The 57,671-nt window shown below is 64.3% G+C and carries 41 protein-coding genes (1 of these 41 running past the window's edge); 21 read left to right on the top strand and 20 right to left on the bottom strand.

Annotated elements, in window-relative coordinates; genetic code table 11:
• From A5759_RS03955 to A5759_RS03915, 7 genes are all read right to left on the bottom strand, one after another.
• Positions 1 to 4,143, bottom strand: the 5' portion of a protein-coding gene (locus A5759_RS03955) for a DNA methyltransferase (protein WP_068194067.1). Its footprint begins 525 nt before the window's first position; 4,143 of the gene's 4,668 nt are visible here — the first part of the coding sequence; the start codon lies at positions 4,141 to 4,143; the stop codon falls past the left edge of the window.
• Positions 4,144 to 4,151: 8 nt separating this feature from the next.
• Positions 4,152 to 7,019, bottom strand: coding sequence for a helicase-related protein (locus A5759_RS03950; protein ID WP_068194276.1), 2,868 nt, complete (start codon positions 7,017 to 7,019; stop codon positions 4,152 to 4,154).
• 594 nt (positions 7,020 to 7,613) lie between these two features.
• Positions 7,614 to 12,596, bottom strand: coding sequence for a DEAD/DEAH box helicase (locus A5759_RS03940; protein ID WP_068194062.1), 4,983 nt, complete (start codon positions 12,594 to 12,596; stop codon positions 7,614 to 7,616).
• Positions 12,593 to 15,925, bottom strand: coding sequence for a hypothetical protein (locus A5759_RS25825; RefSeq protein ID WP_156616802.1), 3,333 nt, complete (start codon positions 15,923 to 15,925; stop codon positions 12,593 to 12,595). Before A5759_RS25825 ends, A5759_RS03940 begins: the two co-directional genes overlap by 4 nt.
• The gene (locus tag A5759_RS03925; protein WP_231984536.1) at positions 15,925 to 16,755 is read right to left on the bottom strand and encodes a hypothetical protein; all 831 of its coding nucleotides are present in this window, start codon (positions 16,753 to 16,755) and stop codon (positions 15,925 to 15,927) included. The genes A5759_RS25825 and A5759_RS03925 overlap by 1 nt, the downstream gene beginning before the upstream one ends.
• 36 nt (positions 16,756 to 16,791) lie before the next feature.
• On the bottom strand, positions 16,792 to 23,184 hold the full coding sequence (locus tag A5759_RS03920; RefSeq protein WP_068194048.1) for a DUF3320 domain-containing protein: 6,393 nt from the start codon (positions 23,182 to 23,184) through the stop codon (positions 16,792 to 16,794).
• 732 nt (positions 23,185 to 23,916) lie between these two features.
• Positions 23,917 to 24,513 carry a TetR/AcrR family transcriptional regulator gene (locus tag A5759_RS03915; protein ID WP_068194045.1) on the bottom strand — a complete coding sequence of 199 codons (597 nt, stop codon included), beginning with the start codon at positions 24,511 to 24,513 and terminating at the stop codon, positions 23,917 to 23,919.
• A gap of 72 nt (positions 24,514 to 24,585) precedes the next feature.
• Here A5759_RS03915 and A5759_RS03910 point away from each other — a divergent pair, with 72 nt between their 5' ends.
• Positions 24,586 to 26,169, top strand: coding sequence for an NAD(P)/FAD-dependent oxidoreductase (locus A5759_RS03910; protein WP_068194042.1), 1,584 nt, complete (start codon positions 24,586 to 24,588; stop codon positions 26,167 to 26,169).
• On the opposite strand, the gene A5759_RS26055 is transcribed toward A5759_RS03910, so the two are convergent.
• Positions 26,157 to 26,603 carry a hypothetical protein gene (locus tag A5759_RS26055; protein ID WP_369816164.1) on the bottom strand — a complete coding sequence of 149 codons (447 nt, stop codon included), beginning with the start codon at positions 26,601 to 26,603 and terminating at the stop codon, positions 26,157 to 26,159. The two genes, A5759_RS03910 and A5759_RS26055, sit on opposite strands and share 13 nt — an antisense overlap.
• A 680-nt stretch (positions 26,604 to 27,283) precedes the next feature.
• On the opposite strand from A5759_RS26055, the gene A5759_RS03900 reads away from it, so the two are divergent.
• The 3 genes from A5759_RS03900 to A5759_RS03890 all read left to right on the top strand — a co-directional run bounded on the left by A5759_RS03900 (position 27,284) and on the right by A5759_RS03890 (position 28,937).
• A complete protein-coding gene (locus tag A5759_RS03900; RefSeq protein WP_231984535.1) occupies positions 27,284 to 27,700 on the top strand; it encodes a hypothetical protein in 417 nt (138 codons plus the stop codon).
• A gap of 80 nt (positions 27,701 to 27,780) precedes the next feature.
• Complete coding sequence (locus tag A5759_RS03895) at positions 27,781 to 28,242, top strand: DUF3592 domain-containing protein (RefSeq protein ID WP_068194039.1); 462 nt, start codon at positions 27,781 to 27,783, stop codon at positions 28,240 to 28,242.
• 182 nt (positions 28,243 to 28,424) lie between these two features.
• Positions 28,425 to 28,937: a peptidoglycan recognition family protein gene (locus A5759_RS03890; RefSeq protein WP_082961969.1), complete on the top strand. Its 513-nt coding sequence runs from the start codon at positions 28,425 to 28,427 to the stop codon at positions 28,935 to 28,937.
• A gap of 3 nt (positions 28,938 to 28,940) precedes the next feature.
• Here the strand turns inward: A5759_RS03890 and A5759_RS03885 are convergent, their stop codons facing one another.
• Positions 28,941 to 30,278: an adenylate/guanylate cyclase domain-containing protein gene (locus tag A5759_RS03885; protein ID WP_068194037.1), complete on the bottom strand. Its 1,338-nt coding sequence runs from the start codon at positions 30,276 to 30,278 to the stop codon at positions 28,941 to 28,943.
• Positions 30,279 to 30,665: 387 nt separating this feature from the next.
• Between A5759_RS03885 and A5759_RS03880 the strand changes: the two genes are divergently transcribed.
• From A5759_RS03880 to arr, 7 genes are all read left to right on the top strand, one after another.
• Positions 30,666 to 30,965 carry a DUF732 domain-containing protein gene (locus tag A5759_RS03880; protein WP_197505945.1) on the top strand — a complete coding sequence of 100 codons (300 nt, stop codon included), beginning with the start codon at positions 30,666 to 30,668 and terminating at the stop codon, positions 30,963 to 30,965.
• A 25-nt stretch (positions 30,966 to 30,990) separates the two neighbouring features.
• A complete protein-coding gene (locus A5759_RS03875) occupies positions 30,991 to 32,097 on the top strand; it encodes a hypothetical protein (protein WP_068194032.1) in 1,107 nt (368 codons plus the stop codon).
• A 192-nt stretch (positions 32,098 to 32,289) separates the two neighbouring features.
• Positions 32,290 to 33,234 carry a metal-dependent hydrolase gene (locus A5759_RS03870; protein WP_068194028.1) on the top strand — a complete coding sequence of 315 codons (945 nt, stop codon included), beginning with the start codon at positions 32,290 to 32,292 and terminating at the stop codon, positions 33,232 to 33,234.
• A 5-nt stretch (positions 33,235 to 33,239) separates the two neighbouring features.
• Entirely contained in the window at positions 33,240 to 33,419 is a 180-nt protein-coding gene (locus tag A5759_RS03865; RefSeq protein WP_369816163.1) for a ferredoxin, read from the top strand.
• A gap of 2 nt (positions 33,420 to 33,421) precedes the next feature.
• Positions 33,422 to 34,624, top strand: a complete 1,203-nt coding sequence (locus tag A5759_RS03860; protein WP_068194022.1) for an NAD(P)/FAD-dependent oxidoreductase — start codon at positions 33,422 to 33,424, stop codon at positions 34,622 to 34,624.
• Between the two features lie 81 nt (positions 34,625 to 34,705).
• Positions 34,706 to 35,440, top strand: a complete 735-nt coding sequence (locus A5759_RS03855; RefSeq protein WP_231984534.1) for a M15 family metallopeptidase — start codon at positions 34,706 to 34,708, stop codon at positions 35,438 to 35,440.
• Positions 35,441 to 35,824: 384 nt separating this feature from the next.
• Positions 35,825 to 36,253, top strand: coding sequence for an NAD(+)--rifampin ADP-ribosyltransferase (gene arr / locus A5759_RS03850; protein ID WP_068194015.1), 429 nt, complete (start codon positions 35,825 to 35,827; stop codon positions 36,251 to 36,253).
• Positions 36,254 to 36,262: 9 nt separating this feature from the next.
• Here arr and A5759_RS03845 read toward each other — a convergent pair whose 3' ends face one another.
• Complete coding sequence (locus tag A5759_RS03845; protein ID WP_064427164.1) at positions 36,263 to 36,436, bottom strand: CsbD family protein; 174 nt, start codon at positions 36,434 to 36,436, stop codon at positions 36,263 to 36,265.
• A gap of 57 nt (positions 36,437 to 36,493) precedes the next feature.
• Positions 36,494 to 37,303: a DUF1206 domain-containing protein gene (locus A5759_RS03840; RefSeq protein ID WP_068194012.1), complete on the bottom strand. Its 810-nt coding sequence runs from the start codon at positions 37,301 to 37,303 to the stop codon at positions 36,494 to 36,496.
• A gap of 123 nt (positions 37,304 to 37,426) precedes the next feature.
• On the opposite strand from A5759_RS03840, the gene A5759_RS03835 reads away from it, so the two are divergent.
• From A5759_RS03835 to A5759_RS03825, 3 genes are read left to right on the top strand one after another with little or no spacing between them, the layout of a single operon-like run.
• Complete coding sequence (locus tag A5759_RS03835; protein ID WP_068194009.1) at positions 37,427 to 37,852, top strand: lipoprotein LpqH; 426 nt, start codon at positions 37,427 to 37,429, stop codon at positions 37,850 to 37,852.
• 52 nt (positions 37,853 to 37,904) lie between these two features.
• Entirely contained in the window at positions 37,905 to 40,226 is a 2,322-nt protein-coding gene (locus tag A5759_RS03830) for an alpha/beta hydrolase-fold protein (protein WP_068194006.1), read from the top strand.
• 10 nt (positions 40,227 to 40,236) lie between these two features.
• On the top strand, positions 40,237 to 41,775 hold the full coding sequence (locus tag A5759_RS03825) for an MFS transporter (RefSeq protein WP_231984533.1): 1,539 nt from the start codon (positions 40,237 to 40,239) through the stop codon (positions 41,773 to 41,775).
• Here A5759_RS03825 and A5759_RS03820 read toward each other — a convergent pair.
• From A5759_RS03820 to A5759_RS03805, 4 genes are all read right to left on the bottom strand, one after another.
• Positions 41,758 to 43,143, bottom strand: a complete 1,386-nt coding sequence (locus A5759_RS03820; protein ID WP_068194004.1) for a wax ester/triacylglycerol synthase family O-acyltransferase — start codon at positions 43,141 to 43,143, stop codon at positions 41,758 to 41,760. The two genes, A5759_RS03825 and A5759_RS03820, sit on opposite strands and share 18 nt — an antisense overlap.
• A gap of 58 nt (positions 43,144 to 43,201) precedes the next feature.
• Positions 43,202 to 43,663: a cyclic nucleotide-binding domain-containing protein gene (locus tag A5759_RS03815; RefSeq protein WP_068194000.1), complete on the bottom strand. Its 462-nt coding sequence runs from the start codon at positions 43,661 to 43,663 to the stop codon at positions 43,202 to 43,204.
• Positions 43,664 to 43,767: 104 nt separating this feature from the next.
• Complete coding sequence (locus A5759_RS03810) at positions 43,768 to 45,303, bottom strand: serine/threonine-protein kinase (protein ID WP_068193998.1); 1,536 nt, start codon at positions 45,301 to 45,303, stop codon at positions 43,768 to 43,770.
• Between the two features lie 149 nt (positions 45,304 to 45,452).
• Positions 45,453 to 45,992 (bottom strand): YceI family protein, encoded by a 540-nt coding sequence (locus A5759_RS03805; protein ID WP_068193995.1) that lies wholly within the window; start codon positions 45,990 to 45,992, stop codon positions 45,453 to 45,455.
• Positions 45,993 to 46,050: 58 nt separating this feature from the next.
• Between A5759_RS03805 and A5759_RS03800 the strand changes: the two genes are divergently transcribed.
• The 3 genes from A5759_RS03800 to A5759_RS03790 are packed head-to-tail and all read left to right on the top strand — an operon-like array spanning position 46,051 to position 49,627.
• Entirely contained in the window at positions 46,051 to 46,566 is a 516-nt protein-coding gene (locus tag A5759_RS03800; protein WP_068194253.1) for a 2Fe-2S iron-sulfur cluster-binding protein, read from the top strand.
• Complete coding sequence (locus A5759_RS03795; RefSeq protein WP_068193992.1) at positions 46,563 to 47,549, top strand: xanthine dehydrogenase family protein subunit M; 987 nt, start codon at positions 46,563 to 46,565, stop codon at positions 47,547 to 47,549. The genes A5759_RS03800 and A5759_RS03795 overlap by 4 nt, the downstream gene beginning before the upstream one ends.
• Positions 47,546 to 49,627: a xanthine dehydrogenase family protein molybdopterin-binding subunit gene (locus A5759_RS03790; RefSeq protein WP_068193987.1), complete on the top strand. Its 2,082-nt coding sequence runs from the start codon at positions 47,546 to 47,548 to the stop codon at positions 49,625 to 49,627. Before A5759_RS03795 ends, A5759_RS03790 begins: the two co-directional genes overlap by 4 nt.
• On the opposite strand, the gene A5759_RS03785 is transcribed toward A5759_RS03790, so the two are convergent.
• Genes A5759_RS03785 through A5759_RS03775 form a run of 3 tightly spaced genes read right to left on the bottom strand, consistent with a single transcriptional unit; the run spans position 49,624 to position 52,684 of the window.
• Positions 49,624 to 50,568 (bottom strand): zinc-binding dehydrogenase, encoded by a 945-nt coding sequence (locus A5759_RS03785; protein WP_156616801.1) that lies wholly within the window; start codon positions 50,566 to 50,568, stop codon positions 49,624 to 49,626. The two genes, A5759_RS03790 and A5759_RS03785, sit on opposite strands and share 4 nt — an antisense overlap.
• Before the next feature lie 11 nt (positions 50,569 to 50,579).
• Positions 50,580 to 52,103 carry an FAD-dependent monooxygenase gene (locus A5759_RS03780; protein ID WP_068193981.1) on the bottom strand — a complete coding sequence of 508 codons (1,524 nt, stop codon included), beginning with the start codon at positions 52,101 to 52,103 and terminating at the stop codon, positions 50,580 to 50,582.
• The gene (locus A5759_RS03775; protein WP_197505944.1) at positions 52,100 to 52,684 is read right to left on the bottom strand and encodes a TetR/AcrR family transcriptional regulator; all 585 of its coding nucleotides are present in this window, start codon (positions 52,682 to 52,684) and stop codon (positions 52,100 to 52,102) included. The genes A5759_RS03780 and A5759_RS03775 overlap by 4 nt, the downstream gene beginning before the upstream one ends.
• Positions 52,685 to 52,753: 69 nt before the next feature.
• On the opposite strand from A5759_RS03775, the gene A5759_RS03770 reads away from it, so the two are divergent.
• Positions 52,754 to 53,635, top strand: a complete 882-nt coding sequence (locus tag A5759_RS03770; protein WP_068193977.1) for an alpha/beta fold hydrolase — start codon at positions 52,754 to 52,756, stop codon at positions 53,633 to 53,635.
• Here A5759_RS03770 and A5759_RS03765 read toward each other — a convergent pair.
• A complete protein-coding gene (locus A5759_RS03765) occupies positions 53,610 to 54,539 on the bottom strand; it encodes an NAD(P)/FAD-dependent oxidoreductase (protein WP_068194250.1) in 930 nt (309 codons plus the stop codon). The genes A5759_RS03770 and A5759_RS03765 overlap by 26 nt on opposite strands.
• A gap of 335 nt (positions 54,540 to 54,874) precedes the next feature.
• On the opposite strand from A5759_RS03765, the gene A5759_RS03760 reads away from it, so the two are divergent.
• Positions 54,875 to 55,504: a DUF2510 domain-containing protein gene (locus A5759_RS03760; protein WP_068193974.1), complete on the top strand. Its 630-nt coding sequence runs from the start codon at positions 54,875 to 54,877 to the stop codon at positions 55,502 to 55,504.
• Here the strand turns inward: A5759_RS03760 and A5759_RS03755 are convergent.
• Positions 55,483 to 56,100 carry a rhomboid-like protein gene (locus A5759_RS03755; RefSeq protein WP_068193970.1) on the bottom strand — a complete coding sequence of 206 codons (618 nt, stop codon included), beginning with the start codon at positions 56,098 to 56,100 and terminating at the stop codon, positions 55,483 to 55,485. The two genes, A5759_RS03760 and A5759_RS03755, sit on opposite strands and share 22 nt — an antisense overlap.
• 65 nt (positions 56,101 to 56,165) lie before the next feature.
• On the opposite strand from A5759_RS03755, the gene ppk2 reads away from it, so the two are divergent.
• Positions 56,166 to 57,056 carry a polyphosphate kinase 2 gene (gene ppk2 / locus A5759_RS03750; protein WP_064395844.1) on the top strand — a complete coding sequence of 297 codons (891 nt, stop codon included), beginning with the start codon at positions 56,166 to 56,168 and terminating at the stop codon, positions 57,054 to 57,056.
• A 106-nt stretch (positions 57,057 to 57,162) separates the two neighbouring features.
• The coding region (locus A5759_RS03745) for a DUF222 domain-containing protein (protein WP_156616800.1) at positions 57,163 to 57,671 on the top strand (509 nt) is incomplete at its 3' end.

The following is a 57,671-nucleotide window of genomic DNA, read 5'->3' as shown; positions in this document are numbered from 1 at the left end:
CAGAAGTCCGGCAATCGGGTGGCCTACGTCTAACGCCGGCAGTCGCTCAACCAGGCTGCGGGGAATACTTGATTTCGGGGCAGCGCGGATCATGAAATCTGCGATTAATGATGAGAGCGTCGCGACTGCGATTACAAGTGCGACCGGCCCTCTCTCTAGCGATGCAAACCCGTAGCTGTTCTGTTTCAGATTCGATGTCCCGGGTGGTACAACACAGGGAATGAGCGTCCGCTCGCCAGTGCTAGCTGCCATGCTGCGCCATAAGACTCGGTAGAAGCTCCGTAGCGGAGTCGTATCATCTGATCGCATTCGTGGATTCGCTCTATCGAAGGCAAGTCGTTCAGACCCGGGCTTATACGTGGTAATTGGTATCTCGTTGTCTCCCAGCGATTCCAGGTCGACTGACGCGTAATCCAGATTGTTGGCCATCGTTTCGTTGGGGTACTTGTTGAACGAGGAGCCGATGTGGAAGTTCGGGCCTTGAAGAATCACGTCATCCCAAGAAGCTGGCCTGCCCCATTGTGTCCTTATCACGCCGGTCCGGCGGTACAGCGTCTCGTCAAGTCCAAGGAAAAACTCGAGGTTGTAGGTGTTCAAACGCGTGGCGGTCGCAATTTTCTGTTGCGCTAGAGCTGAAGCGGCGTTCACCGCATAAAGCATCCTTGCTCGTTCTATCGGCATCGCGGTGTCTTCGAGGAGCGCGTGCCAGACACGCAGCGTTTTTGAGCTTACAGTCAGTATTCTGCTGCGATGCGGACGTAGGTCCCATCTACTCTCAGCGTCCTTGATACCCGGCTCCGCGCCGGTGCCGTCGTGTATTAGCGACCGAACCACAGTGTCCGGGTGATAGAGCGAAGATGCGTTGAGGAACATAGGATCCCGTGGTCGTCCGTACACGTGGATCCCATACGCGACGTGGTGGTCTATCTCGAAAAATTGCAGCTCATTGACGAACTGCCAGTGCCGGCGCAGGCGGCAATAGGTGGCACCCCTCAGCACCGCGGCCTTTTCGTCGGTGAAATGTGTTTCCGGATGAATAAGCGACACGATGCCCGCCGAAGACATGTTTCGCCAAGTCTGCTCCATGAAGCAGCGGTACAGATCCGCTCTGAGGCCGATCAGGTGCGGATAGTTAGCCGAGTCGGACAGGAACGCGCGACTGCCTACGGCGGCTGCTAGTTCGTCAAGGAAAAACCTGTGCGCCTCTTGTCGAGATAAAGTCTCTTCTTTGAGCCGCGTCGCTCTCTTAGGCGTGACCTTAGCCTCGAGCGCCCAACTGACGTCGAACTCGGCCAGCGCCGCATTCTCCTCGAAATCTGGCCGTACCCACGGCGGATTGCCGACCTGCAACTCGAAGCCTCCACGCGCGAAGACTGGCGCAAAGTCCAACTCCCAATGGAAAAACCCGTGGCGTTCCGCGAGCCTTTCACACACCACCAGCCACGGATGGGCCTCAACCACGGAGGCAGGATCCTTCGCCTGCGCGAACGCAAGGTCGTTCGCTTCAGCGACTTCCAGCTCGTTCCAGTCGTCAATGTCGGTGAGGCTGTACTGATCGGCATCCCGGACGCGAACTTTGAGCTCAGTGCCCAGCAGCTGCTGCACCGCGTCGATCCACTGCGCGAGGGTCGGTGGTGATACGTGTTCGCCGTCCACAGTGGCGATCTCGTCCGTCAGCGGCCAGAACCACAACGCGCACCACGCATCCATCACCCGGCGCAATCGTCGATACGCACCACGCGAATCATCAAGTGATGCTTGGATCTGCTCGCGGGTTACTGCGCCGCCCGACGGCAGACCCTCGGCTCCCCAAACTGCGATCTTCCGGCGGACCTGCGATTCGGCAATCTCCAGTCGCCGCAGCGCCAACTGCCATAGCCGATCCGCTCGGCGAGCGAGTGCTGCAAGCTCTGACACCTGCGTCTTGGAAAGCTTGGGCCGTAGCGACTTCCGCCACTCCTTGACACGCTCCAACGCGTCGGGTGCCAAGTCCTTGGCTTCTTTAGCGTCGACGGTGCTGCCCCAACCATCGGTCGGTAACAGGAAGTGATGCACTCCGCCGGAAAGGTCCCCGCCCAGAGTGGATAGCGGCGCGTCGACCGGGGTCACTTGCAGCCAACCTTTTTCGCGCAACGCTGCAGCCGAGATGATGGCGTGCCGACCGCCGACCAACGAGTTACCCCGCCGCAGATGCAGCCCGAACCAGGGCGCTTCGAGATCTTTCCCCATCGTCGCCAGCCACAGTGAGATCTCCGCGAACTCGACCGCGGTCGCGTTGAGGTCCACGCCGTACACCTGGTGCAGGGCAATGTAGGCCTTGACCTTCTGCAGTTCCTCGGCGTACTTGTCGGGATCGATGCGTTCATCGAGTTCACGCTGCCGTCTAGACAAATACTCCTCAGCGAGCTGGCGCACCGCCTCAACCGCGAATGCCCCTGAGCCCAAGGCGGGTTCGCAGACTGTGAGGTCGAGGATGTCGCGGGCGAGCGTTTTCTGGCCGTTCTTGTCGAGCAGTTCCTCGAGCGCCTGACCCACGACAAATCGGGTCAGCACTTCGGGCGAGTAGTACGACGCCGACTGCTGACGTTCGCGGCCGGCCAGCCGGAAGACGAAGGTGCCGCGCCGGTGCACCACCGGCTTGCTCTCCTTCGTGTCCTCGTCCACAACGCGGACGAAATCGTTCTCCGAGATGCCCTCAATTCGTGTGGCCGGTACCACCCACGACCCCTTCGAGGAGTCACCGTTCTTGGCGACCTCGTAGAGGTCCTCGGTGGCGAAAAAGCCGGTGTAGCTCATCAGCCCCTCGTAGACGGCGCCGAGTTGGTTGATGCCCAACTGTGCGTAGGAGATGAAGCCGCGGTCGCGGCCCTTGGACTCCTTGCTCAGCAACAGGTGACGCAGTACCTGCTGCAGTGCGGCATTGCCGAGCTTCACCTCGTCGATCAGCGCGGTGGCTTCGGGCTTGAACAGATCAGCGCGCAGCGAGCGGAACGTCAATCCCTCGGCGGCGACCGGCTCGTCACCGCCGCCCTCGTGACCCCGGTCCACCAACTCGAACAGCACCCGCAGCGACTCATAGAGATGGCTTCCGCTACGGCCACGGGGCGTGACCAACTCGGTGAGCGTCAACTCCCGCAACCGGTCGAGGCTGTATCCCTGTTCGTAGGCGGGCTCGCCGACCGGCAGCACGCCGAGTTCGGGGGAAGCTTCGGCGTAGAGCAGGAACAGGATCCGGTACAGGAACCGCAGCGATTGGCGGGCCAGCGGCTGAGCTTGCTCGGCCGGTAGCGGCGAAAGTCCCTGCGCAGCACGGCGAGTCACCACCTCGTTGGCGATGATCTCGATCGAAAGCCGCACACCCTCGCGCAGGTCCTCCGAGACACCGACGGTGTGCTTAATCGACTCCTCGACCACCGTCGACCACCAAATGCTGCCCTCGGCGTCGGGGGCCAACGAGTCGGCGGCCAGGCACGTCAGCGCCCGATCGATCTCGCCGCCACGCTTGTCGTCATTGCGTTCACCGACGACTTGCAGATTGACAGCCAGATAGCGGCCCTCGGGCCAGCGTTCGCGCTCGGTGATCAGTCCGAGATCACCGGCCAGGACAAGGGCGAACTGCGGTGCGTCTTCAGCGACGAACACATGCGACAGCAATCGTGCCGTCGAGGCGATTTCCTCATCCTCTGTGTGGAAGCTGCGCAACAGGGTCTTCTCGTCCTTGGCGAGCAGATCTTCCAGCGCCAATGCGCCGCGCGCCTCCACGATCACCAGCGGCGCCGGTCCCGTCAACCCGCGGGTGCGGACCGCGAGGACGGGACCGGTTTCGTCGTCGCCTCCGCCGATACGCTCTGTTTCCCAGCGGATCTCGTTGTCAAAGCCGAGAATCTCCCGTAGCCGAGCGTACAAGGCGTCGAGTACTTCTGTGTCGGCGTTCTCCGCCAGACCGATGAACGCGCGTTCCAGTTCACCACGGGCTTCGGTGTAGCGCGAGCGAGGGTTTGTCTGGCCGGATTCGCGCTCGGTGTCCCACGCCTTGCGTCGCTCATTCACCCTAGCCTGGAACGACTGCGATCGTGCGTCGGTGGTGAAGTAGTGCTCGCTGACAAAGTCCTCGCCAAGGACAAGAGCGTCTGACGTAGCCATGTCGATCCCTACTCTGCGCGGCTGAAGTCGAGTGGTACCACCACGATCAGTGGCCGCACCAAGCGACGGTCCGGGTTCATGTCCTGCGCCAGTGCCTGCTCATCGTCGATGCGCCGGGTGCGTTGCCGAAGCGCACTGTGTTGAGTCATGTTCTGCGCCTGCATCTTCCAGCGTTGGGTGCGTTCAATCCAGTCCTGGATCCGCTGCGCGGTGTCGGCGCGGATCGCCTCAGCGTGCTGATCGGCTGCGGCATCGGTCACCGATACCGCCGTTGCGACCAGCTTTTGCAGGTCGGCGACGTCGGCGAGGTCACCGGCGTTGACGTCTGCCAGTCGCAGCGCCGCGATCGCGTCGTATGCGCCAGCATGTGGGGTGGCCATCCCGATGGTTGGTTGCGCCGGATCGGGGAACTCGACGGTGTAGTAGGACGCCGCCACAACCTGGCCACGCAGGTTCGACTGCGTCACCAGCACCAGCACCGTCGGGTAGTTCACCTCACCACGGACGGCGAAGATCTCGTCGCGGCTCAGTTCGGCGAGCGCCCGGTCGGCGGCCCATTCGATCACCGGGTGCAGCGGCGCCAGGAAATGCGCTTCGGGCCACGTGGTGTGTGACGTGCCGGTACGCGCCTGGACGAGCTCCTCCTCACCACGCGCATGCGTCAGCGCGAGCTTGAAGCTCTCGACCACCTTGCGGTCCCGCAGGTAGGACTGCGGAAGCACTTGTAGTCGTTGTCGGAGGTCGGCGGGCGGCACCAGGGTTGCAATCGAATGTAGTTCGTGCACATGCCATTTGATGCCGTTGGGTGGCGGGAGTTGCGGAGTGGTGACGAATTCGGAAACCGCATCGGCGAGGAAGCCGAAGTCCGAGTCATAGACACCGGCGCAGTCGGCGGGCTGAGGTGGAGCTGGTTCGCCGCTAGTTTGGGGGATGGTGCCTGTAGCTAGCCCCGCCAGGAAGGCGTCCAAGCCGCCGGACTTGGTCACCTCGTCGACACTGCGTACGACGGCCTCGAGTTCGGCGCTGCCCGCGAGCACCTGGCGGATGGCCTCCTCTTCGGCTTTGACGTCGTAAGTGCCAATCAGCGAAGCGGCGTCGCCCAGCGCCGTGTGCGCCTCGTGCTCGCGCTCGACGAGCCGGGTGAGAACCCGGATGTCACCGCTGAATCGGTTGGTCGACGGGGTTAGCAGCAGAGCGGTGATCTCCGGACGGTGCCGCTGCCCGTAGCGGTCGATGCGGCCGTTGCGCTGCTCAATGCGGATCAGGCTCCACGGGATGTCGTAGTGCACTAGCTGGTGGCAGTGGGTGTGCAGGTTGACGCCCTCGGAAGCGACGTCACCGGTAATCAGCACACGGATCGGGGAGGACTCCAGCTTGAACGATTCGACGATCTGCTGTTGATCTTGGTCGCTGAGACCGCCATGCAGAACGGCCACCTGGTCCGCGGCCAGTTTGAGATCACCGATGACAGCCTTGGCCAACCAGTTCAGGGTGGCGACCCGCTCAGCGAACACCACCACGCGGCGGTCGCCGGTGCGGGACACCCCGATCCCTTTCAGATGTTTCAGCAGCGCGTCATACTTGGCCGAGCCCGCGGTTAGCGCCTGGTCGGTCAGTTCCGCCAACCGCTGCAGGACCACCCGCTCCTTGACCGCCTTGGGCTCGTCAGCGTCGAGGCGGCGCATCCGCTCTTTGATCGACTCCGCCAGCGCCGCCGGCGACGACAGGAAAGCTTTGGCCAATACCCACGGGAACAATGCGGCGTTGTTCCCCGAGTACGGCGAGGCGCCTGCCTCTGGCCACAGCCACACCTCTTCGAGTTCGCGCGCGATCGCGTCTTCGGCTGGGGAGGCCGCTACGGCGATATTGCGAGGCGGCTGACGTTTCGCCCAGTCCGAGCCCACCTCAGCGGCGACGTCCGCGTGGTGGCGGTGACGGCGAATCACCAGCTTGGCCACCTGATCAAGGTCGAGTTCTCCGGCTGGGTTCACCGCCGACGGATCGAGCATGCGGACCAGCTCGGCGAAGGACTCGGCCTTGCCGTTGTGCGGAGTGGCCGATGCCAGAATCAGCCCATCGGTGCGCTCAGCGAGCAGCCGGACCAGGCGGTTGTTCTGCGATGCGGAGTTGGTGACGTTGTGCGACTCGTCGACGACGACGGCGTCCCAAAGCTGTTTGCGCAGATGCGCGACGTAACGGTCGCTCTTGAGGGTGTCGATCGAGATGATGACTCGCTTGTAGTAAGTGAACGGGTTGCGATTGGCCGGCAGGATCTGCCGGATCCGCTGAATCCCCGTGGAGTCGAGCCGCACGAACGGCAGCGCGAACCGCGTCCATAGCTCCATCTGCATCTGCTCGAGCACATGCTTGGGCGTGACGACCAAGATCCTCTCGCCTCGGCCTCGGCGCACCAGTTCAGCGAGGATCATCCCGATCTCGATTGTCTTGCCCAGCCCGACCGCGTCGGCGAGCAAGATGCGGGGCCGGAGCTTGTCCGGGTCGAGTGCTTTGCGGACGGCCTTGAACTGGTAGTCGAGCGGATTGCTCAAGCCCTGGCGAGCGACCGATAGCTCCGAATACGCGGCGGCCACCGGCGTTTTGCGAAGTGTCGCTTCCAACCAAAGTCGTGACCGTCTGAAGCCGGGCGAGTTGTCCGGCACCACGGACACCTGCGCGGGATCGACCGTGACGACCTCGTCGATCGCGGTGGAGAACGTCGCCTCGGTGTCGCGCACCAGTTCTGACAGACCGAGGACATGTACGAAATGGCCGTCAGTGGCCTGCTCGACCTTGGTCACCAGCCACTCGGCGTCGCGGACCAGCACGACGGAGCCCGGCGCGGCGCTGAACGTCGCGGCGCGGGGCGCTGCAGTCACGGCTGCGGTCACATCTTCTCCGGGAAGGTCTACTGGCGGACGAGGCTTGGGCGGCGCTGGGGATGCTGGCGGGGGTGTTGGATCGCCATCCAATTCGAGTTCTTTTTCGTCGCGCTCCGTTTCACCCAATTCGATGAACGTCTGCAGCACGACGGCTCGCAACGTCTTGGCATTCCTAAGCTCCCGCAAATACTCCATTTGAGCGCGGCGATTCGTAATCTGCCCATCTTCATCTCGGAGTTCGCGAAGAGTCTCGACCACCTGTTCTCGAGACGGCTTGTCGTGGTGCAGCCATTCCTCACGAAGCAGGTCCCATGCTTCAACCACGAAGTCCTCGGTTGGGCGCGCTCCGTAAGCGTCTTGGAGTACATCGCATGGGTCCAGCCCGTCGATGTTCTCGAAGAGCCCGTGGCAAAGCTCGTCGAGAAGCGATGTCGGCAGGTTCGACCAGCGAAACTTGTATCTAGGCACTGCATGTCCACCCGATGATTGTCGAAAACACCCCCAAGACGCTTTTGAACACAAACATTAGCGACGGTCGGGAGCTCCGATGCGCATACGGGAGTAATCGCCGCCCGCCAGTTCGCACATCGTTCATCGCCGACCTCCAGCACCCGCGAGCTGTCCCGACAATTCCTTGAGTGTGAGCACCCTCCAACCTTCGGCCTCCAGCTCGGCGCGATCGGCTGCCTCCAGCCCAAATTCGCAGGCGATGAGCCGGTCGGGCCAGGCAATCGAGATGGGGATGCCACCTGCGCTTTCGAAGCCGAGCTCCGGACGGACTACGCCCGCTTCGGCAAGAGCGAGAACCATCTCTCGCTCCGACCCGACCGCTGACCGGTAAACCGGCACCCAATCCATTGGCACCGAGTCCGGTATCGCTTCCTCCGTGATCTGAACGTCGACCTCGCCCTGGTTCTCGACCAGCCTCCGCAGAACTTGTTCGGCGGCACCGCGTGAGAGGTAGTCGTGATCGCGCTGGTTCTGGTAGCTACGAAGACAGCCATAGCACGAGGTTTCCGGTCCGCACTCACACTCACTGACGCGCCGGAGTGCAACGCGCATCACCCTCTCGAGGTTCTGTTCAACTTGGAGCACGTGTCCTGCGCCGCCCGGCACGGCGTCAAAAAGCGTGATCGACCACCGGTCCGCACCAGCCGGCGTCAGCGAGCCTCCGATGTCCTCGCGTGCTATCTCCAGCGTCTCCGACGCAGCCTCGACGATCGCGTACATCGCCGACAACCAAGCGGAATGCGTCGGATGAACCCCGTACACATCGGCGTCGATCGAGAGCAGATCCGTCTCGTACGAATGAGCAAGATCAAGCAGCCGCTGCGGGCCCGAGCAAGGCTGGTTCTTCAGCAGATGGTTGTGTTTCGGCGGCTTCTGCGGGCTCTTGACCCGTTGCGAACCGTGGCCACACCAATCGCAAATCCAGAACCCCATCTTGTTCGGCCCGTCGGCCAAGGCGATGAGCCGGCCCCGCGGTCCAGAGCTAACTATGACCGAACCGCCGCGAAGTTGTTTCGTGTAGGAACGGACTTCTGGCGGTTGGGCAAGAACGTAAACGTCTCCACTCCATGTCCGTCGAGGCGGGCGAGGTCCCGGCTTCGTCGGCTCGGGTGCCGCGACGAAACCAAACTCGGGGATCGTGAGTCGTCGCACCGCACTCTGTGCGACCTCGCCGCAGTACTGGCATTTCTCATCTGCCGATTCAATGCCGTAGCGGAATCCGCCACAGCGTTTGCACACGTGGTAGTAGTACTCGAGTAGGTCGCGGCCTGGTAGCCGATAGATGCCTCGCGAGATCCAAAGATTTCCTCCCGCAACGATTTCTGCGTCCGGGGCGTATTCGTAGATCGCCTGCGAGAGATCTCGGCTGAGGTCGAGCAATCCGCCTTTGGATTTGCCGGTACCAAAGTTTGTTCGTAATTCGACGGAATCAACAGGAAAACCATACTTAGGCAGGATGTTTCGATTCGCCAGAAACCCGAGCAGGTCCCGTTCACGCAATGTCTTACCGACACGCTGATAACGCTGAGCCAGCGAATGCTTACCCTCGGTAGACGCCCTTTGCTCCAAGTCACGCATCGCGTTGACCTGGTCGTCCAGCTCTTTGCGTACCAGTTCGAGATGGTCGATGAGCAGGCCTGCCCAGTCACCGCTTTCGACGTGCAACTCCGCCGCAACGTCGGATGGAAGGATCCGAGTAAGAGCTTGGGTGATCTCTGCCGGGATAGGAGTCAGGAAGCCACTGACGAGGCTCACCGAGGGCTCGTTGCCACCCTGGTGCAGGAAGAATTCTCCCGCCTTCCGGTCGATACGGCCTGTGGTCTCGAACAGCCATCGAAAGAAAGCGGCCATCGCGACCGACTGCGCGTGCCTGCGATCGATCCGCGCATTTTTCAGGGGCACATACGGTGCCCGTACGTGTCCAGCGATCATCACCTCGGGCTCGTTGAACCTCGTGAGATCGTGAGATCGGCGCATCGCATAAGTCACGACCAGAGCCGCCGCACCTGAACGCCGTCCAGCTCGCCCAGCTCGCTGGAGGTAGTTGGCCGTGCTTGGCGGCATGTTCCGCAGCATTACAGCCTGCAATTCACCGACATCGACGCCAAGTTCGAACGTGGTTGAACAGGAGAGTGCGTTGATCTCGCCGCGTACGAACTGATGTTGGATCGATGCTGCTTCAGTGTTAACCCATTGAGCCGTGTGCTCTTTGGCCGCCATCGGAACCGCATTCATCGACCGATACAACGTCCGGTAGTGGTCGCGGTCACCTTCTAGTGGCGGAACGAATTCCTGTAACGAACCTTCGCATCCCAGCGCAGGACAGACTCCACGCACGGAGAACGACGTCACGCGCCGGCAAATCCTGCACTGATAAACCGGCGCTTCGGCGTTCACCCATTTCAGCCGCAAACACTCATGATCGATCTGATAAACCCGACCTAGACCAGACTCAGTGGTGCTAGTCAGCCAATCCACCGGAGTCTCCGTTCGGGTCAGAAACTCCCAGACACCCTTCAACATTGTCTCCGCGTCCGCTTCCCGACCGAGGGCAGCTACTATTCTGCGGGTGTAATCGACTCGACGGTTTGTCCCCCGGCCTGGCAACCAGGACAGAACCTTGCGAATCGCTTCCGGTCCTGACAGGCGTGCTCGGATAGGACCAAGCCGGGGCGCGAAAATCTCATCATTTGGCGGTACGTCCTCCGGCATCGTCACCGCCCCTTGTTGCCGGAGCGTTCGTACCAGTTCCTGAAGGAAGGCCCATGCTTCGTCTTCTGTGAGGCCGAGTTGAAGAAGCGGCGCTGGCGCGCGCCAGGTCGGATCGCGGTAGAGCTCAACGCTAATGAGCCCGAGGCCCTCCAATGACTGACGGTCGTCGGTGGCTAGAACCTCAGCCATCACCCATGGTGCGACGATTCGCGCCGACTGCTGTGCGGTCATCCGGCCCGGAAAGTGTTTGACGGCCGCGGCCTTCGCACGTGTCTTGAATACCACGTCCTCGACCGCTACTGCCTCTTCGTCGGCGTGCGCTGCCAGCATGCCCTGCGATATCAGACGGCGGCGTTGCAGCTTTGCGTAGGAATCTTCGAGGTACGGTGCAAAGTATGCGGCCGATTGTCGACTATCGCTGAAAGCCAATAGCTTCCGCCCTTCACCGGGCGACATCGCTCCGTGTGGATCATCCGCAACAGGAAGATTTTGGTATAGGGCAGTCGTGATGACGGCACCACTGGCATCAGAGCCGGTCTCGAACATGCGAACTGTCGCTGCTCCTCGCGCACCGCAAACAAGACATCCCGCGATTTCCTCGCCCCGTTGCTTGAGTTTGCGGACGGGGCGCAGGTCAGAGGCACTGCAGGTGCCGCAAGACTGCTCGCCCGCCTGTGCGAGGGCGCCACATTTTGTGCACAGCTTCGCTTCATCGCCCGATACTTCGGCCCCATCGTCAACCACGGCCGCTTCATCTTCGTCATCAAGCCCATCGTGATCACCCAGGACAAGCCAAATTCCTTTGCTACCAGCCTTGCGCGGCCTCAGGCGCACGCACCCGCCTTCCGCCGTTGGCGTGCCGTACACGTGGACAGCTCCACAACGTTTGCACGAGCCGATCTCGAATACCGGTGCGTCGCAATCCGGGCATACTTCATGCCGAGCCAAATGAACATGCGGACCCTGCGGCGATAGGCATGTGAATGCGCCTTCGGTTGCTCGCAGGAACAGGTGGTAACGAGCCGACAGCGGTGTTGTTCCGTCCGGTTCCTTCAATGAGCTTGCGAGATCCACCATTGCGGCAAGGCCAGCTGCTCCGTCGGCTGTGTTTCCGAACGTCGCCGACGCAACAGCCGTAAACGTCTGAGGTCCCTTTGCGAGCATCGAACGCATTACGGATAGTGATTTCTCATGCGACAGAGCCGTCGCTGCCGTCATCCCTTCCTCACTCGCGCCCGGCCAACCTAGCTCGAGCGCGGCCTCGAGCACTGCGGAATTGGGCTCGAATGCATTGGCCAGCTTTTCGTACTCGCTTCCGGACAACGGCCCCCAGTATGGGCCTGGCGGGGCTTCGACACGCTGCGCCATGACAACGTCCTGACGCGCCGGGTCCTCTTGAGCCCATTCAAAGGGTTGGCCGAAAAGGTTCGATGCGAATCGAGTTACGGCGCTGGGGTCGCTGTCGCCACCGACTGTTGCGGAAGTCGCGATGCATTGGATTGCGTGGTGCGGCGCTACGCGATCGCGTACGCGCCTCAACAACATTGCAATCTCGGCGCCCTGTGTTCCGTCGTAGACGTGCGCTTCATCAACGACAATGAAACGCCATTTTGATTCTGCTCCGGTAGCAAACAGATCCATGTCAAGCGGCCGAAGCAATAAGTACTCAAGCATCGCATAGTTCGTCAATAACAGGTGCGGCGGACGCTCTCGCATCTCTTGCCGACTCAAAATCTCATTAGGTAGCAATGGTTCGCCAATATTCAGATCTGCAAACGCTTCTCGGGCTCTAAGCGGATCCGACTCCGTCTCGCCGGTGTAGCGCCCGAAGGTGATATCTGGGTAACTCGCTAGCAGGTGTCGCAGTCTCTTGATTTGGTCATTAGCCAAGGCATTCATGGGGTACAACAGGAGTGCCCGTACGCCGGGCCCGAGGTTTCCGCTCTCACGCTCGCGGGTGAGACTGTCGAGAATCGGTATCAGGAAGGATTCCGTCTTACCCGATCCAGTTCCGCTGGCCACCACGAAATTCCGTCCGGCCGCCGCCTTCCTGATCGAATGCTCTTGGTGCACATAGAGCGGTCGACTGAGCGGTAGTGCATCGCTCTCCAGACCTCCGAAGCTGTCAGCGAGAATGCCCTCCGCGATGAGTTCGCGCAATGATTTACCAGGGGCGTATGGCGGCGTCGCTTCGAGGTAGGGACCTTTATCTAACATGTCCGTGCCGTCGATCGCTTCCCTAAGTGCAGCATCAATTTTCGGGTCGCGTACAGCCAGTAAAGACGATAAGTAGCGGCGATAAGTCGCCTTAATCTCCTCTGAGGTTGATACAGCGTCGATGCTTAGGGTCATGCCGATTCCATCTCTTCTTCTTTACCAGCCCGTCGGCCCACGACGAGTTCAGCGATAATCAGATCGATAGTGACGAGTTGCGGCACCACGGCCGCGAGGTCCGCCCAGGGCCGTTGCTCACGAATCATCCACCTCGTAGCTTCAACATGACCTCGTGATGCGTGACGCGCGCCTAGAGCCAACGCCATCGAGATGGCGGGAACGACGTGCCAGCCGCCGGACCGCGCATGATGGCGCCGGGCATCAAACGCAGCCTGTGTCGCGGGATCTCCAATGATGCGGATTAACCTCTCGCCTTCACGGAGCACACTATGGGCATGCTTCATCAACCATTCCAACGATGGATGCCGCCGCTTCTCCACCAGTTCCATCGCAGCGAGGACCCGGGATTCTGCGGAGAGTAACCCATTTGGGATGAGACTCGCTTGCTTGATGTACTGCTCGCGGAGACTCGGCTCCTGATCCAGCAGGTCCGCTGACTCGTCCATCCTTCCGGCGGTGGGATGTGGATCGCATCCGTCTAGGAGTCCGTTTACAGATTCACCACAGATGCTGATCGCAGCTTCGATCTCCTCGTCGGACCAGACCGAGTCAGCGGCAGAAAGTAGAGCGGCAGGTATTGCACCTCGCATCGTCCACGGCGGAGCGGCGTTTTCATGCGCATCAGCTAGGTTCGCCCACGCTAGACCAGTGCGAATCATCAGACATGGGATGGAGTCGCCACTCACCTCGGCATTGGTCAAAGCGCCGAGCGCAGCTGCGGGTTCTCGGTACACCGCTGCATCAATCGCTTTCGATACCTCTTCGACGCGAGAGCCGAGGCCTAGCGCGGACAGGTGGGACCTAGTAGTCCACAACCTCACAAAATCTGTGATGCGTTCCGGCAGTTGCGAGATTCCAGCCAAGAACATCGAGACGGCGGTTTCTTCCTGATCATTTCCAATGACCCATCCGTCTGCGTCCACGAACGTTGAGGTGCCGGGCTGTGGCCATTCAGGCATGGGCAGCGGAACCCATGGATCCTCGATTCGGACCACCACTCGCATGGGACCGGCATCGATCAGCCAGTCAGGCAAAGATACCTTTCCATCGGCGATGGGTAGAGACGCCGGCTCGATCCATGGCGCTCGAGTGGGGAAGACATACGCAGTCAAGCCGTCGAGGTTTACGCAGTCTGTGAACTTCAACTCTCTAGAATCAAGCTCGATACTGCCGAACAATACTCGTGGCCGAACGGTAGCAACGACGAGTTCACCGTCATCGCTCAACGCAAGGCTGGCGTGCGGTTGATCTCGGAGCGTATCGACGATTCCTGCGAGGTTGAAGTGGTATACGCCTGCTCGCGCGGAGCGAGCCTGAAGCGTCTGAAATGTTCGGCCACCGGCAATCAAATGCAATACCGGCTGAGCTGATGCGCCGATGTCCAAGATCAGTTCGCCTGGACTATCGCAGAGATCCTCGCGCATTAACGTCAGAGGTCTCACCGACGGGTTGATGGTGAAAGCATCGGTTTGGTAAGCGACCGTCATGTGCGGCGGCGAGACCACCAAGGACCGGAATTTCGAGTCTAGCCCAACGCGAAGCGTCTGCTCACGGTCACGTTGGCTGAATTCCAGCTGCCTACGTGACAGATTAATTCCGTCTGCTGCTCGCACCTGAGCGATGCACGGTTGTAGACCGCCGGATACGAATCGGCGCCATGCCGGTGCGAACGAAACCGAAACACCCTCGACCACAGTGAAAGATCTAGTTGCTCCGCGGCCCCAAGGTCCGCGAATGCGGATCGAGAATGTGCCTACTACAGGCCGAGGTACTTCGTCCCAGATCTTATTTGGATCTTCAGTGCCGTTAAGTCGTGTACGCGCGATCACCTCTCCTGCGCTGTCATGCAACGTGACATCCCAAACAGAATTGGCCATGCTGCTCGGAATGGAGAGGCGAGGCAACTGAGCGACGACTGGCAGACCGCTTGTCGTGCGAAGACCCCTGACAGGTAGGGCTGTCTCCACTCGTGCCGATTCAAACTTCCGTACGGTGCGGGTGCTTCCACCGACCGAGACTGCTGTGATGCCCGATAGATCTACTTGCACTAGGGAGAAACCGGACCAGCGGGGTGGCAGGGGGCTTTCGGCCAGAACTGGAATCGTACCCATCACTTGGAGAGACTCAGGTTCACCCGGAAATAGCAACCACAATTTTGTTGCTGGCAGTGGCAATCCGTTGGGAAGTAGCTCGCCATCCTCGCTAAACACCAAGAGTGGATCTTCGTCGTTCACGACAAGCACAGGCAGTTGCAGATGCTCGCTTCCCGCTAGAGCAACTGAGGCCATGCGGACCGGCTTGGTGATCGCTACGTCGGTTTGTGGTGCCGGTTCAGTAGAGCCCGGCCATAACGACTCCGTGGCGACTCGCTGCACGACATCATCGAGGTTGACGACCCAGACCGCTCTTCCGTCCGGCGCATCCCCTACTGGCGGCAATCTCAACAATAAGCCGAGGCCGAAGGGGTCCAGCACTAAACGCGGACGAATATCAATCTTGGCGGTGTCCGACGGCCGGTGGTCCGCTGGCCGTTCGATTCCGCTCCTGTCGACTAGTTCTTGCGCCACAGTCCAGAATCGTTGCGGCAGTAGGACCTCGTCATGAGGAGCTCCCGCGGCAACGGCATCAAGAAGTTCGAAAGCTCGATCCGCGACATCGACGGCGAATTCGTCGCCGTAACGCACGAACCGCTGCACCGGCATATCCAGGCTTTGGAAGCCAGGGCCGGCAGCCTTCGCAGCCGCCCAGGAAACGAACTCCTCCGGTGTCAGACCTGGAGTATGACTGCGTTTCCACGACAGGATGCGGAAAAAGTCTGCTAGGCAGTATGTCGGGATGCCGGCGTGGAGCAAGATGCGTCCCACATATCTTGACCCTGCATCATCATCCTTCTCAAAGGTGGGTAAACCGAGCGTTCGAAGGTTGTCGAGAAAGGCGTCTCCCCATGCTGATTGAAATGCCGGATCGGGCGCGATATCCAGTACCGCGATCAGCTTCGGCCAGAAGGTGCCACGCTCGTAGTGCTCGGCGGCAACGCCAGCCGTTGCGAGAACATGTACCGCGGGATAACGTCTCAGCAATCTCTCCCGGGCACTTCCGGGGCCAAACCTGTCGTGTAAGCGGCCGAAGGCTTCCAGCGCTTGTTCACGTCGATGGACGGGGATCGAATCAAGCGTCTCTGCCGCGAGTGAGACCGCTTCCGCGCGCGGGCGCCACTGTCTCTCACGAATCTCGAGCAGTTCTTGGTACGTCACTTTTCGCTTGGAAGCGGGATCGTCTGCGGACATCACTGGTCCACCAGCCGCACAACCACTTTGGTAGGCTCGCCCGCCAGCTCGTCGACCCCTATCGTTAGGTAATCGAGCCACTCAGCCGGTCTATCTGGAACGGCGCCGTCTGTAGTTCCCTCGAGCCTCATGAGGTGATAGGCATCGAGTCTGGTCAACAGGAAATCTGTGTCGTCGAGGATATCGACTTCGACGTTGGGCAGCGGGATATCGAATTCACCCTCATCCCGCCACTCGTCGCGGCGGTGAGTCACCTCGACGAGCTTTCCGTAGGAGGCCGGAGTCAGTTGTCCCCGAATGCAAACGACTGCCTCGTTGATCTCATCGCTGCCGCCAATGTAAGCGTCCACGTCGAGTTCAATGTCAAAAGCATCCAATAGCATGGAGCTCTCTTCAAAGTCCGCCGCGAGAGTACGAACAAGCTTAGGCAGCGGTGCGATCTGGCCACTCACATCTACGTCGTCAAAACATGTGAGTTTCAGTTGTAGATCGAGTGCGCGGAAGTTAGGAATGTCGTAGGCAATCGTGTCAGATATCGATGACCTGACTTTCCCTGCACGCACATCTGTCGGATTCGGCAGGTAGAGATTGACATAACGTGTTTCCCCAAGCCTTGGGTTGCTTATCTCGAGAACCACTGGAGCTAACCGGTCAGAATCTGTGTAGCGCGCGGACCACTCTCGTTCAGAGAACTCAAATGTCGTCGACAGCGACAAGGTATGCCACATATCAGATGTGACCCTTGCGCGGGCTTCGATGGCCCGCCATCCCCGCATCAAGAGTGACGGTTCGTTTACTTCGACCGGGACATCAACAATCGTCTTCGTCACAGCACCTCCGCAGATTGTTGGAGCCTTTCGCCAATTTCAATGATGAGCAATCGTGATCACTCCTGAGCTCGACCTAACCAAGAGACCCGCACCGAGTGCGCGATCGAGTGCCTGACCCAGTCGTGCACTGACGGCCTGCGTCATTCGACGGCCACCGAATAAGGTCAGCGCCTCACGCTTCAACTCATCAGCTCTGATGCCACCCGTCTGCTCGGCAACCACCAGCATTGCGTTGCCGATCTCGATGATGCTCACTTCGTCCAGCGGCCGGCTCTCACCACCAGCTGGGCAACGGACAGCCCGCCAGTCCGCAGGGTTCACATCTCGCGGCCAATAGAAGTCGACTTCTGCTTCCCGCCGGTATTCGGCGGGAACGGTGCGTTGAATAGCTCGCTTGCGTTCTTCGCTCACTCGGCCCAGGCCGAACGCGGCCGCGACAACTCTCGCGAGTTTGTCCTTGTGTATCGGCGCCTCAGCATCGATCGCAGCGTGTACCACGGCCCGAACCTCGGCGGTAGCCCAGGAGTCCGGCAGTTGGTTCAAGATTGAAACGTCCGCTTCGACCCGAGGTTGCCATTCCTGGAAAGTTCGAATCATCGAATGACGTTTGGATCCGGCCGCGGGCGGACGCGCAGATCTGAACTTCACTGATCTTGTTGGGGGCGCGACAATGACCGGTCGTGGCGCCGCCTCCGGAGGAACTGGCTCGCACTCCGGCTCAGTTTCGCGCCGCGCCAGCCTCTCCTTCGCCTCCTCCGCCGCGTTCCGAAGTCGAGCTATCGTTTCCCCGCGGTGGTGCAGCCACTCCGGGAGCCACACCCGTTCCACACCAGGCCATTTCATCAGGTTGCCCAGAACATCGACCGGCAGGCCGTCTCGATCCGCGACCGTCCGCCGCCTGTACCAGTCCGTGCCGTCTAGCAGAACAGCGACGAGGGGTTGCTCCGGTTGCTCGGGTGCAGAGATAACAAGGTCAACCCGGAAGTCGGACAACCCCACGTCCGTCTGGACCATCAAGCCGGCGTCGCGGAGCGCATCGGCGATATCGTCGCGATGGCGATCAATGACCGGCTGGCGCTTACCGCCGTCCGTCACGCTCTTAGCACCGCGCGCCGCCATCTCCAGATAGGCTTTCAAGTGCTTCGTGCCTACCTGGGTCGTTTCTTCAGCGCGTAGCTCGGACGGGTCAAAGCTCGCATACAGCACGACCTCTCGCCGCGCTCGCGTTATCGCTACGTTGAGGCGTCGCTCCCCTCCGGGCCGTGAGAGCGGACCGAAGTTCAGCGGCACGACGCCCTTCTCATTGGCGCTGAAGGCGACCGAGAACAAGATCGTGTCGCGCTCGTCGCCCTGCACATTCTCGAGGTTCTTGACGAACAGACCATCCGGTTCGTCAAGCGCCTGCACTACTCGATCGTCGTCCGCGTCGCGCAACAGGTTCTCGATCAGATCGCGCTGTTGTGCGTTGAATGTGATGACCCCCAGGGACGGTGCCTTATCCGGCGAGTCCCAGAATCGCTGCTTGATCTCCTCGACGATCCGTTCCGCTTCCACGCGGTTCGTCCGGAGTGTCTTGCCCCGCCCGCTACGTTCGAAGTGACCGTTGACCCGTACCATCGAGATTCCGTGCCCGGACAACCCTGAGGTGGATGCGGGTAGCGGTGCAGGGAAAGACGCTAGACGCCCTTCGTAATAGTGATAGTTGCTGAACGTGATGAGCGCCTCGTCCTGGCTACGGTAATGCCACGACAACCATTGACGCGGAACCCGCGCCTGCACACATTCCGTCAGGATCGACTCTTCATCCGGGACGGCGTCCTGGTTGTACTCCTCGTCCTCGTCGAGCGTCGCGCTGGCCTCGGCGAAACTCGTTGGCGGCATCTGTTTGCTATCACCCACCACCACAACAGATTTGGCGCGGCCCATCGCGCCAACAGCATCGGCAACGCGAATCTGCGACGCCTCGTCGAACACCACGATATCGAAAAGGTCGGGCCTCGCCGGGAAGAACCGAGCAACGGAATCGGGGCTCATCAATGTGCATGGCAAGATCTGCGTGATCAGGTCGCCGTAGTTCTCCATGAGAGCGCGAACGCCCATACCGCCGCGCTTGCGGTCCAGCTGACGGCGCAGCCCACCGATCTGGCCACCCGCCGCATCAACGTCGAACGGACGCTGATCGAGCAGCTTCGCCGGGATGGCGCGACACAATTCGCCGCGAAGGGAGCGAGTGCTTGCGGCGAATCGCTTGATCGCCTTGTTGTGCGCTGTGACGTCGAAATCCTTGAGCGCGCTCGCCTGCAATCTTTCCGCAATCGATGCGAGGGCTGTCCCTCGATCGAACGCCAACGCAGCATCCTCGGCGACCACCATGCCGGCCAGGATGTCGGAACGAGCTTCATGCATTCCGACCTGACGCAGCGGCTCGATGTGGCGCAATAAATCAACCCAACGCTCAATCGTCGCAGTCGATTCCAGACGCCGCGCTTCGCGCGTCATCCACCATCGTGCCAGGAACGCGTCTGGCTGTGCCCACGCTTTCTGCTGCGAGCGGTCAACTCCAATCACCTTTGTCAGGCGCGCCCACGTCTTGGCCAAGTGGTCCAGCGGTCCCGCGAGGGTCTCAGTGGGTGTGGCGCTGTAGTACTCCCGCAGCACTGCGACGTACGCGTCATCGCGGTCCTCGCATAGCGTGGAGACCAGCCATCCGATGACATCCAAGTTGTCGGCCAGCTTTTCCGCGTCTTCAGCGACCAGCGGATTCCAGGAAGCCGGCATCACGTCCAATGAAATTTTCGCGACGCGAGACCGCACTTCGCTCACAGCCTCGAACGACTTCAGCATCTCACCCGTGAGCGTGGACAGTGACTTGAGTTTGACCGTCTTCTCATCCACGGATAGGACGTCGGTCAACCGTTCAAGGACCGCACGGCGCCTTTTCTTCCGACCGAAGAATCCAGAGTTATCGGCATCTACAGCTGCTTGATGAATCGCCCGAACATCGAAATCCACGGCCGCAGCGGTCGCTGTCGTCATCCACGACGGTGGCGAAGCCGCGATTTCTTTGGCGCGCTCTTTGATGGCGGCCAGTTCCGCCTTCCAAGCGTCGCTATTGAGTTCATCGAGGCCGGAGAGTGGGTAACGCGGTGTCGTCGCAAGGTCGGCCCATATGAACACCTCGAATGGATCGTCGGCGTGCGCGACCTGTTCTATTTCCAATCCGAGGCTGAGTAGCTCGCCGAGAGCATCGTCGAAATCTCTGGCAACCGCGTGGATTTCAGACGGCTCAAGTGATCCCGGGTTCACGGCGTCGATGAAACCCCACGGATGGCCGGCCTGCGGGCGGGCCAGGTCGACCTTCTCGGGCAAGGTGCGGAACAGGTCGCTGATCGTGTCGAGTGTTTCCGGCTTGCCGTTTGCGACAAGGGGCTCGGGAACGGCGAGCGGAGCCACATCCTGATCGGCGGCCAGCTCTGAAGAACGAGCGGTATACAGCGACAGTCCTGCCGCGTTAGCTTCGTGCAGCCGATCAGCGTAGCGAGCGAGGCTGCCCCGGCTGGACTCGGCAGCTCGATGGTTGGTTCGCAACGCTCCAGAGTCATGACTGACCCGCAATTCGAGCGCCTGCTTGATCTGCTGGCGTACTGCGACTGGGCGTGCCGATTTGTCGTGCAGGTCTAGCGAAAGGTCGCCCAGGCCAACCGCTTCCAACCGCTTCTTGACGACATCGAGGGCCGCACGTTTTTCCGCGACGAACAGAACGCGGCGGCCCGATTCCATCGCGTGAGCCAACAGATTCGTAATGGTCTGCGACTTGCCCGTTCCCGGAGGCCCTTCAAGAACGAACGTACGGCCCGCCACTGCCTCAGCGACAGCGTTGAGCTGCGAGGAATCTGCAGGCACGGGAACCGAGGCGCCGAGGGCGTCGAGGTCGACCTCCGGCGACTCACTCACCGGGTCGGTGAACTTCTCAGTCGGTGAAGTGATCAGATGCGTGACTAGGCTATTGCGCGACAATTCCTTCCATAACTCGTCGAGGTCCTTCCAGAGGGGGAACTTCGCGAACTGTAGGACGGACACGTGCACCGTCTCCTCGACCCGGAAGCTCAGTCCTGCGTCTGCGACGGCCTTCCGCACGGAGTTGAACGCCTGGGTAAGATCGATTCCGGAGGCGTCTTCCGTCGGGTTGGCCAGGCCCGGAATCTCCAGTCCGAACGCGACTCTGAGTTTTTCGACGAGACAGTAGTTAGGCGTGGAAACGCCCGCCTCGTCGATGGTGAGAACGTAGCGCTGTCCGCGGTTGGCCGTCGACAGTGTCACCGGCACTAGGATTAACGGCGATCGCAGATCGCGATCGCTGAAGCGCCAACTGAGCATTCCGAACGACAGGTAGAGGTTGTTGGAGCCAGTCTCCTGCACGATGGTCTTGGCCTTATAGGCCAAGTACCTCAGCTTGCTCTGGTACGCCGCTTCCGTGATGTCGATGTGGACGCTTCGCTTGTCAGCGAGGAGAAGCTCACGATCACGCTCGGGCAAGTCGCGGCCGTACCGGATGCCCCTTGCGCGGTCGACCGATTTGACCGCGTCCGACGCCAGCAGATGGATGGTGGCTCCCGCGTTGACGTCGTCCTCGAATCTGCCAAGCGCGGGACCCGGCACCTCGATGCGGTAGCCGGCGCGCTCGGTGTAGTTGATGAGCTTATTGCGCAGACTCAGGTCGAGCAGGGCATTTTTCCATTGCCGTACACGAGCGGGCACGACTTCACCGGCGCCGGATCGCTCCGTGCCCTGTGGGGCCATGTACGGCTCGATCGTGGGCCCGGCGCCCGGTTCATAGTGAGTGACAACAACATCGCCGCTCGCGTCGGTCGCTCGGCTCGGCAGCGGATAAATCCGCGCCAGCCTGGCTTGCCGAACGTCGGTGACGCCAAGAATCTCAGAGAGGTCGTTTGCGAGATAACGAACGCGTGGCGCGCTAGTGGCATCGGCGAACGTCACATCGGCGGACTGTGTGACCATCGTGGTCTCGACCAGACGAATGTTCCCGAGGTCCACCTGGTTGACGACGTCGACGACTTCCGTCGACGACACCGCGCTCAGCGCCGCGTCGTGACGCCAGTAGCCGAGAAACGCGTGCCCTTTCAGAACCCAGATCGTCGAATTGATACCGGCTTGCTCAAGCGCCGCGGCCATTGTCAGCGTCGTGTCCAGACAGGTGCCGAGCCGTCCTTCCAGAACGTCGGCCGGCGTGCGGACCTTCTGGCCGTCGTCGCCCCAGCTGGCGGGTGGTTCGGCGTAGCGGATATCTCGGCCACGCATCGCCTCGAAGACTGCCTGAGCGATCGCGTCGACGCGTTCCGGGCTCTCACTTTGGTAGCCGTCAATCGCCGAGTTGCCCGTCAGCGCTTGAAGGCGATCGGAGACGTCCCTCATCAGCGCGTTGACCGCGACGGAGTTGGGCTGGACGTGCGCAGCCAACATCTCCAACGCCAGCTGAAGCGGCGTTGCCTTCCATTGGTTCGACGCAAGTATGTTGACGTCCTTGCACGCCTCGGCCAGCACGTCGCCTGCCGCGTTGCGCAGCACCACCCGAAGTGAACCTGGGCACTGGTCGCTGACTTGCAGCATCGCCGCCGGATCCAGCTTCAAGTCGACGTCGCGCAGGATCGTCGGCTTGTTCGCTGCCAAGTCGAGAAACACTTCCTGTGGCCCACCGTGTGAGCCCTGCGCGCTGATCACGTCGACTTGAACGACAGCGCCGCGAAGATCCGGCCCCTTGGACTCCACGGTGATGTGATCGATCACCGGGATACGGCAATGCGCCATCGGATAGCTCAGGTCGGTGACTGCGTGTATCTCGATGTGCGGAGCAGTCGGCGCGGTCTGCGGCGATGGCGACGGTGCCGGCTTCGGCGGCGGAGCCAAACGGACCTCTTCGACGGCTGGGGTATCGGTCGGTTCCGGCTCAGCAGAATGCTTACCGCCCGGTCTCGAAGTCACGCGAGATTTGAGCTGCGCCACGTGCGCCGCTTCAGACTGTGCACCGATAGCGCGGAGGAACAGTTCGGCTGTATCGATTGCGCGATAAGCCTCCGCCGCCGAGAAGGGCTCGTTGTGGGCCCACCGATTCCGGACGTCACGCAATTCGCTCGCATAGTTCTGAGCCTGTCGCGACATGTGGTGACTGAAGGGGTAACCGATATCGCCGAGCCGCTCGGTCATGACACGCAACATCAGCGAGAGGTCGCCGCTTCGGTACTCGCCCCCGGCCCTCCGACCTCCGACGGCGTCCTTCCGCCGAAGCAGTTCGGTCCATTCGATGCCTGGCGGGAGCGCCGCTGACATCACCCTCTCGACGAACGGTTTCAGCCCACCAATAAGGAAGTTGATGACCTCGCCGACAGCCGCGTGGTGGCCCCGATCGTCCACGACAGACTCCTCCCCTTGACGTTGCCGACGTTGCCACGTGGCAGTCTCAGCACAGCCGATCGAAGATAGACTGCGGCACCGACAAACCCCCCTTGGCCGCCATGAAACCACGCCGGAACCATCAAATCCAGGGACTAGAGTCAGTCATTGGCGATGTCTTCGCCGCTAGCGCCAATTCGCCAAGCGAACTGTTTTGCAAAGCTATCGATCTCGGTATCTTGCGCTAACCGAAAGCTAAGTAACTCTTCTGCGGGCTAGGGAGCATACCCATAGCTAACCTCCGTGGCTATCGGCGTTCCGTTCTCCGCTAAGTCTCATCGCTCGAGCGTGAGTTGCCTCGCCATGAGGATGGATGGCGATGTCTCATGGATTTCAGCGGAGGTGCTATCCAGAACACGAACCGTCGTCGCGGTAGTTTGCTGAGGCCTCGCCGATTCCGTGGCGAAGGAGGATTGCCGGGCGGCCGTCGACGAGCCAGCCGGCGAGAGTAAGAACGGCCAGGGCGGTCTGGACGCTTTCGGAGTCGAACTGCATCGTCAATTCGGAGCATCCAGCTTGAGAGGTCATGGGCTCCGAGTCACCGCGGCTACGATCGCGCGTCAGTCTTCGTGTCTGCGTCAGCCGCCTCTTCGCTAGCAGTGGTCTCCAGCTTTCATTCGCACTACTTCTCGAAGCCGACGGTGCAGAGGACTAGAGCGATCGGAGCTCTCGACCGATGAGGGAGCTTGATCGTCATTGCATCGGCGCGAGCCCCGACCGCACCAACTCCACGCTCTCGGCAACAATCTGCCCGAGATCGCCAACGCAACCGTCCCGCCCCCAGTTCTCCACGGCCACAACCAGCGCCGCCGCCAGCACCGCCCCCGCCACCTCTGCCTTCAACTCGATGCCCGGCAGATCGAGATGACGCGTCCGCACGAAGTCGGTGATCACCGCCGCGAACGACGCCTGCACCACTCGGAGGTGCCCAGCCGCCCGCTCACCGATGAGGCTCGCCCGCAGCAGCGCCGCCTGGCGCACCACCTCCAGATCGTGCGGGAAGCTCCCCACGCTCGCCATCACCGCATCGAACAGCGACTCCGACGCCGGCCGCCGCGCCAGCGCCTCCGCCAGCCACTCCAGGTGCGTCTCGTAGTCCGCGAATAGCACTGCTTCCTTCGTCGGGAAATGCCGGAAGAACGTTCGCTCCGTGACGCCCGCCTCCTCGGCCAGCTGTGACACCGTCACATTCGCGAACCCGTCCTTCGCGAACCGCGCCAACCCCACCCGCCGCAGCGCCTCTTTCGTCGCCTGACTGCGCTGCTGATGCAGGTTCACGGGCATGGCCATAGTCCCGCGATCGTATCGCAAGATTCTGTCAGTACCGCCACAATTATGTCAGTACTGACATACGCTGCGCGCATGAATAACTATGACGCGATCGTCGTCGGCGCCGGCCATAACGGCCTGACCGCCGCCGCGCTCCTCCAACGCGCCGGCCTGCGCACCCTGTGCCTCGAGGCCAACACCTATGCCGGCGGCATGGCCGCCACCGTCGAACTCATCGACGGCTTTCTCTACGAGATCGCCGGGTCCGTGCAGTTCCCCACCCCCAGCGAGATCACCAAGGACCTCGGCCTCGACACCCTGCCCACCGTCGACGCCGACGTCATGTCGGTCAACATCGGCGAGGCCGGCGAAGAAGCCATGGTCTTCTACCGCGACCCCATGCAACTGATGACCCACCTCGCCGACAAGCACGGCACCGACGCCGTCACCGGCATGGCCGAACTCATCGCCTGGAGCCAGGGGCCCGCCCGCGCGCTCGGCCGCTTCGACGTCCGCAAACCACCCAAGACCATCGACGAGATGTACGCCTGCGCCACAAACGAATCCGAACGCCGCGCCATCCACGAGACCCTGTTCGGCTCCGCGATGGACGTCATCGACCGCTACCTACCCGACCGCAAGCGCCACGCCGTCATGCGCGGCATGCTCGCCTTCCTCGCCATCAACTCCACCTACCGCGGGCCCTACACCCCCGGCAGCGCAACCTGTCTAGCCTTCGCCCTCGCCGTCCCCGACGAAGGCACCGCGATGATGACCAAACTCGAAGGCGGCATCGGCGCGCTGACCGAGCACTTGCGCGAGATGTTCGAAAGCCGCGGCGGCGAGATCCGCTACCGCACCAAGGTCGAGCAGATCCTCGTCGACAACGGCAAGGTCACCGGCGTCCGCTGCAAGAACGGCCACACCATCACCGCCCCGGTCGTCGTCTCCAACCTCTCCCCCGACGCCACCCTCACCGAACTCGTTGAGCCCGAGTATCTCTCGACCCAACTACTCGAACGGCTCCAAGGTCGCGACCACCGCGCCTCCTTCGTCCAGATGCACTTCGCCCTCGACGGCTTGCCCGAGTTCGCCCCGCCGTACGACGACCTGCTCAACGAACCCGGCATGCAACCCTCGGTCGGCATCTTCGGCTCACCCGAAGAACAACAGCGCCAATGGGAGAACACCTGCCGCGGCATCGTTCCCGACAACCCGTCGCTCGGCATCCAGATTCCGTCTGTGCACGACCCCAACATGGCGCCGCCCGGAAAGCATGCCGCCAGCGCCTACGCCTACGCGTTCCCCGTCGAGACGCCCCGCGAAAAACACGGCCAGCTGAAAAACGAGATGGCCCAACGCGTCATCGACAAGATCACCCGGTACGCGCCGAACTTCAAAGACATCCAGATCCGCCACATCACCTTCGCGCCGTACCACATGAACACCATGTTCGGCGCTCCCGCCGGCGACTTCTGCCACGGCCTGCTGCACCCCGACCTCATGGGCCCGAACCGGCCCGGCCCGAGAGGTTTTCGCGATCTGCCTATCGGCATCGACGGCCTATACCTCGGCGGCGCCGGCTGCCACGGCGGGCCCGGCATCACCTTCATCCCCGGATACAACGCCGGCTACCAGGTGCTCGACGACCTCAGCGGTCAGGATCAGCGGAGGTAGACCTGACCCTCTTGCGGAAATCCGCCGCCCGCCGTGGCGATGTGCACGTGGTCGTAATGGTTGGCGGTGTCCGAGCCGCGGTCCGACATGACATTCTTCGAGCCGTTGGGACGGTAGATGGTCTGCCGCCAGATGGCGTGCTCGAGTCCGAAGCGTTCCGCATTCGCCAGGACGTAGGCGAGGGCCTTGTCCCCGAGTTCCCTCCCCGCCGCCGAACGGGCGTCCGGGATCATCACATCGATCGCCAACCCATGCGGATGCCATTTCAAGGAATCGGAGCGGACGCCGCCGATGGTGAGGATCTCGGGAAACGTCGCACTGACGGCACGGGCCACCAAAATGGTGTCCACCTGCAGCCCGTTTTCCGGCGCCTTGCCGTGCGGCAACGTGGGCGGGGGAATCGGGGCGGGTGGTTGCGCGGCCATCAGGTTCACCGGCGGAGACGGTGGTTCTGGCGCCGCGGCGGCACCGCAACACGATGAGTCAACGACATGCGGATAGCTATCTGCGCCGACACCAAACAAAGCGACCGCCGAAATTACGCCCGCCACTACCGCCAAGCGCGAAGACCGCCGCATCTTGGCAAGTGAGTGTCTTCCCATCGCCGGCGGACGATACCCACCACCCCTATGCGTTGACCAATCGCCCGCAGGTCAACCAGCATCAAGATTTTTCGCGCACGCCTGACCGGAAAAGACCAGTTCACAGGGGTTAAATGGGAAACTATGAGGAGCTGTCAGCAAACTATATCTCAGTTAGCTCGTGCCCTACGTCATGAACCATAGGCAAATGTGACGCAGGCCGGGGATGGCCCCCCGGCGCGCGATCGCGCCCACGTGGTCCACCATTCCCCGTCGTGTTCCTTACGGCCCGTCGCGCCAATGCCACACTGATCCCCGTGGTCCGCACAGGTGCTCGGGCACAAGCGCTGCAGAATCTCATGATCCGCGCCGGTTTCGTTGTCGCACCCAGCGCTCCACCCGCCCCTCGGGTCGAGGCCCTCGGCTCCGAAGCTCGCGAGCGGGCGGTGGAATTGTTCAACTCGCTCCGCGGACAGATGCCGATGCCGCGCTTGCGGCCCGGGGCGTGGGACCTCGCGTTCTCGGATGGGCTGGTGATCGAACTCGACGAGGAGCTGCACTTCAACCGGTACCGCGCTCACACGCTGCAAACGAACTGGGCGTCAACCCTTCCGTGGCGAGACACCTATCTCCAGCTCTGCGCAGACTTCGAGGATGAATGCCTCGGCGCCGGCAGGTGGGGCAAGCGGTGGACAACTCCATCCTGCGAGTCGATGTTCGGGCCGCCGAGCCCACCTGGTGTCCTGGACGGGCCCGGCGCACCTCGATGGAAACAACGCGCGCTCTACGATGCGGTGAAAGAAATCGCGACGCGGCAGTCTCGAACGCCCCAGCTCTGTCGGCTGTCGGTCTGGGACCGGATCGGTGAAACGACGATCGGTGACGCACTCGCCGGAGCATTCATCGATCTTGATCAATTCACTGATTTCGTCGGACGACGGACGATCTAGGGGCGCTGGCGTCGCCGCAGCACACCACCGGGCCGGAAGAACCCGCAGCCCGCCGCTGATCACCGCGTTAAGCTCCGGCGGTGGCCAACTACGTCACCGAGATCGGCCTGTTGATCATCGGGATCTTCCTGCTGTTCCGCGGGCTGCCCGGAGTCTTGCAACTGATCGGTGCCCTCGGCTGGCAACAGGTCTCTGGCGTCATGCTCGGCTCCGGCGTCGCCGGCTACCAGACCCAGGCCGGCGCCGGGCGCATGGGCGCCAACGTGCAGCGCTCCGTCGTCGCCTACCAATACCAGCTCAACGGCCAAACCTTCGTCGGCCAGCGCGCCGCATTCGGCACACCCCTCGGCTTCGGCATGGGCCTCGGCGGCATCGCTTCCGCACAAGCCTCTCGATATGCCCCGGGCCAACCCGTCGACGTCTGGGTCGATCCCAAGAACCCGATGAACTCGGTGCTACGTCGCAGCGCCCCTTCGTCTTTGGTGATGACGGCGCTCGGCGTCGCCGTCCTCATCACCGCTGCAATATCGCTGATGAGCTGACCGTGCGCACCGACGACCTCAGCCGCCGACGGGTTCTTCAACTGGCCGGTCTCGCAGCCGCAACCTCGATCGCTCCGCAGGCGTTCGCGAGGGCGGCTCCACCAACGCCGTCCGTCCTGTGCCGCAACGCGTGGGGTGCCAAACCACCCCGCCCCGGCGGCACGCCACACACGCCCGTCCGCATGACGATCCACCACACGGCGGTGCCCCTCGGCGACAACGCCAACGCGCCGGCGCGCCTACGCCAGCATCAGCACTACCACCAAGACACCCAGGGCTGGATCGACATCGCCTACCACCTCAGCGTCGACCGCAACGGCAACATCTACGAACTGCGCCGACCTGAACTCGTCGGCGACACCGCGACCGACTACGACCCCACCGGCCACTTCCTCGTCGTCTGCGAGGGCGACTTCGACAAAGAGCCGATCACCGAGGAACAGCTCAACGGCGCAGCGCTCGCATTCGCCTGGGCTGCACAGCGTTTCGACATCCCGACCGACACCCTCGCCGGGCACCGCGACGCCAGCCACGACACCTCGTGTCCGGGTGCGAACCTCTACGCCCACGTCCTCGACGATGACCTCAAGAACCGCGTCGACGGACTCCTGGCCGCCGGAACCGTCGACCTTCGCACCATCTGTGGGCCCGAGGCATCGAAAGCCGTCGCCGACATCGAATCCGGCCTTCGCTGACCCTCAGGCGTCGCGCACCGCCAAGACCGGCCACCTGTCGGGCACACCCTTCAGTTCGTGGCTGCCCCGCTCGTCGAACACGATCCTCGACCCGAGCACCAACGGCGGGATCGCCCCCGACACCAGCACCTCACCGGGCCCCGCGAGCCCCACGATCCGCGCGGCGATGTGCACCGCGATGCCGTGCACGTCGCCGTCGGCCATCTCCACCTCACCGGTATGCAGGCCGGCACGGATCGTCAGCCCGAGATCGTCCAGCGCATCACGGATCGCGCACGAACAGTGGATCGCCCGGGCCGGACCGTCGAACGTCGCCAACGCGCCGTCGCCGGTGAACTTCACGACCGAGCCTCGGGCACCGGCCACGTGCCGCTCGACGACCCGGTCGTGCGCGGCGAGCGCCGTTGACCACGCCTCGTCGCCCAGCTGAGCCGCGCGTTCGGTCGACCCTACGATGTCGGTGAACAACACCGTCGACAGCACGCGGTTGCTCGGCACCGTGCCGCGACCGCCGGTGAGAAACGACTCGATCTCGTCGACGACCACGTCCGCGTTTCCCGCGAACCACACGTGATCGTCACCGTCGAACTCCACCACTCGGGCGTGCGGTATTCGCTCGGCGACGTATTGCCCATGCCCATCCCGCACGTGACGGTCGCCGCAGCGGTGCATCACGAGCGTGGGCGCCTGAATGCTTTCCAACACCGGCCGAACGTCGGTGCGCACGAACAGATCGAAGATGTCCGCGAAGTAACCCGGACCGCCCACCAGACGCTCACCACGCGCCATCCACCGCCGTTTCGCCGGATCCGACGCCCAGCTCGGAATCAGGTGGACCGACGACCCGCGTCCCACGCTCTCCTCGCACCACCGGACGTAGTCGGTCAGGGTCGGCTCGGGCATCCCGAACGGCTGGTCGGGCGTGCGGGCGTAATACGCGAACGGACTCCACAGCACCAGCGAGCGCACGCGGTGCGGATGGCTCGCCGCGAGCAGCATGACCGGCAGCGCCGACTCTGCCATCGCAAAGATGGAAACCTGCTCGGAGCCAACGGTATCCAGCACCGCGAGCAGACCGTCGACCCATGACTGCATCGCGGGCCTATCGCAAATCGGCACGGAATCCGAGCTGCCGACTCCGAGTAGGTCGGTCAAGATCAGCCGGCTGAACGACGACAGCCTGCGGAAGTGACCGGCGACGGTCGGCTCGTCCCACAGCAGATCTATCGGGAACGTGGCGGTGGGCACCCACAGAAGATCCGGCCCACCGTCACCGACCACCTGATAGGCGAGGTGAACGTCGCGGTCCCGGGCGTAGACGGTTTCGGGGCTCGCCGCCATTCTCCGAGCATGCCACCGCCGCGCGGACGACGGACATTTTCACGCGACAGTCGCCCCATCTCGCGCTGAGGCACGGTCCACTGCGGTGACCGTATGCAGTCCCAGCACCCAAATATTCGATCTTCGCGTTACGCGTGTGACGAACGAGGTCCGGCCGTCGTTCCAGCAAACTATTCATAGGGAAATCCCTGATTCCCCCGGCGGGGTATCTCCGTACCGTTTTCATCAGAGAAACCCCGAAAAAGCTGTTTGTCGGCCTCTTCGCAGTCAAGTACCAACGAACAGCCAGATGATGAAGCACCCACAAGAGGCGCCAGCGCTGCCGGGCGCAGCAACCTTTGGGGTCGTCGCATCGCCGCACACATCCGCATGACCAAGAAGTACGCCATGAAGAAACTACTTACCGGCCTCACGCTGGCACTGACCCTGAGCGTCGGCACCACCATCGGATCCGCCGCGCCTGCGTCCGCCGACGAGTTGAGCTACCTGACCGCCATGTCTCGGCTCGGCGTCACACCCACCGACGGCAACTACGTCACGCTGCTGCGCGTGGGTTACGCCATATGCGCGGACAAGTCGATGTGGGTCCCGCTCAACACCACCGTCGACAACGTCGCCTGGCACAACAACGTCACCTACACGCAAGCCCAAGCAGTGGTCATCGCCGCCAACACGTACCTCTGCTAGCCGAGCATCCACCGAAGGAATCACCATGGTCTACTCGCACTCGTACTACGACCACCAGCAGCCGACCGTCCCGTGGCCCGATGGTTACGACGATTCAGATCCGAAGCGCAACAGGCGAAATCCCGCCGTCACCGCCTCGCTCTCCGGGGGCGTCGCGGTGCTCGTCCTGGCGGTCGGCGTCCTGCTCGGCCTCCAGCTGACAGAATCCGGTCCCGACGACAAGGCCCCACCAAGCCCGACGCCAACCGTCGTTGCCAGCGCTCCGAACGTCCCGGCGCCCACGGTGCCGCGCGAACCAGTCGGCCGTTCCAGCCGACCGCCGGCAGACTCCACGCGTTTGGACCGCTCGACCTACGACTCGCTGACCGCGCGGGAGTTCGCCCTCATGGCCAAGGATCCGGACGCGTGGGCGGGCCGAAAGGTTGTGGTGTACGGCGTGATAACGCAGTTCGACTCCGCGACGGGTGCGACGTCGTTCCGCGCGGACACCGGACCCGCCCCGGTGATGGATGTCTACGACTACGACCAGAACACCATCATCACCGCTCGCGACGCGGATATGGTCGCCAAATTCGTCGAGAAGGACAGGGTGACGATGTACGTCGAGGTGCAGGGCTCGAGGACCTACGAGACACAGATCGGCGGATCGACGACTGTGCCGTCGTTGACGGCCAACATCATCGACAGCACCAGCCGACCCGCGTCCCGACCGGCCCCGACGTACCCCACCGCACAGCCTGATGTCGAGACCGCGAGCGGCAACCAACTGCGCGCGATCGCGGCGAGCGACAAGCCGATGGTCCTGGCAACCCTCGCCGATACGTGGGTTCCGCAGTTGAGTTCCAAGCGGCTCGGATTGTTCGCCGAAGGACGCACGTGGACCCACGCGGCGATACTGGCCGAGCACCAGCAACTCCGACAGGCCTACCCGGGCGCTCGTCTTTTGTGGGCAGGGGACTGGTCGACCTTTTCGGATTCGAACTTCTGGGTGACGGTCGCCGGGCCTACGTTCCCGACCGCCGAGGGCGCCTTGGCTTGGTGCAGGAGCGGAGGCTTCGACCGCGATCACTGCTTCGCGAAGCTGATCAGCACGACCCGCCCGGTCGAGGGCAGCACGGACTACAACGAGTAGCCCAAAGCGTGTCGGCGCGGCACACAGTCAATTCACAGCGAACCTCCGCCGCTTATGCGAGTACGGGACGCCTCTATCGGGTACGCGACCTGACGGACGGTCGCCCACCGCGCGTCGCTACCGGTGTTCGACCGGGCCTTCAACCAGGAAGGAACCGATGGCACACCCGTCGGTTGGCGGAAGAGGTAGCCCATGCCCGAAGTCGCACAGCACCACGACGGATACCCGAAGTACCGCAGGATGGTTCGCTTCGACTGGTCGGAGACGCCGATCCACTGGGTCCCCGGCGATCCGTTCTCCACGCACATGATGAACGTCCTGCATCTGCTCCTGCCCGAGGGTGAACGGCACTTCATCAAAGCCGTGCTGGAGGCGTCATCTCTGGTCGACGATCCCGAACTCGAGGCGTCGATCAAACCGTTCATCCAGCAGGAGTCCTGGCACGCCTGGGCACACCAGGTGGTGTTGGACCACCTGGCCGAGCAGGGCATCGACACCAAGCCCTACACCGACCGCCTCGGCAGGTCCTTGTCGATGACACTGGGTGACCCGCCGAAGTTCTTCCCGCCGCCGCTGAAACGGTGGTGGCTCTACCGTCGGCTCGCCGATGTGGCCGCGCTGGAGCACTTCACCGCGGTGCTCGGCCAGTGGGTGCTGCAGAACCGCGGGCTCGACTACGCCCGCACCGATCCCGTCATGCTCGATCTGCTCCGCTGGCACGGCGCCGAAGAGGTCGAGCACCGCTCGCTGGTCTTCGACGTGTACCAGCACGTCTGCGGCAACTACTTCATCCGCGCGTTCTCGATGCTGATGACCGCGCCGCTGTTCGTCGGCTGGTGGATCGCCGGGGCGCGCTACTTGATGGCCAACGATCCGACCATCGACCAGAAGTGGCGATTCCGGGACTGGCTGCGCGCAGCGCGCGAGTACAAGCTGCCGGGTCCGTGGAACTTCCTTGTGACGGTGCCGCTGCGTTACATGCGTCCCAGCCACCACCCGAGCCACGAGGCCAACACCCAGATGGCCATCGACTACCTGGAGCACTCGCCGGCAGCGCGGGCCGCACGCGAACGTGCGGGGTCACCGAGTCGGCAGAACACCACGGCGACAGAGATGGAAGGGGCCGGAGTGCGATGAAGGTCATGGTCGATTTCGACACCTGTGACGGCAACGGCGTCTGCATGAGCATCTGCCATGAAGTGTTCGACCTGCGTGAGGACGGCTTACACGTGGTTCAGGAAGCGCCGGGCGAGGAGCTCCGCCAACAGTTGAAGGGTGCCGAGGTCTCCTGTCCCACCCGGGCGATCCTGGTGAAGGACTGACCATGGCGACGGGACTGCGAGACGTTGTTGTCATCGGCGCCGGGGTCGCAGGCGTGCGAGCGGCGGAGACATTGCGGCGGAAAGGCTTTGACGGTGCGCTGACGATCGTCGGCGACGAGCGGCAACCCCCTTACCACCGGCCACCGCTGTCGAAGAAACTGTTGTCCGGAGAGATCCATCGGGCAGGCATCGACATGGCGCCGCAGTTCGACATCGACGCCCGGGTGCTACGCGGCGCCTCGGCGGTGGGGCTGGACGACAAATCGTGCATCGTCCGCGTTCGAGACGAGGATCGAGAGCTGTCGCTGGGGTACGACGGACTGGTGATCGCCAGCGGCGCCGTTCCCCGCCAGTGGCCGGGTGGTCCGGTGCCCGACGGCGTCATGATGCTGCGCACGGTCGACGACTGCCTCGCCATCCGGGAACGGCTCGCCTCGCGCCCCCGTGTCGCGGTGGTCGGCGGCGGCTTCATCGGGGTCGAGGTGGCCGCTACCTGCCGGGCGCTCGGGTTGAATGTGACACTGATCCAACGGGGTTCGAACCCGTTGCTGTCGGCACTGGGCGCAGAGCTGGCGCCGCACTGGGCCGAGCTGCACCGGGGGCACGGTGTCGACCTTCGGCTCGGAGTCGGTGTCGAGAAATTCGTGGGCAAGCGCAAGGTGAAGGCACTTCGGTTGACCGACGGTTCCCGGGTCAAGGCCGACCTCGTCGTCATCGGCCTGGGTGTCACACCCGCAACCGACTGGCTCGAGTTTTCGGGAGTGCGCATCGACGACGGCGTGCTCTGCGACGCCACGGGCACCGCCGAGGGCGTTCGCGGCGTCGTGGCCGCCGGCGATGTAGCACGCTGGTGGCATCCGCGTTACGAACGCCATCTGCGGATCGAACACTGGGACGTCGCCAACCGCCAGGGCGAGGCGGCGGCGCAGACGCTGTTGACCGGTCCGCAGCACGCCGAGCGCTTCGACGAGATCCCTTACTTCTGGTCAGATCAGTACGACGTGAAACTTCAGATGCTGGGTCTGCCAACCGATCACGACTCGGTCGAGATTGTCGAGGGCGACGTCGACCAGTGGGAGTTCGTCGCGGCGTACGGGCGTGGCGGGCGCACCGTCGCGGTGCTCAGCACGATCCCCGGACGCGTTCACGCCTACCGCGGCGCCCTCGAGGAGAATGCGGCGTTTCCGCCCAAGCCGGCGGCATAGCACCGGCGCTGCTCGGATCGCGGCCTGAACCAGCGTCGCGATCTGCGAAGTGCCACTGCGGGGACACAGTACGATCCGGTCGTGGGCACATTCGGTCGGGCGGTCGCCAAGCCGGTGGTCATCTTCGCGGCCACTGCGGTGCTCGTGCAGTGCGCCTCCTCGCCGCCGCCTGCCGAGTCCACGCCGCCGCCGACTACGACCACGACGCAGACCACCACTGCCGCGGCCCCTTCCCCACCAACGACCACGCCGCCGCCACCTCCGAAAGTTCTGCCGGTCACCGCGGCCGACCTCGGTGAAAGCTGGCGTCCCGGTTGTCCTCTCGGCCCGGAGCGACTGCGGCGCATCGAAATCGACCATCTCGGAATGGATTTGCAGACGCATCGCGGAGAGTTGGTCGTGCACGAAGACCTCGTACCCGAGGTCATCGAGATCTTCGAAGAGCTCCGTGAAGCGCGCTATCCGATCGAAAAGATGCGCACGCCCGACGATTACCCGGGCGCCGAGGACGAACTGTCCATGCGCGACAACAACACCTCAGCGTTCAACTGCCGCGACATCCCCGGGTCCGGCAACTGGTCCCACCACGCCTACGGCCGGGCCATCGACATCAATCCCCTCATCAACCCCTACATCGACAACGCTGGTGACCTCCAGCCCGCCAACGCCGCACCGTATCTCGATCGCACCCGCATCGACCCGGGCCTACTGCACGCCGACGATCCCGCGGTCCGGGTCTTCACCGACCGCGGCTGGACGTGGGGCGGCGATTGGCAGAACCCGAAGGACTACCAGCACTTCGAAAAGCCCGAATAAGTTCCCCCCGAAAAGAATTCAAGTTCCTCATTCGCAATACAACCCGTACCGGACAGTTACCCGGCTCCGGCCGATGTTGCGTAGCGTCTTGCGCTATTGCCCACGCCGATGGAGAACGTATGCCGTTTCCCTGGGAACTGAATTCCGAACGTCCCTACCGTCACGAGATCTACCCCGACCCACGAAGCTCACCACCTGACGATCCAGAGCACCTCATCGAAGACGCCGACTCTGCGAAAAGGATTTTCGGGAACAGGCGGCAGTAGTAACGACCCTGCGAATGTCTTCCCACTCTCACTTTACGACAGGGGGTGGGGCTTGCGGCAAGACCCCTGACGTGCTGCACAATCGTCCGGCCATCGCCGCAACGGATGAAGGAGCAGTGTGTCGAAACCGCCAAAGCCATTCGAAGTCCACGAGTCTGGCGCTTACCTCCACGGCACCAAAGCGGACCTCGCCGTGGGCGATCTGCTGGTGCCGGGGCGCAGGTCGAACTTCGAAGATGGGCGCATCTCCAACCACGTCTACATAACGCAGACCTTGGACGCCGCCACCTGGGGCGCCGAGCTGGCGACCGGTGAGGGACGCGGCCGCATCTACATCGTCGAACCCCTTGGCGCCGTGGAGGACGATCCAAACGTCACGGACAAGAAGCTGCCCGGCAATCCGACGCGCTCCTACCGGACCCGCGAGCCGGTGAGAATCGTCGGCGAGATCACCGACTGGGTCGGGCATCCACCCGAGCAGCTTCAAGCCATGCTCGACGGCTTGGAAGACCTCCGGCGCCGGGGTCTTGCCATCATCTACGACTGAGCCAGAAAGCTACTTCTTGAAGGCGTCCTTGATCTTCTCGCCGGCATCCTTGAAGTTGGATTTCGCTTGATCGCTGCGGCCCTCGTCGCGGGTGCGCGCGTCGCCGGTCATGTTGCCGACCGCTTCCTTCGCCTTACCGGCGAGGTTGTCCACCTTGTTACGTGCTTTATCCGCTGCGCTCACGCTTCCTCCTCGAAGTCGACTGCCGCTCGATTACCTCAGCAGCCACAAACGGAAACCTCACATGCGGGAGTAGCGGGCCAACGCGAAGCTGTAGAGCCCGTAGGCCGCGAAACCGGTTGCCGCAGCGATCAAGATCGCATCACCGTAATGTGCGCGTCCGAGTGCCTTGACCGCACCGTCGAGGCCCGTCGACTTGGCGGGATCGCTCACGTAGGTCGCGACGACGACCGACAGGCCGGCCGCGAACAGCACCAAACCCTCGGCGACATGGCCGCAGATGCCCAGCACCGTGACCAGCCGGCCACCCGGGACGGTGAGGTCTTTAAGGAACTTGCGCGTCGCGCCCTTGTGGACGAAGTAGGCGCCGATCACCGCGATCGCGAGCCCCGCGAGCACCAGAACCGCCTTGCCGCCGTCGGACTGCATCAACCTTGCGCTCAAGCCGGCGGTCTGCTCACTACCCCGCATCCGTGCACCCAGCGCAACCTGGATCGCGGTGAAGGCCACCGCGCAGTACACCAGTGCCAACCCAAAAGCCCTGAGCCGGTTCATCAGTGGCGAATCGCGTTTGTGCGCCTCGGTGCTCTCACCGGGATGCAGCCCCAACACCGTTTCGGCGAACCGCCACATCGCCAGCGCGATCAGCCCGGCGGCGACGATCCACAGCGAGAAGGTTCCGCCGCCCTCCGTGGCCAGCGTCCTCAGGGCACCGGACTGATCGGCCTCGCCGCCGAGGCCCAGCGCGATCCGCAGGATCGTGTAGGCCACCAGCAGGTGCAGTGTTCCGCTGACCGGATATCCCGCACGGGCGCAGAACTGGACCACGCGACTTCCGGTGGCATCGTTGACCGCGCCCTTGAAGCTCATGTTGTCACCGGACCACCTGACACCCGGCTCTATTACCCCAGCCGTTTTCCGGCGAAACGGCCGATGACCGCCCCCGGCGCCGCCCCGCCGGGGTAACCTCCCCACGCCAGAGGGAGGTGTCACATGCGATTGCGGACCAGTGGTGTACCGGTGTTGGCGGCGGCAGCACTCGTCTCGGGATGTGGCCTGGTCGGGGAGACGCCGTCTGAAGAGCCCGCCCGGTCGGGACGGATCGTCGTCGACGGCAACGGTGTGGATACCCAGACCGTCGAGTGCACCCAGCTTCAGTGGTCGATGCAGATCGACGCAAAGGCGAAGACCGGCAGCGCGCAGGTGTACCTGGAGCTCGGCGGCGAACAGCCGGTCGTGCGGACCGTCAACATCGAGAACGTCAACGAGATCAACGGCGTTTCCGGGGGCGAGGCGGGCAAAGCCGAGGCCACCACCAACGGCAACGTCTACACCATCACCGGCACCGTCGTCGGCGCCGACGAGCGCAATCCCGGCCAATCCCGCACGATGCCGTTCGAGATCAAAGCGCCCTGCTGAGTCGGCGGCGGTAAATCCCCGCGGAACGACGGACTGCTCCTACGTTGGGGGCATGTCCCTCATCGACCTGGCGCTGCTGCCACTGCGGATCGGACGCCGCGCGGCAGACACTGTGCTCAAAGCCGTCACCCCCGAACCGCGTGGCCGGCAATCGGAACTCGTCGTCATCGGCGGGATGCCCGAAGGCGTGCCCGCCGCGGCATTGCGTCCCGAACCCGAGCTCCCCGCGCCAGAGAGCTGGCCGTTCGGCGAAGACTTCCCCCGCACCTGCGGAACGGGCCGCTACGCCGGCGGCGCGTTCTTCTGGACCGATTTCCTCTACGACGACCACGGCGCCACCGGCCTGCTCGTCGACATCCCGACCGGCGGCCTGGTGCCCCCGCGCGGCACCTACGTCTACCCTGACGGGCCCGCCGCCCGCAACGGCGCCGACATCTTCCGCGTCGCGATCGGCCTCACCGACACCCACACATGGTGGCGCGTCGACTGGAACACCCTGATCGACGCGTCAATCCCGATCGCGCTGTTCACTTTTGACACCGGAGCCGCTCCGGCGGCGACATCAGACACCGACCGCACCGCGGCGCCCACCAACGAGTGGCCCGCCGGGGCCGGTGTCACCTCGGCCGGCATCGACACGGCCCTGCTCATCTCCGCCACAGGCGCGCGGCTGATCGACCTCACGACGCAGTCGTCGACGCCCGTCGAGCACGAGGTCGACATGCAGTCCCGGTCCTTCCTCGCCAAAGTGCCCCGCGCGCTCGCCGAACCGGGAGGCACCTGGACGGTCCGGGTGGCCGCCGGGTTGGCCAACGACGCGGGCGACGGTTTCGCCGACGTGCCCGTCGGTCGCGGCGCGCGGCCCGGCCAGCCGAACGTCTACAACGTCGCCTTCCGTACCCACCAGCAGGAGAAGGCGCACCTGAACTTCTGGTCGGATCAGGCCCAAGCCGAAGCACTCAGCGACGGCGACGTCACCGAGTTCTCGGTTCCGCTCGCCTGGGACCAGCTCGCCGATCGCGCCACCACCGAAGAGCCGATCGTGGGCGGTACCTCCACCCGCTGGTACGTCTCCTCGATCGAGCTGGGCCAGGGCGTCGCCAAGACGAACATCCTGAGCACCGATCCCCAGTTCCTCGGCCGCGTGCAGCCCTACTCCGCGTGCCTGCCCTCGACGTACACACCCGGCCGACAGCTGCCGTTGACGCTCCTCCTGCACTCACTTGCGTTGGGGCAGAACCAGTTCGCCGCGATCGACCCGCGTCTGCTGCACCAGGTCTGCGAGGACCGCGAATCGGTGGTGGTGACGCCGCTGGCCCGCGGTCCGTCGTGCTGGTACTTCGACGAAGGCGAACTCGACGTGTGGGAGGTGTGGGCCCGGGTGGCCGAACAGCTCGGCACCGATCCCAACCGCACCGTCGTCTCCGGCTACTCCATGGGCGGCTACGCGGCCTACAAACTGGGACTGACATACCCGGAGGTGTTCGCCCAGGCCGTCGTGCTGGCCGGACCGCCCGTCTGCGGGGTGCGGCTGCTGCCCGACGTCGACGTCCCCGGCGACCTCGACTTCGATTCGCACTGCGCCCGTGAAGGCGATACCTGGGAACTGCTGCCCAACGGGCGGTGGCTGCCGTTCGTCATCGCCCACGGCGTGCTCGACCAGTTCGTGCCGATCACGTCGGTGCTGTCCCAGGTGCTCGAACTCGACCGGCTGGGCTACCGCTACCGGTTCACCGTCTACCCGTTCGAGGATCACGTGACGTGGGTGCTCGACGACGAGTTCGACGATCCGATCGCCCACGTGGGCACCGGGCTCCGCCAGCCCGACCCCGGTCACATCACCTACTCGTGGTACCCGGAGCTGGTGCGGCCCGATCTCGGCCTTGGGCCCCAGCACGTTTGGTGGTTGTCGAATCTGTCGGCCGATCCCGACCTGGCCGGCAGGCGTGGCGCCGTCGCGACCGTCGACGCGCGGTCGTATGCGCGCCCTGACCCGACGCGCACGATCCGCCGTCGGCGCGGCGTCGAACCCGACCTCGACCTGTCCCCCGGCCTGTACACCGAACTGCTCTGGCGCACAGGCCCGGGCGTCGAGCCCATGCCGTTCCTGACACTGAAGCTGACCGGCGTCGCGGGCATCACCGTCGACGTCGCCCGGGCCGGGCTCGCGTCGCTGGACACGTCGAGCATCGATATCTCCACCGACACCGAGACGCGTATCGAACTCGGCGCGTTGCCGCCCGATGTGGCGGTTCTGCTCGACGGCGAACCGACCGGAGCCGACGTGCGGGTGCCCGTCGGGCGGTACACCATCGCCCTGACCGCGGCGACCGTGCCCTCGAAAGAGGTGATGGCGGCGTTGCTGCGCCGGTAACATCCCGCGCGTGCCGGACGCTCCTCGTGTCGACGCCGAGCAGCGTCAGGTGTCGGGGCTCGCCGCTGTCATGACGGTGCTCGCCATGGGCCTCGGCTATGCGATCGCGATCGGCGACCCGACCACCTTCTCGGCCAACCTGCAACTGGTCTCGGCCGGCGTGGGCATCACCGGATCCACCGCGACGTTCGTCGCCAGCCTGGCCACCCTCACCCTGGCCGCCGCCGTCCTCAGCGCTGGTGCGCTGGGCGACCTGTACGGCATGCGGCGGATGTATCTGTTCGGGCTGGCCGGGGCGATCGCGTTCAGCGTGCTCGCCGCCGCGGCGCCCGCACCGGCGGTGTTGATCGTCGCCCGCGCGGGTGCCGGTGTGACGCTGGCGTTCCTGATCGGTCTGTCGCTTGCGATCACCAACGCGGTGTTTCCGCCGGGCCGGCGGGCCGCGGCGATCGCGGCGTACTTCGGTGTCGGCTACGCCGTCGCGACACCGATGCCGGCGATCAGCGGCATGCTTGGCCATGCGATCGGTTGGCGGGCCTGTTTTTTCGTGGCGCCGGTGATCGGTGTTCTCGGCTTGCTCGTCACGTGGCGGTTCGTGCCCGAGACGGTGCGCGCGGACCGTCGGCTCGACGTGCTCGGGATGGCGTTGTTCGCCGTCGCGCTGCTGGGGCTGATCTTCGGTGTTTCGCGCATCGAGACCGGGATCAACACCGTGGGACTGGTCGCGATCGGCGTCGGCCTGCTGGCCGGGTGCGCATTCGTCATGCGAGAGTTGCGGGTTGAGGATCCGGCGCTCGACATGCGGGTGTTCCGGTCGGGCCGGTTCAACGCCGCCGTGACCGCAGGCGTGCTGTTCAACATCGTGCTCGGCGGGTCGATGGTGTTGCTATCGTTCTATCTCGTCACCGTCCGCAAGGAGTCACACGAGCTGTTCGGCCTGCTGCTGATCCCCGCTACCGCGCTGGCCGCCGTCGCCGCCACCTCCGCAGGGCCCACCGCGAACCGGTTCAGCCCGCGCACCGTGATGATCACCGGGCTCCTGGTCATGCTCGGCGGGCTGCTGTCGATGAGGCTCTTCGATCTCGACACGACGCGGACGACGGTGTTCGTCACCACCGCGCTGATCGTCGTCGGCGGCGCGCTCGTCACGACGCCGCAAGCCACGATCATGATGAGCAGTGCGCCAACCGATCTCGGCGGCGCGGTCTCAGCCGTCAAGAGCGCGGTCAACGAAGGCGGATACTCGCTCGGCCCTGCGCTTTTCGCGCTCGTCGGCATCAACCTGTTCCTCACCGACAGCGCGCACGACCTGTCCCGCTCCGGCATCACGCGCGCCGAGACCCGCGAGGCGCTGCTGACCGTGCACGGCGGTCACGGGGCGCAGATGGTCAACCCCGAGCAGGCCCGGCTGGTGGTGGAGCAGGCGCCGCACAACGCCGTCGACGCCATCCACACGCTGAGCGTGATCATGGCCGTCGGCCCGATCGCGGCGATCATCCTGGCGCTGTGGTTGATCAAGCCCGCGAACCGCTCAGCAGGCGGCCAGTAGTTCGTCCAGCGCGGTTTCGAACCGGTCGGCGAGGTCCCACAGATCGTTGACCAGCTTGCGGCACGCGATGATCCCGACGTTCAGCTTGCCGGTCAACGACATCACGGTGATGTTGAGCCCGGAGCCGTGGAAGATCGGGCCGAGCGGGTAGAGCGCCTTCATCTCGGCGCCCATCGCGTACAGCCTGTCCTGCGGCCCAGCCACATTCGAGATGATCACGTTGTGGATCGGCGTGTGCTTCAGCGGCGTGTGGGACAGCACCTCCATCGCCATGCCGAACAGTGCGGGCGGCAGCGCCTGCGTCACGTCGGCCAGCAGGGTGGGAGCGATGTCGGCGCTGTGAGCCTTTGCGCGCGAACTGGATTCGGCGATGGTGCGCAGCCGTTCGCCGGGATCGTCGATATGGGTCTGCAGGTTGTTGAAGAAGCCGGAGAGCTTGTTGCGGCCGGGCCGGTCGGACTTGTCGTGCACCGACGCCGGGACCACCGCGATCAGCGGATCGTCCGGCAGCTCGCCGCGCTTGAGCAGGTACTCGCGCAACGCTCCGGCACACAGCGCCATCACCACGTCGTTGAGTTTGACGTCGAAGGTGTTCTTGACCCGCTTGACGTCGTTGAGGTCGAGCTGCGCCAGCGCGATGGTGCGGTCGGAGGTGATCTCGGCGTTGAACACCGTCGCCGGAGCCGAGAACGGGGCGGCCATGGCGGTGCCGGAGCGGGCGCGGGTGATCGTGCTGAAGACGGTCGACAACGTGGCGGGTACCGCTCTGGTCAGTTGCCACGGACGGGTGAAAGCACGCACCAAACCATCGGCCACGATCTCGAATGGCCTGGCGCCGCCGACGCCCTCGACGGGCTCGGGTGGGGGGCCGTCGGGTTCGAGGTCGCACAGCTTGCTGATCAGGTTGGCCGCCGACACCCCGTCCACTGCCGCGTGATGCACCTTGATCATCAACGCGACGTCGCCAGCGTCGAACGGATCGGTTTCGTGGATGCCCTCGATCACCCACATCTCCCACAACGGCTTGCTGCGGTCCAGGGGTGCCGCGGCGATCCGCGAACAGACATTGATCAGTTCGTTGCGCCCGCCGGGCGCGGGCAGCGCGATGCGGTGCAGGTGGTACTCGAGGTCCAACTCGTCGTCGTCCACCCACACCGGATGATCGAGGTTCAGCTGACTGTTGGCGAGTTTTGCCCGCAGCTCCGGCAGAGCCTCCAAGCGCGTGGCCAGATGCTCGCGGACTCGGTCGAAGTCGTAGCCACCGGGGATCGTCGACGTATCAAGGCAGGCGATTGAACACACATTCAGTGGGACACTGGATGATTCGCTGTAGAGCATCGTCGCGTCGAATGCACTCAGCCGTTCCATTCACAAGGCGTACCCGAGTTGACAGGTGCGTCAAACCATGAGCGAAGTTACTGCCGATTCAGCCCTGCTTGGTGGCCTGCGGGGCGTGGCGGGCAACCGTCGCGTCCATCGCCTCGCGCAGGGCGGGCATCTCATCGACCAACCGGGCGAGGTCGTCGCGGTTGATGTGGAGCACGTCTGCTCGCCCCGTCGTCGTCACGGTCGCGTTGCGCAGTGCACCGCGGCGCAGCACCGATTCGCCGATCACCTCGCCGGGGCCGACGACGGCGATGCGGTCGTGGCCGACGTAGACGCCGACCTCACCGCTGAGCAGGATGTAGCAGGCGTCCGACGGGGTCTGCTCCTGGATCAGCGGCCACGGTCCTGACGTCGACGTGCGATGCGCCGCTTCGACCAGGCGTCTGAGGTCGCTGTCGGAGAACGTCGAGAAGGTCTCGAACTCACGGAGGCGACGGGCGTCCTGTTCGATCTCCTGTTTACGAGCCTGTTCGCTTTCGCGGGCGTACTTGCGGTTGTCCATGAGGTCCCCGATCTGCGGTGTTCCTGGCCGAACGGTAGTCCTCCTGCTGCGATTTGTGCACAGAAACGAGCGCTGAGCGCTCCTAGATGTGCACAAGTCGCCGGTCAGCGGGCCGCCGAGCCGTACTCCAGCGCCGGTTCGGCCGAGTCGACCTTGCCGTTGCTCGAAATCGTCAGCAGGCCGGGCTGCACGTCGTACCGCGCGCCGTCGGCCGGATTGGTGGCGACGAACCCGCCGCCCATCGGCTGCGCATTGAGCTGCACGTTTGCCCCGTCGCGCAGCCGCTCTCCGCGGTACTGATAGGTGCCTTGGCCCGACTCGCAGATCACTGCTAGCGACTGTGCCGTCCGGATCGCCGCGACCGGCGTGCTCCCCGCGTCGCAGCGCGTGGTGTGCCCGATGAAGCCCTGCGAGTCCGTACCCGACACCCCGGCGATCGGAGGTCCGGTGGTCGTCGGCGTCGTCGTGGTGGTCGTCGTCGACGGTGCGGTGGTCGTGGGCGGAGTCGTCGTCTCGGTCGTCGTCGACGGCGGCACGGCCTGCGGCGTCTGCGGCGCGGACCCGCCGTTGTCGCCGAACGCCAGCACCATGGCCAGCACCACCGCGGCGGTGAACAGCACGACCGTCGTCACCACCAGCCCGACCTGCGCCGGACCGAATCGCTTGCGGTTCGTCGGTGGCGGCGGCTGCGGCGCGTACATCGGTTGATAGCGCGTGCTCGCCGGGTTCGGGTCGACGGCCGAGAACCGGCGCGTCGACGGAGCCGGCGGCGGTGGCGGGGCTACCGGCATCGCAACCGGTGGCTGCTCGGCCGCAGCGGCGGCCGCCTTGGCCAACTCACCGGCCGTCGTGTAGCGATCGGTCGGCTTCTTCGCCATGCCGCGCTCGATGACCTCGTCGAACGCCCGGCTGATGCCGCGTCGCATGATGCTCGGGCGCGGCGGCGGCGAGAACAGGTGTGCGCCCATGATCTCGCGCAGGTCGCCGGAGTCGTACGGCGCGCGGCCGGTCAGGCATTCGTAGAGCAGGCAGGTCAGCGAGTAGATGTCGGAGGCCGGGCCGCCGCGTTCGCCGCTGATGCGTTCCGGCGCCATGTACGCGCACGACCCGATGACCAGGCCGGTCTTGGTGACGTTGGCTTCGCCGCCGCCGTGCGCAATGCCGAAGTCGACGATGTAGGCGAAATCGTCGTGGGTCAGCAGCACGTTCTCTGGCTTGATGTCGCGGTGTACCAGCCCATTCGAATGCGCGGCGTCCAGCGCGGCCGCGACCTGGGTGATGATCGACACCGCCCGCGTCGCGGGCAACGGGCCGGCGGTCCGAATCAACTCCTTGAGGCTGGCTCCTTCGACGAGGCGCATGTCGATGTAGAGCACACCGTCGATGTCGCCGAAGTCGTGAACGGGGATGACGTGCGGTTCCTGCAGGCGCGCGGCGACGCGCGACTCACGCCGGAAGCGTTCCTGAAAGTTGGGATCGGCCGCCATATCCGGACGGAGCAGCTTGATGGCCACGGTCCGTTCCTTTGCGGTGTCCCACGCCCGGTACACCTCGCCCATGCCGCCGACGCCGATCAGAGACTTCAGCTCATACGGCCCGAATCGCGTGCCCAGACGGGAACCGCCCTTCGGGGAGCTCACATGCCATCCTTTCTCTTTCCGACACCAGCGCAGCAACCAGTGGTGTTCCCGCAACGCCGTCTTACGTAACCCGCTCCCCGCAGCGGGTGGCCCGGCGACTCCGATATCGCAGCAGCGCAGGCGATTTCCTCAGTGCGCCAGGCTACCGACTATTTCGTCGCGGTGAATGCGACGGTCACGGCGTCGGCGACCTTCATCGAGCCCATCAGCATCGAGTACGGCTTGAGGCCGAAGTCAGAGTGCCGCACGATGGTTTCGCATGACATACGCCACACACCGTCGGCTTCCTGCACGGCCACGTCGACGACCTGGTCGCGTGTCTTGCCGTTGATCTGCAGCGTTCCGGTGAGACGGTATCGGTCGCCGGTCTTCTCGATGTCGCTGGTTTCGAACTCGATGCGCGGAAAGCGCTTCGCATTCAGCACTTTCAGCGCGTTGGACCGCGCGAGTGCCTTCTCCGGTCCGGTCAGCGGCGTCACACCACCCTCCCCGCTGAGCACCTCGAGCGAGTCCACGTGCACCGTCAGCGTCACCTCGGATGGTTCGCCGTCGGACCATCCGACCGTGACATGCCAGGTGTTCACGGCGATGGTCAGGCGGTGACCCATCTTTGCCGCCCGGCCCTCGACGCCGGTGCGGATCCTCAGCTCGCCATCCGACTGGTCCAGGTTCCAGGTTTGCGCGGTCATAGTGTCCATTGTCGCGGTGGCGCCGTTTCGCCAGCGCGGGCACGGGTACCTGCCGACAATGGAGTCAGCCCACTTCACCGATATCACCGTGTCCGTCGACGGCACCGAACACTCCGTGCACGTCGACAACCGCGTCACCCTGCTCGACCTGCTCCGCGAACACCTCGGTGTCACCGCCCCCAAGAAGGGTTGCGACCACGGCCAGTGCGGGTCGTGCACGGTCCTGCTTGACGGCCGCCGTGCCACCACCTGCCTCGCCTTCGCCGTCGCTCACGACGGCGCCGAGATCGTCACCGCCTCAGGCCTCGGTGACGGCGACGCTCTGCATCCCGTCGCCCAGGCGTTCCTCGACCACGACGGCTTCCAGTGCGGGTACTGCACCCCAGGCCAGATCTGCTCGGCCGTCGGCATGCTCGACGAGGTCAAGTCCGGCGCGCCCAGCCACGTCACCGACGATCTCGAAAAGCCACCCGAACTCTCCGATGATGAGATCCGCGAACGCATGAGCGGCAACCTCTGCCGGTGCGCCGCCTATCCGAACATCGTCGCCGCCATCAGCGAGGCCGCGCGATGATCCCGTTCGACTACCACCGCGCCACCAGCGTCGCCGACGCGGTCACCACGGTCGCCGAGCGTCCCGACGCCGTGTTCCTCGCCGGCGGCACCAACCTCGTCGACCACATGAAACTCGGCATCCTCGAACCGTCCCTCGTCGTCGACGTCGGCCACCTGCCGCTCACCGATATCGAGCAGCTGCCCGACGGCGCCCTGCGCGTCGGCGCGGACGTCCGCAACAGCGACCTCGCCGCCCACCCCGTGGTCCGCAGCCGCTACCCCGTCCTCGCGCGGGCGTTGCTGTCGGCGGCCTCCGGCCAGTTGCGCAACCTCGCGACCACCGCCGGAAACCTGTTGCAGCGCACCCGATGCGTGTACTTCCAGGACGTCACCACACCGTGCAACAAGCGCACGCCGGGCGAGGGATGCTCCGCGATCGGCGGCTACGTGCGCTACCACGCGATCCTCGGCGCCTCCGAACACTGTGTGGCCGTGCACCCTTCGGACATGGCCGTCGCGATGGCCGCGCTCGACGCGCAGGTCGTGTTCGTGGACGCCGACGGCGAACACCGCCGATCACTGACGGAATTTCACCGCCTCCCCGGCGACCGCCCCGACCGCGACACCGAGTTGCCGCCCGGCGCGCTGATCACCGCGGTCGAGATCCCTGCGCCGCCAAACGGAGCCCGGTCGACGTACCGCAAAGTGCGCGACCGCGCCTCCTACGCGTTCGCGTTGACGTCGGTGGCCGCAGAACTCGTCGTCGACGACGGCAGCGTCACGAGCGCCCGCATCGCGCTCGGCGGCGTCGCCCACAAACCGTGGCGTGCACGCCGCGCCGAAGAGGTCCTCACAGGTGCGCCGGCCACCGAAGACACGTTCCGACGGGCCGCAGACGCCGAACTCGGGGATGCACAACCGTTGCCGGGCAACGAGTTCAAGGTCGAACTCACCCGCCGCACCATCATCGCCACCCTGACCGAAGTGAGCGAGCAACGATGACCACCCTCGAACCTCGCGCCATCGGTAAGCGTGTCACCCGTCTCGACGGGCCCGCCAAGGTCACCGGGACCGCGGACTATGCCTACGAGTACGCGGTCGAGAACGCCGCCTACCTTCATCCGGTCCAAGCCACCATCGCCAACGGCCGCATTACGACCATGGACACCTCCGCCGCCGAAGCGGTCGACGGAGTTCTGGCCGTGCTCACGGTGTACGACAAGTCTCAGTTGGCTGACACCTCCAACGGTGACCTCACGATCCTTCAGGGCCCCCAGGTGAATTATCGCGGCCAGTTGATCGGCGCCGTGGTGGCCGAGAACGCCGAGACCGCCCGTCATGCAGCGGGTCTGGTGCAGGTCGAGTACAACGCTTCCCCGCACGACATCGAACTCCGCGCCGACGATCCGAAGCTGTATGCGCCCGAGCAGGTCAACGCGGGCTATCCGACCGACACCGCCGAGGGCGACGCCGAAGCCGCGCTGCGCGACGCGTCGGTGGTCGTCGATCAGACATACTCGACACCGCACGAGCACAACAATCCGATGGAGCCGCACGCCTGTATCGCTCTGTGGGACAACGACACGCTGACGCTGTGGGATTCGACGCAGGGCGTCCACGTGGTGCGCAAGGAGATGGCGACGACGTTCGGCCTCGACCCCGAACAGGTGCGCGTCATCGCGAAGAACGTGGGCGGCGGGTTCGGCTCCAAGGGTGCGCCGCACTCGCACAATGTGCTGGCGGTGATGGCGGCGCAACGGGTTCCGGGACGGCCGGTGAAGTTCGCGGTCACCCGGCAGCAGATGTTCGACTTCGTCGGATATCGCCCGCCGACCATTCATCACCTGCGCCTCGGTGCCGAGCGTGACGGGACGTTGACGTCGGTGAGCCACGACGTGATCACCCAGACCGCTACGGTCAAGGAGTTCGCCGAGCAGGCCGCGGTCCCCACGCGCATGATGTACGCGGGTACGAATCGCAAGACGTCACACCGGCTGGCGGCGCTCGACGTGCCCGTCCCGTTTTGGATGCGCGCGCCCGGCGAGTGTCCCGGCATGTTCGCTCTCGAGGTCGCGATGGACGAACTGGGCGTCGCGTGCGGCCTCGACCCGATCGAGCTGCGCATCCGCAACGAACCCGACGTCGACCCTGAGACCGGTAACCCATGGTCGGACCGCCGCCTGGTCGAGTGCCTGCAGACCGGTGCGGAGCGGTTCGGTTGGGCATCGCGTGACCCGGAGCCTGGAACCCGTTGCGAGGGTGAGTGGTTGGTCGGTACGGGTGTGGCGTCCGCGGTGTATCCCGCGATGATCCAGCCGGGCAACAGCGCCCGCGTCGAATGTGTCGCCCCGGGCCGCTACACGGTCGCGATCGGTGCCGTCGACATCGGCACCGGCACGTGGACGGCGTTGAGCCAGATCGCCGCCGATGCGCTGGGCTGCGAGCTCTCGGCGATCGACCTGCAGATCGGCGACACCGATCTGCCCGCCGCATCGGTGGAGGGCGGTTCGTCGGGCATCAGCTCGTGGGGTCGCGCCATCGTCGCTGCGGCACAACAGTTCCGGCACGACCACGGCGACCACCCGGAGGTCGGCGTCACCACCACCGCGGAGGCGCCGGAGAACGAGGAGGCGCCGAACTTCGGAATGTATTCGTTCGGTGCGCATTTCGTAGAGGCGCGGGTCAGCCGGCATACGGGCGAGATCCGAGTGTCGCGGATGCTGGGTGTGTTCTCGATCGGCCGGGCGATCAACCCGGCGACACTGCGCTCGCAGTTGATCGGCGGCATGACGATGGGACTGTCGATGGCGCTGCATGAGGAGAGCGTGCGTGATCCCCGCTTCGGCCACATCGTCACCCGGGATCTGGCGACGTACCACATCAGCTCGCACGCCGACGTCCCCGCGATCGAGGCAATGTGGCTCGACGACGTCGACAAGCACGCCAACCCGATGGGCTCGCGCGGCGCGGGTGAGATCGGCATCGTCGGCTCTGCCGCGGCGGTGGTCAACGCCGTCTATCACGCCACGGGCATCCGGGTGCGGGATCTGCCCGTGATGTGCGACGCGCTGCTGGGCTAAGGCCGTAACACGAGGCTGCCGACGGTTTGTCGGTCGACGAGTGCGCGGTGCGCTTCGACGACGTCATCGAGGCGGTACTCGGTGACTTTCGGGCGGAGTCGGCCGTCGGCGGTGAATGCGAGGAGGTGTTCGAGGGCCTGGCTGAACGCGTTCGGGCGACTGCGCCAACCCATCAGGGAGTAACCGGTCACCGTGAGGTTCTGTGTCATCAAGGCCATCCCCGAGTACGTCGGCGGGGTTCCACTTGCGGCTCCGAACGTGACGATCCGGCCGAACGGCGCGATGCAGTTCAGGGTGTCTTGCGAGGTTTGACCGCCGACGGAGTCGAGCACGAGGTCGACCCCACGCCCGTCGGTCAACTCGAGCACGATCTTGGCCCATCCGGCTTCGGAGTAGTCCACGGCGAAGTCGGCGCCGTACGACCGAATGTGGTCGAGTTTCTGCGGAGTTCCCGCCGTGCCGATGACGACGCCAGCGCCGAGTAGCCGGGCGAGTTGGATCGCGAGGGTCCCGACACCACCCGCGGCGGCGTGCACCAGCACAATATCGCCGGATGTGATTCTCCCGGCATCGCGCAATGTCTGGTAAGCCGTCACGCCGTGAACCCAGAGGATGGCCGCATCACGACCGTCCACCGAATCAGGCAGCGGCACAACCGAATCAGTCTGTGCGATGGCGAACTCGGCGTAACCGTGCTCGACCATGCCCGCCACGCGTGAGCCCACGGCCGGTCCGCCAGAGCAGGAGCGCCGGACCGTGCCGGCGACCTGTTGCCCCAATCCCGCCGGCAGGTCGAAGGTCCCGAACGCCCCCTGCCGCTTCATCACGTCGCCGTAGGTGACGCCGGCGGCATCGACCTCGATCAATACCTCATCCGGTCCAGGCACCGGCACCGCGCTGTCGTCGACGCGCAGCACTTCTGATCCACCGAAGTCGGTCATCCACACTGCTTTCATCGTTGCCCCAGTACGGGTTCGGAGACTGCGCGACGTACGTCCGCGACCAAAGACCTCGGGTTCTTCGCGACGCCGCGATACGCGATGTAGCCGTCCGGGCGGATGAGCACTGACCCACCGTCGGCCAGGCCGTAGGCGTCGGCGACTGCCGGGTCGGCAACCTGCACGACGCTCACCTGAGCGTCCAATGCGGCTGGCGGCGCGGCGCCGCCGAGGAGCAGCAGAGTGTGCCGCTCATTGTCCAGCAGGTCGAAGAGTCGGGTTGCTGAGCCGTCCGGAGCGGTGAACACTACGTCGGGTGCTCGATCGCCGACGTCAGTACGGTCCGGCGGGGCCGAACCGGAACCGTCGTGATAGGACACGTCGATCTGTGAGATCGCGCGCAACAGGGTGCGCTGGACCGGTCGACGCGCCAGGATGTGCGGAGCGATGGTGCGGCGCATCTTCGTGCTCACCGGATTGCGCAGCAGGGTCATTCGGGTGATGCGCCGGGTTCCCTTGACGAGTCGTCGGGCGACCGGCGCCCGCTCGGCGGCGTAAGTGTCCAGCAGCGCTCGGTCCGCCTCACCCCGCACAACTGCCGCGAGTTTCCAGCCGAGGTTGAAGGCGTCCTGGATGCCGGTGTTCATGCCCTGCGCGCCGACCACCGAGTGGATATGGGCGGCGTCGCCGATGAGGAAAGCCCGCCCGGCCGAGTGGGATTCGACTCTGCGTTGGTTGATCCGGAATCTGCCGGCCTGCCTGACTTCGGCGATCTTGGCACCTGGGGGCGCGCAGACATCGACGGCGCGTTGCAATTCGACCTGTGTCACGTCGCCGGTGGGCGCGGGCTCCTCGTATTGTGCGACCGCTATGCGATGCCAGCCGTGCAGCATCGGAAAGTAGGCCACGAACCTGCCCCGGTTGAGGAAGGCGAAGAACTCGTCGCCGGGAAGGTCCCAGTCCATTCGGAGATCGGCGACAGCGAAGTTCTCCTCGAACGATGAGCCCAGGAACCGCAGCCCGAGTTGTCGGCGGACGCTGCTGTGCGCCCCGTCCGCGCCGACGATCCAGCTCGCCCGCACCGTTTCGCTGCTGCCGTCGGGCCGTCGCGCTTCGACGCTCACGTGATCGGCGTGCTGAGTGAGCGCCACCATCTCGACCTGATGCTCGACGTGGGTGCCGAGCGCGGCGAGGTTCGCGGTGAGGACCTCTTGCACTTCGTTCTGCGGGATCATCAGCAGGAATGGGTAGGGCGATGCCAGACCGGCGAAGTCGGCTCGCAGGATCTGACGGTTCTCGCTGAACACGTTGAAGACTCGCGCTTTGAGCCCGCGCGCGAGCAGCTGTTCGATGATCCCCTGTCGATCGAAGAGTTCGAGGCTGCGAGCCTGCACGCCCAGTGCGCGCGTCTCGGTGTTCGGCCCGGCGGCGGCGTCGATGATGCGGGCGCGGATACCGCGGCGGACCAGTTCATTCGCCATCGTCAAACCGGTGGGTCCCGCGCCGACGATCAGCACATCGATGTGGCCCGCGTTCATGAATCCTCCTCTGCGGGAATCTTGGCGGCCAGGAGCCGCTCGAACACCTCGACGAGCTTGCGTCGGTGCGCGGCCTGATCCAGATCGGTCAGCGGAGCGTACGCCTCATGCAGTCCCTGCAGGGCGCCGAGCAGGACGACGGCGGTGAAATGCGGATCACTAACGCTGAATTCGCCCTGCTGCACGCCTTCTTCGATCAGCGCTGTCACGGCGGGCAGCACGTCGGCGGCGACCTGCGCGGTCACGCGGTGGTGCATATCGGTAAACGCCCGCGAGTACAGATCAGCGATCAAACCCGAGGTGGCGGCATCAGTTAGTTCCCGGTAGCTGAAGTGAAAGTCCATAAGGCGCGCAGTCGGGGACCTCGAGTGGTCCGTCAGCGCCGCTATCCACGTGTCTGCGATCTGCTGCGAGGCCGCAAGCACGCAGGCTTCGAACACCTCGTCCTTGGATCGAAAGTGATGGTAGAAGCAGCCTTTCGCGACGCCGAGCTCGCCGATGATCGCGGCGACGGTGGTCTTTTCGTACCCGTTCTCCGTGAACAGCCTGAGCGCGGCGCCGACGATTTCGCTCTTCCGCACTTCGGGTTGCTTTATCTCCCGCACCTGTCCTAGGCTACAGACCGACGGTCGGTCTGTCTAGGAGGTGCCATGCGAAACGTTCTCCAGACCCAGCATCGGGTCGACCTGAGCGCCGGAGTCATCGAATACTCGGACACTGGCGGCGACGGCCCCGTCGTCGTGCTGTTGCACGGGGTCAACATGGATAACTCTCTGTGGGACAACGTCGTTGCGCGGCTGGCGCCCGAGCATCGCTGCATCTCTCCCACCCTGCCGCTGGGCAGCCACCGACGTCCGATGAGACGTGGGGCGCTGGTGACCCATGAGGGCGTCGCGGCGCTGGTCGGCGAGTTCATCGACCAGTTGGATTTGCACGACGTCACGCTGGTACTCAACGACTGGGGAGGTGCACAGTTCCTGGTCGCCGAGGGCGCGGAGCGGATCGCCGCACTGGTCCTGGTTGCCTGCGAGGCTTTCGACAACTTCCCGCCAGGATTACCGGGGAAGGCCATTGCCTCCAGCGTGAAAATTCCTGGCGCCCTGTGGTTGACGATGCAGCTGCAGCGGTTCGGCTGGTTCCGCCGCGCCCCTGGCGGCTGGGGCTGGATGGCCAAGCATCCGGTACCCAAAGACGTGATGGATCAATGGTTCCGTCCCGCATTGGTCGACAGCGGAGTGCGGCGCGACCTGCGCACCTTCGCGGGCTCAACGCCCAGCCGGGTGCGATTGGCCGAGCTGACGGAACAGCTTCGGGCCTTCGACCGGCCCGTACTCGTGGTGTGGGCGCCCGAGGACAAAGTGATGCCCGCTGAGCACGGCCGGCGTCTGGCGTCGCTGTTCCCGCGCGGCCGCCTGGTCGAGATCGGCGACAGTTACACCCTTATACCGCTGGATCAGCCCGCCCGCCTCGCCGACGAGCTGCGAGAGTTCATCGGGGCGGGGGCCCTCAGATCGGGGGGTACGGCAGGCTGAACTCGTCGGCGAGCAGGCTCTGGACGATGATCATCGCCGCCTTCGATCCCGCGGCGATCGCACCCGCCACGTAAGGCTGCTCGCTGCACAGGTCGCCCGCCGCGAACACGCCGCTGGCCTCGGTGCGGTGGATCGGGTCGATGCTGATGGTGTCGGCGGCCAGCGGGCCCGGTGTGCACGCGGCGCCCAGCTGGTCGGCGAGCGCTGAGCGTTGCTTGAGGGGCGCCTCGACGAGCAGGCCGTCGCGCGCGAGCCGGTCACCGTCGGCGAAGGCGATCGCGCTCAGTTGTCCGTCCTCGCTGAGCAATTCGACGACACGACGGTCCTCGATGGTCACGTTGGCGGCCTTCAGCACCCGCTTGTCCTCGGGCGTTAGATCGGTGCGCCCGTCGGTCAGCAGCACGACGTCGTCGCTCCAGCCGCGAAGCATCAGCGCCGAGTGCATCGCCTCCTCGCCGGCGGCCATGGTGGCCAGCCGCTTGTCGCGCATCTCCCAGCCGTGGCAGAACGGACACTGGAAAACCGAGGTGCCCCACAGCTCGGCGAGCCCGGGCAGGTCCGGCGGGTTGTACTGCATGCCGGTCGCCAGCAGGACCCGCTTCGTGAGAATCGGATCGCCATCGTCGGGTTCGAGGATGAAGCCGTTGTCGACCGGGCGGCCGCTGATGATCTGGCCGTGCCGGTACTCGACGCTGGGGTAGGCCGACAGCTCGCGGCGGCCTTGCGCGTACAACTCGGCGGGTGGACGCTGGTCGTAACCGAGAAGACCACCAATCACGCTCGAGACGCGGTTGCTCTGTTCGTCGGCGTCGATGACGACCGTGCGTCGTCTCGCGCGCCCCAACACGAGGGCGGCGCTCAACCCCGCGGCCCCTCCCCCGACGACAGCACATTCCCAATCCATCACCACATCGTTCCCGAGGTGGCCGTCGCGAAACCTCCGCGCCGATGTGCCGAGGTCAGGGGGGTGCTCGAGCGCGGAGTTATCCAGCAAACTCGTTCATAGGGAAACCCCTGATTCCCCGGGTCCCGATTTTTCGTAGCGTTCGTGGTGCGGTCAGTGGTCGTGGGGGTTGTAGCGCCGTCGGGGGACGTTTCACCACCGCGGGGGCCGATCGATGCCCACATGTTGAAGACCGTGGACAACCTGAGGGGAGGCACTGTGTGCCGGACAGAAATACTGGCCTCGCGGCGCTGGGCCGGGCGCATTAAGAACTCTGCTGCGCAGGGGTTTTCGCGATGAGCGCGGGCTGGTTCCCTGATCCCAGCGGCCAGCCGGGGCGGCGCTATCACGACGGCCAGCGGTGGACGCAGCACTTCGTGCCGACACCACCGCCCAGCGTCGCGGCACCGACAGCGGTGGCTGTGGCGGTGTCGTCGGGCGGAGGAACGAACCACGCGCTGCACCTCGTACTGACGTTTCTCTCTTGCGGACTCTGGCTGCCGTTTTGGATTCTGTTCGCGATCATCGGTGGATCGTCTGGATCAGCAATCGCGGTCGGCGGCGGTCCCGGCGGTGTGAACGTCAATACGCGATCCCGGACACCACTGATCGTCGCGGGCGCGGTTCTCGGACTCGTCGTGCTCGGCATCCTTGCCGAGAACCCATGGTTGCTTGTCATCTTGGTCCCCATGGTCGGTGTCGGCGGATTCCTGTTCTGGCGGCACAAGTCTGCCGAGGCTCGAAAAGCCCAAGAGCTACGCGAGCAGTATCGCCGCGACGTTCTGGCGGCTCGCGCCGACTACGAGAGCAGGCTCTATGCCGAGGGCGATCCGGCTGGGATCTACGGGCAGTATCCGCCACCGCCTGTGACGCGGTTCAACGGTGAGCGGCCTACGGTCGGGAGTCAGCGGGGTGTCGACGGATAGGGCTGTTCGTCGCGGTCGGGTGTGAGCGGGACGGTCGCTAGCCCGAGGAGGAACGCGGTCAGGTGGCCGACTTCGGTGAACGTGGGCCGGGCGGCGGCGTTACCGGCCAGCGCGAGCGCGGCGGCGGCCTGGGCACCGGCGCGCCACGGCTTGCGGGTGTAGCCCGACAGGGCGCCGGCCACCCCGAGGACGAAGTAGCTCACGCCGACGTCGCGAGCGTTCTCCGCTCGCTGCGGCGCTCGGCCCTTCCGGATGAGGAACCGCAGGTAGCTCTGGCCGACGTAGGTAGCGACGACGTGCGCGCCGATCCCGACGAGAAGCCAACGCCACCAACCCAACCGGCGCTCCGCGGGGGCGACGACGCCGACGAACACCGGGACGTAGGGCCACCACCTCTGGTCGTCGAGCCAGAACAAGCTGGTGGTGAGGACGCGATGGGGTTCGCTGCGCAGCTGGCGCAGATTCGTGGAATTCCTCCTCTGGATCCGTCGCGACCCCCGATGTCCGGCCGAGCGCTGCACGCGGGTCGTGATGAGCAAGACGAGCAGCCACGCGAAGCTGAACGGGGCGCCGGCGACGGCGCGGAGAAGCCGCACCCGCTGAGATTAGCGCGATTAGCCCGGCAGCCTTGCGGGTAGGTGAGCGTCGTTAGGAGCAGGTGATGACGACTGCAGACTCGGAAATCGACCTCGACGCACTGTCGACTGACGACCATGGATACACCGTCAACGACGAGGACGAAGACGACCCGGTACTGCTCGATCGCGACGGTAAGCCGATCGAGACGTGGCGCGAGCGGTATCCGTACGACGAGCGGATGAGTCGCGACGAATACGAGCGGATAAAGCGGCAGCTGCAGATCGAACTGTTGAAGCTGCAGAAGTGGAGCAAACGCACCGGCGCGCGGCACGTCATCGTGTTCGAGGGCCGGGATGCGGCGGGTAAGGGCGGCTCGATCCAGCGGTTCATGGAGCACCTCAACCCGCGCGGCGCCCGGGTTGTGGCGTTGGAGAAGCCGACGGAAGAAGAGAAGTCGCAGTGGTACTTCCAGCGATACGTCAGGCATCTGCCGACCGCCGGGGAGATGGTGCTGTTCGACCGCTCCTGGTACAACCGCGCCGGTGTGGAGAGGGTGATGGGCTTCTGTACGCCGAAACAGCATGCCGAGTTCATGAGGCAGGCACCGGCGTTCGAGGAGATGCTGGTGAACTCGGGGCTGCACCTCACCAAGTTCTGGTTCTCCGTCTCGCCGGCCGAACAGCGGACGCGGTTCGCGATCCGGCTGGTCGATCCGCTGCGGCAGTGGAAGTTCTCGTCGATGGACATGGAAGCGGTCAACCGGTGGGAGCAGTACACCAGGGCCAAGGAGGAGATGTTCGTCGCGACCGACACCGACTACGCACCGTGGATCGTCGTGAAGAGCAATGACAAGAAGCGCGGACGGATCAACGCGATGCGATACCTGTTGTCGCGCTTCGACTACGACGATAAGGACGACGAGGTGGTCGGCGAGCCGGATCCGTTGATCGTCGGTCGGGCGCTGGAGGACTGAGGGTCAATCGGGCTCGACTGCAGCGGTTTTCGCTGTTCACGGCCATCTCAGCACGGTGAGCGGCGGACGGCGACTTTTTGTCGGTGGTGGGTGTCATGATGCGGTTATGACGTTGACCGGCGCGCCTTGTGGGGCTGAGGAGCTCTCGCCCGATGAGCGCCTGGGGGCGCAGTTCGCTGCGCTCGAGGAGTTGGCTGGTCAACGCAACGCCATCGATGGGCGCATCGTGGACATCGTGGCTGCGATCGAGCGTGAGCGGTCGTGGGGTATCACCGGGGCGCGCTCGGTCAAAGCGCTGGTGGCCTGGAAGCTGGGCCTGTCTGATACCACCGCCAAAACGATCACCGCGATCGCCCAGCGCATCGAGGAGTTCCCCCGCTGCACCGAACAACTACGCCAGGGACAGTTGTCGGCCGATCAGGTCGGGGTGATCGCCCAACACGCCGGCCCAGGCTCTGATGAGCACTACGCGCAGCTGGCGTCGGTGGCCACCGTCAGCCAACTGCGCTTTGCAGCCAAACTCGAACCCCGCCCCGCACCCGAACCGTCGCTGAGCAAAACCGTCGGCGAGCAGTCCACCACCTACCGCATCACCTTGCCCGCGTTGGAGGCCGC

Origin of the sequence: Mycobacterium sp. 852014-52144_SCH5372336 (assembly GCF_001665615.1) — a bacterium.
Taxonomy (GTDB): domain Bacteria; phylum Actinomycetota; class Actinomycetes; order Mycobacteriales; family Mycobacteriaceae; genus Mycobacterium; species Mycobacterium neumannii_A.
Note: the sequence above shows the minus strand (reverse complement) of the source record. Positions and strands in the feature narration are given on the sequence as shown.

Bases quoted from the DNA above. Each gene is read 5' to 3' on its own strand.
- A5759_RS03940 (WP_068194062.1), bottom strand. From the start codon at position 12,596: ATGACCCTAAGCATCGACGCTGTATCAACCTCAGAGGAGATTAAGGCG.
- A5759_RS25825 (WP_156616802.1), bottom strand. From the start codon at position 15,925: ATGTCCGCAGACGATCCCGCTTCCAAGCGAAAAGTGACGTACCAAGAA.
- A5759_RS03915 (WP_068194045.1), bottom strand. From the start codon at position 24,513: ATGGCCATGCCCGTGAACCTGCATCAGCAGCGCAGTCAGGCGACGAAA.
- A5759_RS03910 (WP_068194042.1), top strand. From the start codon at position 24,586: ATGAATAACTATGACGCGATCGTCGTCGGCGCCGGCCATAACGGCCTG.
- A5759_RS03890 (WP_082961969.1), top strand. From the start codon at position 28,425: ATGACGATCCACCACACGGCGGTGCCCCTCGGCGACAACGCCAACGCG.
- A5759_RS03885 (WP_068194037.1), bottom strand. From the start codon at position 30,278: ATGGCGGCGAGCCCCGAAACCGTCTACGCCCGGGACCGCGACGTTCAC.
- A5759_RS03880 (WP_197505945.1), top strand. From the start codon at position 30,666: ATGAAGAAACTACTTACCGGCCTCACGCTGGCACTGACCCTGAGCGTC.
- A5759_RS03875 (WP_068194032.1), top strand. From the start codon at position 30,991: ATGGTCTACTCGCACTCGTACTACGACCACCAGCAGCCGACCGTCCCG.
- A5759_RS03870 (WP_068194028.1), top strand. From the start codon at position 32,290: ATGCCCGAAGTCGCACAGCACCACGACGGATACCCGAAGTACCGCAGG.
- A5759_RS03865 (WP_369816163.1), top strand. From the start codon at position 33,240: ATGGTCGATTTCGACACCTGTGACGGCAACGGCGTCTGCATGAGCATC.
- A5759_RS03860 (WP_068194022.1), top strand. From the start codon at position 33,422: ATGGCGACGGGACTGCGAGACGTTGTTGTCATCGGCGCCGGGGTCGCA.
- A5759_RS03840 (WP_068194012.1), bottom strand. From the start codon at position 37,303: ATGAGCTTCAAGGGCGCGGTCAACGATGCCACCGGAAGTCGCGTGGTC.
- A5759_RS03835 (WP_068194009.1), top strand. From the start codon at position 37,427: ATGCGATTGCGGACCAGTGGTGTACCGGTGTTGGCGGCGGCAGCACTC.
- A5759_RS03830 (WP_068194006.1), top strand. From the start codon at position 37,905: ATGTCCCTCATCGACCTGGCGCTGCTGCCACTGCGGATCGGACGCCGC.
- A5759_RS03820 (WP_068194004.1), bottom strand. From the start codon at position 43,143: ATGGAACGGCTGAGTGCATTCGACGCGACGATGCTCTACAGCGAATCA.
- A5759_RS03815 (WP_068194000.1), bottom strand. From the start codon at position 43,663: ATGGACAACCGCAAGTACGCCCGCGAAAGCGAACAGGCTCGTAAACAG.
- A5759_RS03805 (WP_068193995.1), bottom strand. From the start codon at position 45,992: ATGACCGCGCAAACCTGGAACCTGGACCAGTCGGATGGCGAGCTGAGG.
- A5759_RS03800 (WP_068194253.1), top strand. From the start codon at position 46,051: ATGGAGTCAGCCCACTTCACCGATATCACCGTGTCCGTCGACGGCACC.
- A5759_RS03795 (WP_068193992.1), top strand. From the start codon at position 46,563: ATGATCCCGTTCGACTACCACCGCGCCACCAGCGTCGCCGACGCGGTC.
- A5759_RS03790 (WP_068193987.1), top strand. From the start codon at position 47,546: ATGACCACCCTCGAACCTCGCGCCATCGGTAAGCGTGTCACCCGTCTC.
- A5759_RS03785 (WP_156616801.1), bottom strand. From the start codon at position 50,568: ATGACCGACTTCGGTGGATCAGAAGTGCTGCGCGTCGACGACAGCGCG.
- A5759_RS03780 (WP_068193981.1), bottom strand. From the start codon at position 52,103: ATGAACGCGGGCCACATCGATGTGCTGATCGTCGGCGCGGGACCCACC.
- A5759_RS03770 (WP_068193977.1), top strand. From the start codon at position 52,754: ATGCGAAACGTTCTCCAGACCCAGCATCGGGTCGACCTGAGCGCCGGA.
- A5759_RS03765 (WP_068194250.1), bottom strand. From the start codon at position 54,539: ATGGATTGGGAATGTGCTGTCGTCGGGGGAGGGGCCGCGGGGTTGAGC.
- A5759_RS03760 (WP_068193974.1), top strand. From the start codon at position 54,875: ATGAGCGCGGGCTGGTTCCCTGATCCCAGCGGCCAGCCGGGGCGGCGC.
- ppk2 (WP_064395844.1), top strand. From the start codon at position 56,166: ATGACGACTGCAGACTCGGAAATCGACCTCGACGCACTGTCGACTGAC.